The following is a 44,323-nucleotide window of genomic DNA, read 5'->3' on the forward strand; positions in this document are numbered from 1 at the left end:
TATATGCTTATCCACACTAAATATCTACTGTCCCCTTACATCTTGTTGGTTACGAAAAAGCGCAGACAATCGCCATACGCCTCACGGTTCACCACAAACCATCATCAAATATGGGATGTCTGCGCCCATATGGGTGCAGTCCCAATATTGATGATATGCTCTTTTACTTGCGGTGGTGATTGTGAAGCTATTGAGCAATATGTCTTGGACATAGGTTTCCCCAATCCGAATACAAAAGTATAAAATTTCATTGAAAAACAGTAGAAAACACCTGAAATAAAGCTCCTGTATATCAACTTTACAACAGTTTATCTCTAATTTGACCTACTAATTGGGTTGTTTTCCGTTTTCAACAGTTCACAAACATACTTAGTGGGAAATACTATTTTCAACTGGAAATGTGCATCATGTTCTCCTTTAGCGGATACTCAATGAGATAAAAATATATATAAAATCTCTGCAATCCCATGAGATCTCAAAAGGTCGCTGATGAAAAGTTTCCCTTTAAAAAGGTCACCTAAAGGTCACCTTGAAAAGCAAAAGCACCTACAAAATCTTTGTAAGTGCTTGATTATTAATGTGGACCAGCCTGGGCTTGAACCAGGGACCTCCAGATTATGAGTCTGTTGCTCTAACCAACTGAGCTACAAGTCCGAGAAATTGGTCTTCCGCGTGCAAAGTTAGTGGGTTTTGAGCAAATAACCAAATAAAAGCGGGAAAAAACGAAGGAGAATAAGAAATAACGATATGGAAATAATGTAGAAGTGGGCTGCAAACAGCGTTTTTATGGGATAGTTACAAAGACATGAAGGACAGGGAACTGCAAGAATGAATATAGGTTGTTGTTGTGAAATAGCCTTTAGGATTAACTACATCAGTAATAACTGCTTTAAAATGAATATAGGTTGTTGTTGTGAAAGAGTCCCAATTTGCCGATACGGATAGCATAGAATTGCAAGAAAGAATATAGGTTCTTGTTGTGCCGTTGTTTGGGAAATATCTTCTGATTTTTGACAGATTAATCAGAAATAAAGATTGCTCAACAATGAAAAAAGACTATCTTTGCATAAGATATAGCTGCATTCGACAAATTGAAAGCAAGCTTTCTTTGTGCTCATTGGCAATATCTTTGCATAAGATATAGCTGCATTTGGCAAATCGGAGGCAAGCTTCTTTGCATAAGATATCGGAGCATTCTGGGTGCTTGAGGATAGGAAATAGTCACACACTGTAAGGAGATTAAGGGTATGAATACTATATTTTTAAGTGAGGAAAACAATGCGATTGCACCTTGTGTGGCTACAATCGGCTTTTTTGACGGTGTACATCGCGGGCATCAATACCTCATTAAGCATGTCATCGACAAAGCGAAAGCTTATGGATTAGCTTCAACTGTGATTACATTTGACCGACATCCACGGCAAGTTCTGCACAGCGATTACGTGCCACAGCTGCTGACTACGCTCGAGAATAAACTGCTCTTGCTCTCAAAAACGGGGATAGACAATGCAGCCGTACTGCCTTTTGATGAAGCAACGGCACGCTTGTCGGCCTTTGATTTCATGAGGCAAGTGCTGCATGACCGACTGAATGTCAAGCAACTTATCATCGGTTACGACAATCGTTTCGGGCACAACCGCGAGGAAGATTTTGAAGATTACGTGCGTTATGGCAACGAACTCGGTATTGAGGTCATCCATAATCAGGCCTATGTGCTGAATGGTGTCAATGTCAGTTCTTCGGTTATCCGCTCTTTCCTGCAGGCCGGAGAGATTGAGATGGCTACGCTTTGCTTGGGTTACTCCTACACTTTGGTTGGCAAAGTCGTGCATGGTTTTGCGCAAGGACGCAAGATGGGCTTTCCAACGGCCAACATAGACACTACCGAGAGCGGCCAATTGGTTCCGGCTCCCGGGGTATATGCCGTGAAAGTTAAAATAGAAAACACGGTTACTTTGCTTCATGGCATGATGAATATAGGCATGCGGCCCACTTTTGATGGCTCGAAACTGACGCTTGAAGTCAATATCTTCAACTTCCAAGGTGACCTCTATGGCAAGCAGTTGCAAGTGGTTTTCATTCATCGCATCCGTGAAGAACGTAAGTTCAACAATGCACTTGGACTCGCCGAACAGCTTCAGAAAGATCGTCTGCAAATAGAAGAACAATTTAAAAAAGAAATAGAATAATGAACAAAACAGGGAAACAAATCCTTCATGCAGGCCTTTATTTGGTCGTTTTCATACTGATACAGTTCTTTGTCCAGATTGTTGTCGTGGGCGGATATATGCTGTTTAAGCATTTGCCATTAGCAGATTTGCGAACGGTAATCGCTGAAAATACGGCTGTTACGATTGCTTCAACCATCATCTCCAGCCTCATTACGATAGCGTTATTCTTAGTACTTGGCTGGACTTCAAAATCGCGTGACTATCTGTCTTCACGCCCTTGGACTACGCTGATGTGGGTAGTTCTTGCGGCAATCGGCATTATCATTCCGGCTTCCGGACTTGAAGAATTGTTCAAAGTGGATATGCCCGAGCAGCTTGAAGTGCTTTTTACACGAATGATGCACGAGCCTTTAGGCTATGTGGCCATAGGAATCTTGGGACCGCTTGCTGAAGAAATCGTGTTCCGTGGTGCTATTCTGCGCACGCTTCTCAAGCTTTTCGGGAGCAAACCTTGGATTGCTATCGCGATTTCCGCAGCCGTTTTCGGACTTGTCCACGGTAATTCGGCCCAGTTTCTGCATGCATTCCTGTTGGGTTTACTGCTGGGTTGGATGTTCTACCGCACAGGAAGTATCGTGCCGGGTGTAGTGCTTCATTGGGTCAACAACACCATTGTCTATGTCATGGCCAATCTTATGCCGGGCTTTGAAAATGCAACCTTGAGTCAGCTTGCAAACGGGAAGCCTGTTGTTATTGCTCTTTACATCTTCTTCTCGCTGTGTATTCTCGTGCCCGCATTGATGCAATTGAATAAAAGGTTGGCAAGAGCGAAGATGTGAGAACAGCCTCTCCCCCAACCCCTCTCCGAAGAGAGAGGGGAGTAAAGTGCCTTGGAAATGGAGTCTTTATGCGGTACAATTGGAGGACATTTCACTCCCCTCTCTCTTCGGAGAGGGGTTGGGGGTGAGGCTTTTCCTTACTTCTTCAGTGCTCGCATGCTGTTCATTACGGCCAGCAATGCCACGCCACTATCGGCAAACACAGCCTCCCAAAGGGTTGCCATGCCAAGAATGCCGAGCACCATCACAAGCACTTTCACGCCAATGGCAAAGATAATGTTCTGCAAGACGATGCGACGCGTGCGCCTGCCGATAGCAATTGCCTCGGCCACCTTTAGCGGATCATCGGTCTGAATGACCACATCGGCAGTCTCTACTGCCATGTCTGCGCCCATCTTTCCCATGGCAAATCCGACATTACTCAATGCCAACACCGGAGCATCATTTATGCCGTCGCCAATGAAAGCGACCTCTCTTCCGTCGTGTTTCAATGCTTCGATGTGCGCAACCTTATGTTCGGGGAGCAAGTCGCCATAGCCTTTTACGTAGTCTTTTGCATCTTCAAACTGCACAACAAGGCGGTCGATAAGTGCCTGCTTGTCGCCACTGAGCACCTGCATCATCTTGATTCCCTGGGCTTTCAGACGCTTCGGCAGTGTAAAAATACCGGCTTTCGGCGTGTCTGCCAATAGGATATAGCCCTTGAACAGCTTGTCTTCGGCCACGGCAACTATAGTTTCGGCCACGCTTTCCAAGGCTTCATCATAGTTTACTCCCTCTTGTTTCAGCAGCTTCAACGTGCCCATCAGCCACGTTTTATACTTCATTCCGTAGCCGGGAACATTCTCAATCTGGTTTTTGTCCACATCAATCAGCTCCTTTCCCTGCATGGATTTCACGATAGCTTGGGCGATAGGATGACTGTTCACGGCTTCAATAGCGGCCACAAGTGCCATGTCTTCTTCAGAGAGTCCTACCGTTTTCTCCATTTGGAATGTTCCTGTTGTCAGCGTTCCTGTCTTGTCAAACACGGCCGTATCAAGCTTTGTGACGGCATCCAGACTGTTACTTCCCTTGAAAAGTATGCCTCGCCGACTCGCAGCACCAATGCCGGCAAAGTAGCTCAAAGGTACACTGATGACTAAAGCACAGGGGCAACTGATGACAAGGAATACCAAAGCGAGGTGCAACCAAACGGAGAAATAATAATTGAAAGCGGTAAACAGCGACACCATCCACGGCACTATAACCACCAAGAAGGCCAAAGCAATGACTGCAGGTGTATAGATATGCGCGAAACGATGAATGAAATTCTCGGTAGGAGCCTTGCGTTCGGTAGCTTCTTCAACCATTTTCAGCATACGACTGATGGCACTTTCATTGGCTATCCGCACCACACGGAGCCATACAACGCTGTCTGTGGCTATCATTCCCGCCATGACTTCCTGCCCCGCTTCTATCAATCGCGGCATCGATTCGCCTGTCAGTGCAGCCGTGTTAAAGGTAGCTGAAGACCCAAGAAGACGCCCGTCAAGAGGTACGCGCTCGCCTGGTTGCACTTCAATCTTTGCGCCAATCTCCACATTCTCGGGTCGTTCTTTGCGTCCATCCGGCATTCGTGCAAAGTCAGGACGAAAGGCAAGAAGACTCTTGATGTTGTCGCGTGCACGGTCAACAGCCCTGTCTTGCAGTCCTTCTCCAATGCAATAGAGCAGCATAACGGCTGTTGCTTCGGGATATTCTCCTAAGTATAGGGCGCCAACTGCAGCTACCGACATCAGCATAAACTCGCTGAAGAAATCGTGTTCATGCTTGATTGCCGTCCATGCCTTGTGCATGACGGGCAGTCCTACGGGCATGAAGGCCACAATATAGATAAAGAAGATGAGATAGGGATTAATGAACCAGAACATAGGAAGTTTGTCGAGAAGTAATCCTATGACCAAGAATACCGCCGATGCGATGATGAGTCCCCAGTTCATTCCTTCCTCTTCATGTTCGTGATGATGTGCTTCGTGTGCCATATTTCTTTTGTTTTGATTTCTGTTGGCAAAGGTAAGGAAAAGGTTTTGCAACCGAGTTGCAAAGTAGAGCAGGTTGTTTTATTTTCCTTTACAATAGTTCTCAAATAGCAGGAAAATTCAGAATAAGTTTTCCCTCAGCCCGAAATACGCAAGCTTTGAGGGTGTTTTGCAAAGTATTGATTATTAACTAATTACCTCGTTTTCTTGAAATTAATGTGCATCTTGACGTCAATGTGTGTTGTTATTTGCGTCAAATGGCGATGCAATCTGCGTCAAGTTACAGTGCAATCTGCGTCAAATGGCGTGGTGATTCAATACAAATTGCAACGCCATGTAAATGGAACCTTATTTTATATTATCCCTAATCGAGGTAATAAACAGTCGACTTAGCCTTTCTTTACTTTCCCCTTTAGCCTCTCCGATGTGGCAAATCAAAAGCTATATGAACAAAGAAAAGCGTCTCTGCATTTGGCTTTTACCATTTGCAGAGACGCTCTGTATATTTAATAATGTATGAAATAACCCTTCAGGATTTATTCAGTAACATTATTGTTTTCATCATTATCATGGTGCTCGAAGCGACGGCCACGGTGGTTTTCACGGCTTTCTCCATCACGACGCGGACGACGTTCACCACGATCAGGACGTGGACGACGCTCGCGCTCAACATAACCTTCGGGCTTTTCGAGCAGCACACGGCGTGAAAGTTTATACTTACCAGTCTTCGGATCAATCTCCATGAGCTTCACTTTCACCTTGTCTCCTTCCTTGATACCAGCCTCTTCAACGGTTTCAAGACGTTTCCAGTCGATTTCAGAGATGTGAAGCAGTCCGTCTCTTCCAGGCAGAATTTCCACGAAACAGCCATAAGGCATGATGCTGCGAACAACACCTTCATAAACTTCGCCTACCTCTGGAACAGCTACAATGGCTTTAATCTTGCCCATGGCAGCATTGATGCTGTCTTTATTTGGTGCTGAAACAGTAACATGTCCCTTACCATCGGTCTCATCAATTGTAATCGTTGCACCTGTTTCTTCCTGCATCTGCTGGATAATCTTACCACCAGGACCAATGATTGCACCGATGAATTCCTTAGGAATATCAAAAGCTTCAATACGTGGAACCTGTGGTTTGAGTTCGGCACGAGGCTCGGATATCGTCTCAAGCATGCAGTTCAGAATATGCTCACGGCCTGCTTTTGCCTGCATCAATGCCTGCTCAAGGATTTCGAATGAAAGGCCGTCGCACTTGATATCCATCTGAGTTGCGGTCAAACCATCACGTGTACCAGTGGTCTTGAAGTCCATATCGCCCAAGTGATCCTCATCTCCGAGGATATCGCTAAGGATAGCATACTTGTCTTCTCCTGGGTTCTTGATGAGTCCCATAGCGATACCGCTGACGGGTTTCTTCATTGGAACACCTGCGTCCATCAAGGCCAATGTGCCGGCACATACCGTTGCCATTGATGAAGAACCATTCGATTCGAGGATTTGACTGACTAAACGTACAGTGTAAGGATAGTCTTCCGGGATCTGCCCTTTAAGGCCTCGCCATGCCAAATGACCGTGACCAATCTCACGACGGCCTACACCACGCTGTGCTTTTGCTTCTCCTGTCGAGAATGGAGGGAAGTTATAATGGAGCAAGAAACGCATGTAACTCTTCTCCAAAACGTCGTCGACCATCTTCTCATCGAGCTTTGTACCGAGTGTACAAGTAGAGAGTGACATCGTCTCACCACGTTGGAATATAGCGCTTCCATGAGGCATTGGCAATGGTGAAACCTCACACCAGATAGGACGGATGTCGGTAGTTTTACGGCCATCAAGACGCTGACCTTCATCAAGAATGCAACGACGCATGGCATCACGCATTACATCTTCGTAGTAACGAGTGGCTTCTGCGTGCTTTTCCTCAAGGTCATCTTCTGACAGTTCGCTGTGAGCTGCATCGTATTTCTCAAGGAAATCCGCCAAAATCTTATCGAAAGCATCGTGGCGTGCGTGCTTTTCGAGTGCCTGCTTGTTGATATCATAAACGGACTTATAAAGCTCGTTCTTGATTTGTTCACGCAGATCTTCGTCGTTGATTTCGTGATCATATTCACGTTTTACATCGGTACCGAGTTCTTTGGAGAGTTCTTCCTGTAACTCACACATAGGCTTGATAGCCTCGGCTGCAGCTTTCAAGGCTCCGATAAGGTCTTGTTCAGAGACTTCTTTCATCTCGCCTTCGACCATCATAATATTGTCTTTAGTGGCAGCAACCATTAAGTCCATATCGGCATCTGCCATCTGCTGGAATGTCGGATCAATGACATACTCTCCATTGATGCGTGCAACGCGAACCTCAGAAATAGCATATTCGAATGGAATATCTGAACAAGCCATGGCTGCAGAGGCTGCAAAACCGGCCAAAGCATCAGGCTGGTCAACGCCATCGGCTGAAAGAAGCATCACTTGTACATACACTTCAGCGTGATAATTGGAAGGGAAGAGTGGACGAAGTGCACGGTCCACGAGGCGAGAAGTCAGGATTTCATTGTCGCTCGCCTTACCTTCACGCTTGGTGAAACCGCCTGGAAAACGACCTGCAGCACTGTACTGCTCGCGGTAATCAACCTGCAAAGGCATAAAATCTGTACCCGGAACTGCATCCTTTGCTGCACAAACAGTTGCCAAGAGTACTGTGTTGCCCATGCGAAGAACCGCAGCGCCATCAGCTTGTTTTGCAACTTTTCCGGTCTCAATTGTGATGGTTCTCCCATCAGGCAATTGAACTGTTTTTGTAATAACGTTCATCTAAAATTTAATAACTTATTGTTTTGTCAAACATCTAAAATCTCCGCAAAGTTACCTATTATATGTGAAACGAAAGAATACAACTTGAAGTTTTTCAGCATTTTTAAATATAAAAAAGGACAGTGGCAAACTCTTACGAGTCTTGCTGCTGTCCTAAACCAAGCTAATCTGAAAATTTTGTCTCTCTAATCTTTTTGTAACCTGAAATCTATTTACCCTCTAAAAAGCTTTACCTATTGAGAAAAAGTATAACTATCTTCGTTTTTCTGTTTGCAAAGATATAGCTTTTTATTGTATCGTTCAAGAGGAATTTTCCTATTTCTAAAGGGGAATTTCCCTATCAATGTTATGAAGTCTATGTGGTATATGAAGCTTGTTATAGGCTTATATCACTGATGACCAATGATATATAGCAAATTCTTATTGCATTGTTTGTAGGGAGGAGATTCTCGAATGGAATGATTTTTCTTCGTATTTTCTATACAATAAAAGCATGAAAATGTGTATTTTTGCCGAAGATATGTTGCAATCGATTTTCTATATTGCCATTGGAGGTGCCTTGGGATCAATTTCTCGATGGCTTCTTCCAAAGCTTTTGCAGGGCACTTTCCTTGCCGTTTTCCCGATGGGTACAATGACTGTAAACCTCTTGGGCTGTTTGCTTATAGGAGTTTTCTATGGCATTGCCGACCGAGGTACAGGCATGTCAGAGACTTGGAAACTCTTTCTGACAGTGGGATTCTGTGGCGGTTTCACTACCTTTTCTACGTTTTGCAACGAAATTTTGACCCTTCTTCGCACCCAACAGCTATGGCAAGCCGCCGCATATTCAGGCGGAAGTGTCGTCCTTGGTATTATAGCCGTGTATGTAGGAATGTTACTTGCCCGCATGATATAAAAAAACTTCACGATTTATTACCTTTTTATCTGTTTGCTTTTTTACTTTTCTAAATTTTATGTACTTTTGCAATCAGAACTTGAAAAAACAAGAATAATGAAGATAAAAAGCCTTTTTTCTGTCGCAACTATCATGCTTACAGCATTGAGTCTGGCTTCTTGTAACAACAGGAAGTTCCATGTTGACGGTGAGATTACCAATGCCAAAGATTCCACGCTCTATTTTGAAAACATGAGTCTCAACGGTCCTGTAGTCGTAGATTCTGTGAAATTAGGCGAGGACGGAAGCTTTTCTTTCAGCGAGAAGGCCCCCGAAGCGCCCGATTTCTACCGTCTGCGTATTGCCGGACAGATTATCAACGTGAGCATCGACTCCACGGAAACAGTCAATATCAAGGCTGCTTATCCGCGCATGGCATCGAAATATGAGGTTACAGGAAGTGTGAACTGCTGCAAGATTAAGACGCTTGCACTCATGCAGCAAGGCCTTCAGAAGCAGATTGATGACATTATCAAGAGCCCTACTTTGGGTGTAGAAGCTGTAGAAGCCAATATTGCCCAGACCCTTGAAACCTACAAGAATAAGGTGAAACTTAACTACATCTTCAAGGAGCCAATGAAGGCTTATGCCTATTTTGCACTGTTCCAAACCGTTATTATCGGTAATCAACAAACATTGATTTTCAACCCACGAAATAATCGGGAAGACAACAAAGTATATGCTGCTGTGGCAACAAGTTGGGACACTTATTACCCGAAAGCAGAGCGTGGACTCAATCTTCACAACATTGCCCTACAGGGTATGAAGGATGCGCGCATCCTTCAGGCAGAGCAACAGCAGGCCCAGATTGACGCCAGCAAAGTGAAAGTGAGCGGCATCATCGACATTGCTTTGCGTGATAACAGGGGCAACTTGCGTCGCCTGTCTGACCTTACCGGTAAGGTAGTTATGCTCGACTTCCATGTCTTTGCCGGTGAAAACAGCACCAAGCGTATCATGATGTTGCGCGACCTCTATAACAAATATCATGCTCAAGGCTTTGAAATCTATCAGGTTTCCATTGATCCCGACGAGCATTTCTGGAAGACCCAAACGGCTGCCCTGCCCTGGATCAGCGTGCATGATGACGCCGGAACCGACTCACAGGTGCTTTCCCAGTATAACGTTCAGCGCATTCCTACCTTCTTTCTTATAGGCAAAGACAACAGTGTGAAGATGCGCGATGTACAGGTGAAAGATATTGATGCAGCTATAAAGAGCCTGCTTTAACCTCACGACCATTTATTATCGCATAAAAGAAACAGCTGCAAATGGACTGCGTCCGTTTGCAGTTACCATAAAAGTTTGCACTTGACAAAGGGGTGCCTTTAATTGACAGAAAGGCATATCTGACGGTCATCATCTGATACAAGCACGCTTCTCCCCACTTTTAGAGAGGGAGTAAGCTACCCCATCTTCTTTCGATAACACCTGTGTCTCCGATGCTGTTGTGAGTCAAAATACTGCCATTCGTTGCGCACCGCCGTATTACTTTCCATCTGTGGCATGGCTTCTGCCCACTTAAAACCATAGGCGCGATAATGGTTGATGAGGTCATTGAAGATGAGTGCATTGGCCCCTTTACGTCGATATTCAGGCAGAACGCCGATAAGAAGCAGGTCGACAGTGTCGGTCTTATGCCATTTCAAAACACGCAACAAGGGCCACCACCCTAATGGAAACAGCCGTCCATCACGCGTTTTCCGCAATGCCTTGGAGAATGAAGGAAAGGATATTCCAAAGCCAATCATTTCGTTGTTACGGTTTCCATCGACTACAGCTGTGACGAGATTTAAGTCAGCCTTCCGTATATAATCATTCACCAAGGCATCTATCTGCCTGTCGGAGAGTTCCGAAAAACCATAAAGATCCTTATAAGTGGCATTGAGAATATCAAACACCTTGCGTCCCATGCCCTTGTTAATCAATTCGTCTTGCGTGAATTTATGCACGTGAAGATTATACCGTGACACTATCATTTCGGCCAATTTCCCTACCTTTGGCGGTGCCACTTCAGGTATTCTGATGCGGTATTCCAAATAATCATTATCCTTTCGAAAGCCTTCAAGCCGTTCGATATGCCGCTGATAATAAGGATAGTTGTAGTTGATATACATCGTTGAAAGGCTGTCAAAGCCCTCAATGAGCAGGCCTTCGCGGTCCATATCCGTGAAACCGAGTGGTCCCGCAATCTCTGTCATGCCGCGTTTTCGGCCCCATTCCTCCGCAGTTTGCAGCAAAGCAGCCGACACTTCCTCATCATCAATGAAGTCAAACCAGTCAAAACGCACCACCTTGCAGTTCCATTTCTCATTGGCTCTATGGTTGATAATGGCAGCGATACGCCCCACTATCTGTCCGTTTCTCCATGCCATGAAGTAGCAAGCTTCGCAACATTCAAACGAGGGATTACGGTCTTTGCGCAGCGTATTCATCTCATCGCTGAACAAAAACGGCACAGCCTGCTCGCAATCACGATACAAATCATAGTAGAACTGAACAAACTTTTTCAAATCGCTCAAGTTTTCAACCACCTTTATCTCTATCGTTGTGTTCATCATCACATTTAAGTTTTGGCCTACAAAAATACCAATTATTTCTGAATTAATATTTATCTTTGCACGAATAATATATCATCATGACCAATGAGACAATAGAAATGAACGCAACAGCAGACAATAACATCAAGACAGGACTCGTGCTTGAAGGTGGTGCCCTGCGCGGACTTTACACCATGGGGATCGTAGATGTGCTCATCGAAAACGGCATCCACTTCGATGGTCTGATTGGAGTTTCGGCCGGAGCTGCCTTCGGTTGCAACTATCTCAGCCGTCAACCGGGGCGTGCCCTGCGCTATAATCAACGCTTTTCTCACGATTGGCGCTATTGCAGTCTGCGCTCATGGCTCTGCACGGGCGACCTTTTCGGAGCCGAATTTGCCTATCACCGCTTACCTAAAGAACTCGACCCGTTTGATTTCCAAACGTTCAAAACGAGTAAAACTGACTTTTATATCGTTTGCACGGATGTTGAAACAGGCCAACCTGTCTATCGTCTGGCCCATCAAGATATGCCAGTAGACGCTCTGTGTGAATGGATACGCGCTTCTGCCTCCATGCCTTTGGTGTCGCGTGTGGTTGAGATTGAAGGCCGAAAACTGCTCGACGGCGGTGTTTCCGACTCCATTCCGCTCCGCTATTTCCAGCAACAGGGCTATCAACGCAACCTCGTTATCCTCACCCAACCCCGCGATTATGTCAAGCAGCCCACAGCCTTCATGCCGCTGATGCGCCTTTCTCTGCGCCATTATCCCAACATGATAGCTACCTTGGCCAACCGACATGTGATGTATAACGCGCAACTCCGCTATGTAGAAGCACAGGAAAAACTCGGTCATACGCTTGTTCTTGCCCCCGAAGAAAAGCTTCCCATCAGCCACACTTCGCACAATCCAAAGCAGATGCAGCAGGTTTACGCGATAGGAAGAAAGCAGGGTTTAGAGCATTTGGAACGCATAAAGGCTTTCGTCAAAGGCTGAATCAGAGGTCTTACTGCTTTTCCAACCGTCCCTTTTCCCCCTTTTTACCGATGTCGGCAGAGGCAGAAAGCAAGTTCTCGCCGCTGCACATAGTCTGCCGTTTGTAACCTCTTACATTTCCTGCTCCGTTTCCCGATTTCGTCACTTCAAAGAAGTTTTCTGCAAAAAACACCTCTTTGAACTGCATTTTTAACTTTTCTGAATTTACTTAACAAAAGCCTTCGCATAACTCGCGTATTTGAAACACCAAACCACTTTGTTCGAAATACGCGCAGTTTTCAACGACTTTATAAATCATTAATTATCAAATAGTTATACAAAAAGCAAGAAAACAGACCGCAAAATAACGTACAACGGGAATGCCACTTGCGTCAAATCACGATGTCATTTGCATCAAATCACACCGCAAAGTGATGCAGATGCCAATGCTTTCTGGTGCAAATGGCATGTTGTTTTGACGCAAAAGGGGAAACAATATGCCAAAAACGCCGATTTCATCGCTGTCAAATTGTGAAACAAAGTCGGTTTTGAGGCTTGATTTTTTCTATTTGGTCAGTTTTCAACAACTGTTTTTTCAGCCAATAATCTTGACATTTTCACTTTACAACCAACTTCCTAATAAACTACATTTCCATGTCAAGAACACACGCATGAAGCCATTCCTTGGGGAGAAGAAAAACTGAAATAAAGCACAAAGAAAACCGAAAATGGGCGGAAACATCGGGTTTTGAAAAAAGGAAACAAGACTGAGAATGCGGTGTAATAAAACTCGAAAATCTAATCAGAACGCCCCAGATTTCCACTCAAATTATGCCGTGGAATAGAGAATTTTATAGTATATTTGCAAGTAACCAAACCAGTATTCGGGAAGATATGAGCAGGAAGAATTTCATCAAATGTATTACAGACCTGTTCAATTTTATAAAAGAGAATCGGTCAAAACTCGTAAAGGAGAAGTTGTTGTCGGTCACAAAAGCTCACGAATTCGGCGAATTTGTCGTGAATTATTGTACGGCCGATGCTGCTGCCGATGCCCTGCGACTCCGCTTATACCTTGAAGATATCTGGCAATGTATTACTTCCATGAGCCGAAAACTCGACAAACGGCTGACTGAAATGCCCGAACTGCGAACCGACAAAACGGTGAGACAGTTTGAGAAACGATGTCATGAGGTGGAAATTCAGACCAAGAAAAACATTAAAGGTGGGCTGAAAAAAGCCATAGAAGCCTATCCCTTAAAAGATTTTTTCAGGTTAGTGACTGAACAGGCAAGCGGTAAGCACGTAACGGCCGAAGACATTGTGTCGGCACTTTCGATGTTTCCTGAAACGGAAAACAACAAGAAACAGGAAACAACATCAGCCAAAGAACAGCCTTTCCATGGTCAGACGGCTTTCCATGATGAAGCCTGTCACCCCGTATTGGGCAAGCCCTTGAACTACATAACGCCACAGAGCATAGGCGAAGATGAAGATGATTTATGGCTTGGAAATGGGGAGTGGCAAGATGAAGAAGACGATTTCGAGGGAAAACTCTGCGAGCGACTCAATCTCGATGACTACGACTGGCAGAGCTTTGACGGCTGGGTGGCACATCCCATTGCTATCTATAAGCCGGCAATTGGTGTATGGAAATACCGCCTCCGCATATCCCTCGATGGTATTAAACCCGCTATATGGCGCGAAATTGAAGTGCCGTCGACAATCACTTTGCCCTCTTTGGCCGCCGCAATCCTGCTTTCCATGGGTTGGACTGAAGAGCATCTACATCAGTTTATCGTGCGCCAAGGCCGGCAATCCACCTTCTATGTTTCCTCCATGCAAGAGATTTTAGACGGCACAATGCCTCTGGATAATAAGGACGGACGCCGTTATTGCATTGGAGATCTGCTGAAACGGAAGGGCGACAAAGTCACTTTCGAATATGATTATGGCGACTGTTGGCTCCACACGGTAGCGCTTGTAGACCACGACGGATATGGAGATGAGAAGAAAGAAGTGAGACTTCTTGCGGGCGAACGGGCCTGTCCACCCAACGACTGCGGTGGAGTTTCGGGTTATCAGCGCCTTTGTATGCTGATGGAAAAACCAGCTTCGGCCGAAGCTTTGGAAGAAATGGAATGGCTTGGCTACCGCTTTGACCCCGAATTATTCCCGCTCAAGAAAGCTCAGAGGATAGTAAAGAAGTGCAACCGATAGGCACTTCAGCTTATATTCTCCACACAACAGCCTCCTGACTGCGGTAGAATTCGCGCTGAGAAGCCTCGCTTACCGGAGGTGTTTCGGCCAGAGTTGCCTCTAAGTTCTGCATTTCCCACGTAATCGTATAGCCCGCTTTTCGGCGTGCTTCCAAGCATTTGTCAAGTTCATAGCGTGCCCGCGACTTGTCGACATCATACAATAAGCCGGCTAAAACGAAGCGCATATGCTGGTTGAAACGCTCGTCGCGCTGTGTTGAAATGGCTTTACAGAGCAGGGCTATCCGCTGTTGTGGGTCGTCAACAAGCCTCGAAAACTCATGAAAGAGATAAGACTGCCGCTTATGATTTTGTATCAATCGGCGGTAAATATGAATGGCCTTGTCTTTCTTTCCCATGATTTTATAAATTAAAGCCTTATGGCGTTGGAAGTTCATGTTATAGGGACTATGCTTCAAAGCCTCGCTCAATATCGGCACAGCCCTTAGTGCCATGTCGACCGTTGGCTTTGCTTCGACCTCCTTAAACACTTTACCGACGATGCGGATTGCCGTCGATGGCACGAGATGTCCATTCGTCTGGCCCATCATCCAATCCTCTTCAGAGAGCCGTTCGATGCCCCAGGCAGTAATAAAGTCAAGCATTGAGAACGCAGGATGGTGGTCGAAGACGAGTATTGCAGCACGCATCATGGCCGTTTGTCCCTTATAATCGCGGTCGTCCATGGTGGGGTAGAGGCGCAAAAGACTTTGAAATATCTTGTAAGCCTCCTCTAACCGTCGCTGCTGATAACGCAAACGCATCATGTCAACGCCTATCCAAAACATGGCAATCGTGGTGTAATGTCCCTTATGTTGTGCGTAGAGAGGTCGGATTGCAGCATAAGCTTCTTCTATTCTCCCCTGCTTTCGCAGTTCAAAAACAGTCTTCACATCCATGGCTTTGTAGGTTATTGGTTACTGCAAATATAAGGATTATCGGGGAATTTATCAAGAAAGACAGAGGAATAAAAGTAAAATAAGAAGTTGTTTCTTTGCATGATGTTGAATCATAAAGCAAAGAAAACCGCCCATAGGCAGTCATGTTATTTGAGATAAAACTGCTTTCGGGAGGCTATAATGTCTTCCATGTTGTCTGATGCCCACGTGAGAAGATTGTCAATAAGTGGCAGAAGCGACAGGCCTTTCGCAGTCAATGAATACTCCACACGAGGCGGAACTTCGGGAAAGACCTCACGTTTTATCAATCCATCTGCCTCAAGTGTCTTGAGCGTTGCTGTCAAAATCTTCTGCGAAATATCGGGAATATTGCGCTGCAATTCCTTAAATCTAATTGTAGGATGACTTTCCAAGGTGAACAATATCAGCATAGACCACTTGTCTCCCACACGTGAAAGCACGTTGCGTACAGGGCAATTAGGATAAAGTGCATTGCGAATTTCATCGTTTTTCATATTCTTCCATATTCTATTTCTATGCACAAAGTTAAACTCCGTGGGATAGAATGCGAAAGTTTTATGGTTAAACAATGTAAAAACCTCTATCTCGTTGTGCCCTCACTACCCATTACTTACCTCTAAGTAACTATCTCACATTCTTGTACCTACTTGTGTAATCCACTGATTACAAATACCTTTGCAACAGAAACAACTGACATATCAAACCATAAATTAAAAGAACAAGATTATGAAAACAATTGAAACAGTTAAGAATGGAAAGAACTTTACAGTAGTAAATGTAGGCAAACTAAGTGACATCAAGGACTATGTATTGCCACTTGGTAACATTGAAATTCCTGGTAAGGTGTTTGCAGGCCAGGCCTTACATGCCACAGGAAGTGAACTCTCCTTTCAGAGTTTTGCACCTGGACAGGATAGCGGCTTCCTGCATACTCACAAGAATCACGAAGAACTCTACTTCATTCTTAGAGGTAAGGGCCTTTATCAGGTAGACGGAGAAGAGGTTTCTGTGACCGAAGGAAGCATTATCCGAGTGGCTCCCGAGGGTCGACGTGCACTCAAAAACACCGGAGACAGCGAGCTGTTAATGCTCTGTGTGCAGTACAAGGGCAACACTTTCACTGCAGAAGATGCAACAGACGGCAATATTTTGAATGATGAATTGAAATGGTAGTCGACACGCTTTTTCCCACTTGTCCGGTTCGCAATGTCCTCGCAAGGCTTTGCGAACCCGACGCATTATGGGTCATTCAGCTGCTGGGCGAAAGGCAAATGATGACACAAGATGAGCTCTGTCAAGAGATGAAAGGGCTGAACCAAAATCAAATTTTGGCTGCAGTTACCCTCCTGATAGAGGATAATATCATGATACTCAACGGGAAAAACTATCGTCTTTCGCCTTTAGGAAAGTCGCTGTTGCCTGCTGTAAAGGAACTGATAGACTGGTGTATACAACATGAAACATGCTTTCAGCCACAATAATCAAGTTGTTGTCTTCCTTGCTTTCACGAACTTTTCAACTCCTTTTCGTATGGAGTCAAGACCAAATTCGGCAGGATTGATTTGCTCAAATGGCAGCCAAAAGGCTTCAGCTGCATCGTCCAAAGCCTTCACATGACGCTCATCGGCCACCTCACAAGCAAAGAAAAGGTCGAGCGTGGGCAAGGTTACACCACTGAATTCATACTGATTGGGGAAACTGAATAAATAGCGAAGTGCCGTAACTTCAAGGCCTGTTTCCTCCTTTACCTCACGGATAACCCCCTCTTCTGCCGTTTCATTCATATCAGCAAAGCCTCCGGGAAGGTCGAGAGTGCCTTTTGCGGGAGCGTTTTTCCGCCTCACAACGAGCAGTTCTTGTTGCTGATTGAAGATCAATGCCACGTTAGCACTGCTGGGGTTCATAAAATATTCAAAGCCACAATCCCTGCAACGGCGACTCTTTTCGCTGTCAAGAACGAAATGAGAAGAACCGCAAAGCGGACAGACTGCCATTCTTTCTAAAAGCATCATCGGTTTTCTTATTCATTGATTATTGCTGCAATATTACGATTTTTTCATTATCTTTGCAACTATAAAAGGCTAAAACAACAAAAAAGAAAAACGAAAAGATATGAGAACAAAACACTTGATGCTGGCCGTTATGGTGTTTTTCAGCATTGGAAATGCCGTGGCACAAGAGCCCACGGAAGTCAATCTGTGGCAAGGGAATGCCCCTTTCAGCAATGGAAATGCCACTGATACGGCGAAAGTCTACGTCTATCTGCCCGATGCCAAGACTGCAACGGGTCGGGCTATCGTTATCTGTCCCGGCGGAGGATACGCTCAATTGGCCATGAACCACGAGGGAAAAGACTGGGCAGGTTTCTTCAATAACATGGGAATTGCAGCTATTGTGCTGAAATACCGCATGCCCAACGGCAACCGTGAAGTGCCTATAAGCGATGCCGAAGCTGCCATGCGGCTCGTCCGTGCCAATGCTTCTTCATGGCATATCAACCGCAATGATGTCGGCATCATGGGGTCTTCGGCCGGCGGCCACTTGGCTTCTGTGATTGCAACACACAGCACCGGCGATGCAAAACCCAACTTCCAAATTCTCTTTTACCCTGTCATCACGATGCTTAACGGCTATGCTCACCAGCACAGTCATGATAACTTCTTGGGCAAAGATGCTACGAAAAAGGATGAAAAAGAATACAGCAGCGACATGCAGGTGACACGGGTAACACCCCGCGCATGGATTGCCTTAAGTGATGACGACAAGGCTGTCATGCCGTCAAATGGCGTCAACTATTACTTGGAACTCTACAGGCACGACGTTCCTGCATCGCTGCATGTCTATCCAAGTGGCGGACATGGCTGGGGCATCCGACCCAACTTCAAGTTTCACGCCACGATGCTTCAGGAACTGAAAGACTGGTTGTTGCAGAAATAATGCCTCAACCTGCATGCTGTTTTGACAATTCTGTCGACATGATATGACAAAGGGGAACACATCATGATGTATTCCCCTTTATTCGTTGTCAATGGAAATAAGCCCCGAATTCATACGAGTAGCAATCCATTGTACATCAAGGAGTTAGTTGCTCTTGGTCAAACGCCCTTGAATATCCACATGAACAAGCGTTGTAACTTGCGTCATATGAGCGTGCAATTTGACCCATTTCATCGTGTAATATGCGTCATATGAGCGCGTAAAATGACCCATATTGCAACACCCCTGAACAGTCGTTGGAATTTGACATGATTTACATGACCTGTCGGGAGCACTTATCATGCCGCTGATGGATATTGTAAACGGGTGCTCCTGCTTACCTTTTCCATTCCCAAGAACAGGCTGTGCATCATAGCACTAAGCCCGTTTATATCTTCTTCAAGATGCGTTGTGCACAGTCGGCCAGCACAACTACTGCCCCCGCAAGAATTGCCGTATCCTTGATCACCAATCTTCCTGCACCCGATAATAAAGGAAATCCATGCTCACCACTGCCTAAATCGGGCACCCAACACTCGGGGGTTGTGACGAGAAACGAAAGCGTTCCAAAGGTCATTAATATGACGAGACCTGTTCCAACAAAGCCAATTTTCGGGAACCAAATGCCTAAGAGCGTCAAGATTCCAAAGGACATGATCAGCAATCCCAAACCATGTGAGAAGCCATATGTGTTGTTCTCCTGGTGCCATTCATGCTTCACCTTGTCGAATTCGCCTTCTTTCAACTTGTAATCTTTATATTCAGGTGCTTCCTTTTCATAGAAGAAGCTCATGAACGGACTGTTAGCTACGAACGGAACGATGCCTTCGGCTTCATAATTCCAGAACTTTAACCCACCAATCCATATGAAAATAATAAAGATTGCGACACGAATTAAATGAACTCCAAAGCCTTTCAATGAGGCCGAAATATTGAGTACGGCCTGCATCAACGTTGTTATTCTTCCCATTTTCAATAAAGTTTATTTCGTTAATAATCCTATTTTAAATTGCTATATCACAATGATGACATCCGAAATAGCGTTGCAAATATAGCGAATACAATTGGAAATCATATGAAAAAACATCGTAAAAGATAAGAAAATACCATAACCATGGTACGCTTTCTGATGCTTCTCATGTATCAGATAGATACAAACCATTTCTTAAAAAAACAGAAAAAACACCATATAATAAGGTGTAACGTGAAAGTTTTCATTATTTTTGCGCCCTTGAATAAATGTTCATAAAGGAGTATGCAAGAGAATTTAGTTATCGTAGAAAGCCCGGCAAAGGCCAAAACTATTGAGAAGTTTCTGGGCGAGGACTACAAAGTGATGTCATCATACGGACACATTCGTGACCTGAAGAAAAAGGAACTGAGTATTGATCCAAAGACTTTGGAACCGGATTATGAGATTCCTGACGAGAAGAAAAAACTGGTTTCAGAACTCAAGACGAATGCCAAGAAAGCGAAAAAGATATGGTTGGCTTCCGATGAAGACCGCGAGGGAGAAGCTATTTCATGGCACCTTTGCGAGGTGTTGGGGCTTGATGAGGCAAAGACAAACCGCATTGTGTTCCATGAAATCACGAAATCTGCCATTCTTGATGCTATCAAATCACCCCGCCATTTGAATATGAATTTGGTGAATGCTCAGCAGGCACGACGCGTTCTCGACCGTTTAGTTGGCTTTAAACTTTCCCCTGTTTTATGGCGTAAAGTGAAGCCCGCGTTGAGCGCAGGTCGCGTACAAAGCGTGGCTGTCAGACTCATTGTTGAACGCGAACGCGAGATACAAGCTTTCCGGAGCGAACCTTATTACCGCGTCAATGCACTGTTCGGTATCACCAATGCTGACGGAAGTCAGAGCGAAGTAAAGGCCGAATTGGACACTCGTTTCAAGACTCATGGAGAGGCTGTTGCCTTTCTTGAGCAGTGCAAGGATGCCAAATTCGCCGTAAGCAACATTACAAAGAAGCCGCTTCGCCGCACACCTGCGCCTCCTTTTACCACCTCTACACTGCAGCAAGAGGCTGCAAGGAAGTTGGGGTTCACCGTCAGTCAGACGATGATGGTGGCGCAACGCCTTTATGAAAGCGGCCGTATCACCTACATGCGAACCGACTCTGTGAACCTTTCTTCATTGGCAATTAACACCAGCAAGGATGAGATTATCAAGCTTTGGGGCAAGGAATACAGCAAAACCCGCAACTATCACACGCATGCAAAGGGTGCACAGGAAGCGCATGAAGCTATCCGTCCGACCTTTATGAGCCAGACAGAGATTGACGGGACGGCACAGGAGAAGCGCCTTTATGAACTGATATGGAAGCGAACAGCAGCCAGTCAGATGGCTGATGCGCTGATTGACAAGACCACGGTAACCATAGATATCGCCGGCAGTCAGGCCAAGTTCATTGCCAACGGTGAAGTAGTTACCTTCGATGGCTTCCTGAAAGTGTACCGCGAATCAACCGATGAAGACGACAACAACCAGGAAGAAGCTACGCACATGCTGCCGGTAATGCAGGTGGGTAATGTGCTTGAACGCCGCGAAATCACTTCCACGGAACGCTTCAGCATGGGTCCAATCCGCTACACGGAAGCCAGTTTGGTGCATAAACTCGAAGAATTGGGTATCGGACGTCCGTCAACCTATGCCCCAACCATATCGACGATACAGCAACGTGAGTATGTTCAGAAGGGCGATAAGAAAGGAGAAGAGCGCACATATACTGTCGATACGCTGAAAGGAACGAAAGTAACGAGCCGCGAACGCAAGGAGATGGTGGGCAGTGAAAAGGGAAAACTGCTGCCAACGGATATCGGAATAGTCGTCAATGACTTTCTGATGGCCAACTTCCCTGATATCATGGACTACAACTTTACAGCCAAAGTAGAGCAGCAGTTCGACCGGATTGCAGAAGGAAAAGAGGAGTGGAACACGATGATGAAAGTCTTCGACAAGAGCTTTGAACCTACGGTTGACAAGGTGATGAACGCTCGTTCGGAGCACAAAGCAGGCGAACGACAACTCGGAAAAGAGCCCGAAACAGGCAAACCTGTGTTTGTTAAGATTGGAAGATTTGGCCCGGTAGTTCAGATTGGGTCTGCAGATGACACGGAAAAACCACGCTTTTCACAGCTCCCGAGCGACAAAAGCATCGAGACAATAACGCTCGAAGAGGCCTTGGAACTATTCAAACTGCCGCGCACTATCGGCGAATTTGAAGGCAGCGACGTAGTAATCGGTGCCGGACGCTTTGGTCCTTACGTGATGCATAACAAGAAATATGTGTCTCTTCCCAAGGGAACTGACCCCATGAAAGTAACACTTGAAGAGGCCATTCAACTCATTGGAGAGAAGCGCGAACAGGAACAGAAGCGACATATCAAGACTTTCGACGAGGACGCTAAACTCGAAGTGCTCAACGGTCGCTATGGCCCTTACATCGCATATGACGGTAAGAACTACCGCATGCCAAAGGCTTTACACGAGAAAGCAGCCGAACTGAGCTACGCAGAATGTATGGAAATCGTGAACAATGCACCCGAACCGAAAGGTAGGAAAAGGAAGTAAATGAGGCGAATCATACTCATCGGATACATGGGTGCCGGCAAAACAACTGTCGGGAAAGCCCTCGCCAAAGAACTGCACATGTCTTTCTATGACCTTGATTGGTACATAGAAAGCCGCATGCACAAGACAGTGAAGGCGATTTTCGATGAACGTGGTGAAGCAGGTTTTCGCAAAATAGAGCATAACATGCTGCATGAGGTGGCCGAATTTGAAGACATTATCATCAGCTGTGGCGGTGGAACGCCATGCTTCTTCGACAATATCGACTACATGAACAGGCAGGGAGAGACGGTCTATCTGAAAGCAACGCCCGAGGTTCTCTACGGACATTTGAAGATGGGAAAAACCATACGACCTCTCCTCTTGAATAAAACAGCCGATGAAGTACAGGTCTTTATACGTGAACAATTAGCACAACGTGAGCCTTATTACAGCAAGGCAAAGCACGTGCTCGACGTCAACCTGCTGGATGATTACGAGAAGATTAAAATATCAGTTGAACAATTAAGAAACATGCTGTGCCTTTAACAGTACAGCGAAAAGATACAGACGACTCTTAAAATTACGTTTTTTTGACAGAGAATGAAAAAGTGGACGATTGACGATTCAAAGGAACTCTACAACATTAATGGTTGGGGAACCTCTTATTTTGGCATCAATGAGAATGGTGATGTCTATGTAACGCCTTGTAAAGACAACACTCAAATCGACCTGCGCGACGTCATGGACGAGCTTGCCTTGCGTGATGTTACGGCACCGGTACTGCTCCGTTTCCCTGATATTCTCGACAACCGGATAGAGAAAACGTTTAGTTGTTTCCAAAAAGCAAAGGCAGAATACAACTTCAAAGCCGAGAACTTTATCATCTATCCCATTAAGGTGAACCAGATGCAACCCGTGGTTGAGGAGATTATCTCCCACGGACAGAAATTCAATCTTGGTCTTGAAGCCGGTTCAAAGCCCGAACTTCACGCTGTCATTGCCGTGCAGTGCAAAAGCGATTCGCTCATTATCTGCAACGGATATAAGGACGAAAGCTACATTGAACTGGCGTTGTTGGCCCAGAAAATGGGTAAACGCATCTTCATTGTTGTTGAGAAACTCAATGAATTAGACATCATTGCACGCGCTGCCAAGAAGCTGAATGTGAAGCCTAACCTTGGCATTCGCATCAAATTGGCATCTTCGGGATCAGGCAAGTGGGCTGAAAGTGGGGGCGATGCCTCTAAGTTTGGCCTCACCAGTGCAGAGTTGTTGCAGGCTTTAGAGAAACTCGATGCCATGGGAATGCACGATTGTCTGCGGCTCATCCACTTCCATATCGGCAGTCAAATCACGAAAATCCGCCGCATTCAGACCGCACTCCGCGAGGCCGCACAGTTCTATGTGAACCTCCACAAAATGGGATATAACATTGATTTTGTTGATTGTGGCGGTGGACTTGGCGTCGACTACGACGGTACACGCTCATCAAGCAGCGAGAGTTCTGTCAACTATTCCATCCAGGAATACGTCAATGACTGCGTTTATACGTTTGTAGATGCAGCTGATAAGAACGACATCCAGCATCCGAATATCATTACCGAAAGCGGGCGAAGTCTGGCAGCTCACCACTCCGTTTTGGTCATTGATGTGCTCGAAGCAGCCAGTCTTCCTGAAATGAATGAAGCATTTGAGCCCAAAGAAAGCGATCACCAACTCGTCAAAGACCTTTATGAGATTTGGGATAACCTTGACTCTCGTTCGATGTTAGAGGACTGGCACGATGCCGAACAGATACGCGAAGAGGCACTTGAGCTATTCTCTCACGGGATCGTTGACTTGAAGACGCGGGCTGAAATCGAGGCAATGTACTGGAGTGTATGCCATGAAATCAACACGTTGGTAAAGACAATGAAACACATTCCGGAGGAACTCAGAAGCTTAGATAAGCTACTTGCCGACAAATATTTCTGCAACTTCTCTCTCTTCCAAAGTCTTCCTGACAGCTGGGCCATCGATCAGTTGTTCCCGATTATGCCTATACAGCGACTCACAGAACGACCAACACGCAATGCTACTCTACAGGACATCACCTGCGACAGCGACGGGAAAATCGCCAATTTCGTTACAGATGGCCACGTGGGGCATGTGCTCCCACTCCACCCTTTGAAGAAGAATGAACCCTATTATCTTGGTGTTTTCCTCATAGGAGCTTATCAGGAGATCCTCGGCGACATGCATAATCTCTTCGGAGATACCAATGCTGCCCACGTATCTGTCAGGGATGGAAAGTATCATATCGACCAAATCTTTGACGGAGAAACCGTAGAAGAGGTGCTCGACTACGTGCAATACAACCCTAAAAAGCTTGTACGTCAGCTCGAACAATGGGTTACCAAGAGCGTAAAACTCGGTAAAATATCGCTTGAAGAAGGCAAGGAATTCCTCAACAACTACCGTTCCGGACTCTATGGATATACCTATCTTGAATAGTTTATAAGCCCAGTTACACCGAATAGTCCCTATACATATTTCTTAATGAAGGTTAAAACTAACAGTGTTCTGTAACAAATCAACTTCCAATTCGTCAACAATATAGAGCGCAGATGAAGAATATCAGCTTTCGAAACGATGTATTGCCGCTGAAGAATAAACTCTACCGGCTTGCGCTACGCATTACAATTGACAGCGCAGAAGCCGAAGACATCGTGCAGGAAACACTGATAAAAGTCTGGAATAAACGTGAAGTTTGGAACGAAATAGAGTCCATCGAGGCTTTCAGTCTCACCATTTGCCGCAATTTAGCACTTGATGCTGTCAAGAAACTCGGCAATAACAACGACTCTCTCGACAACAAAACAGCACCAGACTGCGCCTATAATCCCTACGAGGAGATTATCCATCGCGACCGTATCAAGGTGGTAAAGCAAATCGTAGACAGTCTTCCGGAGAAACAACGAAGCTGCATGCAGCTCAGAGATTTCGAAGGAAAGAGCTACAAAGACATCGCTGACGTGCTCGGGATAACCGAAGAACAGGTGAAAATCAATATCTACAGAGCACGTCAGACCGTCAAACAAAGGTTCCAAGAAATAGAAGATTATGGATTATAAATACATCACACAGCTACTTGAGCGCTATTGGGAAGGCACGACTTCTCTTGAAGAAGAGCAAATTCTCAAAGCCTTTTTCAGCCAAAAGGACATACCGGCTGAACTGCTCAGATACAAGCCTCTGTTCGACTATCAGACAGCCGAGCCAAGGCAAGACGTGCTGGGTGATGACTTCGACGAGCGCATTTTGTCTCTCATCAATGAACCTACGCCGGTCAAAGCCCATATCATCACGCTGCAACAAAAGCTCAAACCACTGTTCAAGGCAGCTGCTATCGTGGCTATTATGCTCACATTGGGCAATGCGGCGCAGGTTTCCATGACAGACAATTCGGCCTCAACGGTGCCGAGCAGCAACATGAATGCCGTCACACATAAGGGCAAGTCGGTAGCCTTAAGCGACTCCGCCGTTATCGATACCATGCAACATAGCAGTATCGAAGCTGTCGAGACGCCGACTCAGTCCATATTAAAATAGAACATTTCTATGCTTTCTCTATAAATCATGTTTAATTAAAACAACAAACGAAACTGTGAAGTTTCATTTCTCTCAAATTTTTCATAACATACTAACGACAGAGGGCCTGCACTCAAAGATGAGTCGCAGGCTCTCTCGATTGGTAGGATTCTTAAAAGTATGTAATTCTTCTTTATTATATCTATTCTTCCACTTCTTTTACTTCAAGCTTCTGAATTGATACAAGAATTCGGGTTGAGAAAGTCCTTGAAAAATTGGTAACCTCATTAGTTTTTAATAAATCTACAGTTGAGAATAAAAACTTGTAGGACGCGATGTCATCAGTATAAGGGGTCAGATATCAGTGACTGGATAACCGATTAGGAGGGTTAAGAGCCTTATTTTAGAACTTCTTCGTCAATAGAAGTCTTACTCTCCTTTTTATAAAAAATGTGTTTTTCCTGGTAACGGGAATTGTCTTCTGTTCCTGCCGTCAGCGTATTGTTCCATCCTCCGTGTCACTTTCTGATTCTGTAGCATGGCTATCAGGAGATCTCATATTCAGAACTGGAACAAGTTTGGAGAGCCGTTTGGTAACAGAATTTGGCGGAAACAGACTGACCCATGTAGGAATTCTGGTGCATTCTCCAGGAGGATGGCTGGTAGTTCACGCTGCAACGGGCGAAGACGAGGGGGAACACAGATAGCGTAAAATGTGAAATGGTGCGTAGTTTTGCATGTGGTGACCGCTGTAAATCCGTCAAAGTCGTTCATGTTTCGTGCGACACTGCGGTTACACAGCGGGCAGTAAGGTTTGCTCTGCAGCAGATAGGCAAACCCTTTGATGCTGACTTCGACATCACCGACACTACGAAATATTATTGTACGGAGCTGGTGTGGCAGGCCTATCGTCATCAGCATGTTGACCTTTCCCATGGACGTCGTCACCACATTCAATTGCTCGGACTGAAGAAAACCTGTATTCTGCCGGCGGATTTGCTACCTTGAGAACTCACAGTTCATCAAAGTGTTCTGTATAAAAAGCCTCTACCTTTCCTGCCTGAGAAGCTGGTATATGGAGTTTTTGACTTACAGGAGGCATACCTTTTTCTATATAATGGTTTACAAAATATGGGAAACCCCGGCATAAAAAGATACTGTTTCTATATGTTTCTGTTTGCTTATTTACAAAAACTATGCAGGATTTTGTAAATAACTTATGCTATTTCCCCTCTACCTTTGTATTTACGAACGAAACAATAATATAATCTTTACGAAATCTTATCACGTTCTGTATGGTAACATCTTTGATAATTCTGCAACTGTTTATAGTCTTGGCGCTCATCTTTATCGGTGCACGTGTTGGCGGCATCGGCCTTGGTATCTATGGTATGGTGGGCGTGTTTATCTTGGTTTTCATCTTCGGACTGAAGCCCGGGAACCCGCCTATCGACGTGATGTTGATTATCGTCTCGGTCATCACTGCGGCAGCTTCCCTGCAGGCGGCAGGCGGATTAGACTATCTTGTGGGGCTTGCTGCAAAGTTTCTGCGCAAGCATCCCGAACACATTACTTATTATGGCCCACTTGTTACGTGGCTTTTCTGCCTCGTTGCTGGTACGGCCCACACATCGTATTCACTGCTTCCGATTATCTCAGAGATAGCCACCAATTCGAAGATACGTCCCGAACGACCGTTGAGTGTGGCTGCGATAGCAGCTTCATTGGGCATCACGGGCAGTCCTGTTTCAGCAGCTACGGCCGCCATTATCTCTGCCGATCTGCTTGGTGGAAAGGGAATTGAACTGAAAGATATATTGATTATCTGTGTTCCGGCATCGCTGATAGCCATTCTCGTGGCGTCATTTGTGCAAAACCGTATAGGGAAAGAGCTTGTTGATGACCCCGAATACCGGCGCAGGGTGAAGGAAGGCATCATCAATCCCGAGCAGGATGCCAAGAACATGGAACAGATGGAAGAGCATCCAAACCCACGGGCGAAGTACTCGGTGATAGCATTCCTTGTGGCTGTTATCTTGGTGGTGCTTTTCGGTTCGGTGCCATCACTGCGCCCTTCTTTTATGGTTGACGGCGAAATGGTGCGCATGGGAATGCCCGAAACCATTGAAGTTGTCATGATGGCCATGTCGGCAGTCATCTTGTTGGTAGGCAAAGCCAAGGTGCAGGATGCCGTGAAAGGCAGCGTCTTTGGTGCCGGCATGAACGCTATGGTGGGCATTTTCGGAATTGCATGGATGGGCGATACGTTCTTCAATGGCAACCTTGCTTTCTTCAAAGCACACATTGCAGGCATCGTAACTCAATATCCGTTCCTCTTTGCCGTAGCGTTGTTCTTCATGTCGATTATGCTCTTCTCACAGGCTGCAACCGTAAGAACGCTCTATCCGTTGGGCATTGGTTTGGGTATTGCTCCATTAGCATTGGTGGCCATGTTCCCTGCCGTGAATGGCTATTTCTTCATTCCCAACTATCCTACCGAGGTTGCTGCAATCAACTTCGACCGCACAGGAACCACGCGCATTGGCCGCTTTGTCATCAACCATAGCTTCCAGTTGGCTGGCTTCATCACCACCTTCGTGAGCATCGGTGTGGGCTATTTAGTCATCACTTTCCTCTATTGAGAATTTTTGTAACCTATTATAACATTATTATTAACCTATAAACATAAGGAGTATGAAAACATTCAAGATTTCGTTTTTGATGCTTTTTGCATTAGTCTTTACACTGACCGTAACTGCAAAACCGAAGATTCGCATCATCGCTACAGGTGGAACTATCGCCGGAGTGAGTGCCAGTGCAACCTCTTCTGCTTATAGTGCAGGTCAGGTGGGTATTCAGACACTGATAGATGCAGTACCCCAAATTAAGGATTTAGCAGAAGTAAGTGGCGAGCAACTCGTCAATATTGGTAGTCAGGACATGAATGATGCCGTTTGGTTGAAACTTGCCAAGCGCATCAATCAGTTGTTGAACAAGGAAGGTTATGACGGTGTATTGGTGACCCACGGAACTGATACCATGGAGGAAACAGGCTACTTCCTGAGCCTCACTGTACATAGCGACAAGCCTGTTATCCTTGTAGGCAGTATGCGTTCTTCAACGGCAATCAGCGCTGATGGCCCTGCTAACCTCTACAATGGCGTGGCAGCTTTGGTTGACCCATCATCAAAGGGACATGGCGTTATGGCTTGTATGAATAATGAACTCATCGATGCCAAGAGCCTTATCAAGACCCATACGACCGACTGTGCTACGTTCAAGGGCACTTATGGTGAGGTTGGTTATGTTTACAACGGAAAGCCTTATTACATCTTTGAGCCTACTTACAAGCACACCACAAAGAGCGAATTCAATGTTGACAACCTTGATAAGCTGCCGCAAGTAGGTATCATCTACGGTTATGCTAACTGCTCGACATTGCCTATCGAGGCTTTCGTGAAGGCAAAATATGACGGTATCGTATTGGCCGGAGTAGGTGATGGAAACTTCTATAAAGATGTGTTCGATGTAGCTGTTCAGGCTCAGAAGAATGGCATTCAGATTGTACGTTCAAGCCGTGTTCCTACAGGGCCTACTTGTTTGAACGGCGAAGTTGACGACAGCAAGTATCATTTCGTTGCAGCCTTGAACCTCAATCCGCAGAAAGCACGTGTGCTCTTGCAGCTTGCTTTGACTAAGACACACGACTGGCAACAAATTCAAAAGTATTTCGAAGAGTATTAAACCATGAATAAGACATTGTTAACCTGCGCATTATTGACCGCATCATTGACGGCAGGCGCACAGAACGGAGCCAATATCGGTATGGGTGGAAGCGAAGGCAATTACGCTTCATTAGCCGAGAAAGTGGCAAAGATAGAGAAGAAGAACGACGCTTTCAACGTGTATTTCAACTATGCAGCAAGCTTCCAGGCTGAACGAAACAGTCTCGTTGACGAGTGGCATACAGGCTTTGCCAACAAGCAGTTGCGCCTTGAAATCAAGGGTAATATCGGCGATCATCTCTTCTATCGTTTACGTCATCGACTGAATAAAACCAATGAAGCCCGCACCCAAGACAACTTCTCTAAGGCTACAGACATCATGATGGCCGGCTGGAAATTCAACGACAAATGGAGTGTTCAAGCCGGTAAGATGTGTCAGATTTGGGGAGGCTTTGAGTTTGATGAGAACCCGATGTATATCTATCAGTACAGCGATATGGTCGACAATATGGATAATTTCATGGCAGGCGTTGTGGTTTCTTATAAGCCTGTTCCAACCCAGGAGTTTGCCGTTGAGGTGTCGGATGCCAACAATGATAGCTTTAGCAAGGTGTATGGAGCAGGTGCCGCTTCGCAGGAAGAAAACAGCGTTCGCCCATTGACCTCATCACGAAATCCACTGACTTACATTGCAAACTGGAACGGAAGCTTTGCTGATGGCATGATCAATACGCGCTGGTCGTGGGGAATTCAGACGCAGGCTCGCCACAAATACAGCCGTATGCTTATACTTGGTCAGCAGCTGAATCTCGATAAATTCCAGTGGTATGTAGACTACATGGGGGCATGGGATGGCTTGGATCGCCTTGGAATAGCTACATCCGATTTGGGCTTGAATGGCGGAGGTCACAACCTTTATGCAAGCGATGTTCACTACAATAGCTTTATTACTAAAGTCAATTGGCAGTTTGCTCCACATTGGAACTTGATGCTCAAGGGTATGTATGAAACGGCAAGTGTCAGTAAGTTAGAGCGTGGGAAGAACTATCGCAAGAGTTTCGGCTACATGAGTAGTGTGGAATATTATCCACTGAAAGATCAGGATTTCCGCGTATTCTTAGCTTATGTGGGTCGCAAATACGACTTCAGTGAGAAGTCGGGACTGAAGGATTACAACACCAACCGTATTGAGTTGGGCTTCATGTATAGGATAAAGGCGTTCTAAACACCTGCCCTCTTCCCCCTCAAAAAGTCTCCCCCGGCCCCTCCGAAAGGAGGGGAGACCGAACAAACGGAGGCTTTTTGGGGGAATAAAACGAAAGAGTAAATATATTAATAATTGTGGGATTGAGACACTGTTCATTAAAAATAATTTCTCATTCAACATTCCACACTCCACATTAATCATTAGACTTTTGGAGACCATCCAACACTTCTCATTCCACATTCCACATTAAGATAACTTCTCATTCACCATTCAACATTTCAAATTATACAGTTATGTCAGAAGAAAAATTCAGAATAGAGTCCGACCTTTTAGGCGAACTTAAAGTGCCGATTAACGCATATTATGGCGTACAGACACAGCGGGGTATCAACAACTATCACATTTCACGTAAAAAGATGCGTGACTATCCCGACTATGTCGTAGCTATTGCCTATGTAAAATTAGCTGCCGTGCAGACCAATCACACGCTTGGTGTCATCAATGACGAGATTGCCGGCGCTATCAGTCAGGCCTGTCAGGAAATCATAGATGGTAAATTCCATGAAGACTTTCCTATCGACATGATGCAGGGGGGCGCCGGAACATCTGTCAATATGAATGCCAACGAGGTGATTGCCAACCGTGCACTCGAAATCATGGGCCATAAGAAGGGCGAGTATCAGTATTGTTATCCTAACGATCATGTGAACTGTGGGCAGAGCACTAACGATGTTTATCCTACTTCTATCCGTCTGGCACTCATCCGTATGAACAAGAACCTTGTGGCAAGTCTCACGGGACTGATCAGTGCCTTGCGCTATAAAGGCGAGGAATTCAGGGATGTTCTGAAAATGGGTCGCACACAGTTGCAGGACGCTGTGCCTATGACTTCAGGCCAAGAATTCAATGCTTATGCCAACAACCTTGAGGAGGAAATTCTCAATCTGGAGCGCAATGTCAAGCTGTTGCATGAGATTAACATGGGTGGTACGGCTATTGGAACCGGTCTGAACGCTGTTCCCGGCTTTGCAAAACTTTGTGCCGCCAATCTGAGTAAGCTCACGGGAGAACCTTTCGTGTCGGCAACCGATCTTGTCGAGGCTACTCCTGACACAGGCGCCTATGTCAGCTTCAGCAGTGCTTTGAAACGATTAGCCGTTAAACTCTCAAAGATGTGCAACGACCTGCGCCTTATGTCATCAGGACCTCGTTGTGGTCTTAACGAAATTAATCTGCCTCCAAAAGCCCCGGGCTCTTCCATTATGCCGGGTAAAGTGAACCCTGTTATCCCGGAAGTAACCAATCAGGTCTGCTTTAAAGTCATTGGTAATGATGCCACAGTGACATTCGCTGCCGAGGCTGGTCAGCTCCAACTCAATGTCATGGAGCCTGTAATCACCGAATGCCTCTTCGAAAGTCTCTGGTGGTTGCACAATGCTATTGATACGCTGACCGAGGAGTGTATTCTCGGCATCACGGTCAATAAGGAGCGTTGCTACGACATGGTGAAAAACTCTATCGGTATTGTTACGGCATTGAATCCTTACATTGGCTACAAGAACAGTACGAAGGTAGCTAAGGAAGCCCTTGAAACCAATCGTTCTGTCTACGACATTGTGCTTGAGAAAGAACTTATGACCAAGGAAAAACTTGATGAAGCACTCGATCCTAAAAACATGCTCGTGTCGCATAAGTTCATCAAATAATCAATTCTTTTCAAATCATTTGAGGCTGCAAGGAAATTATCCTTGCAGCCTTTTTTTGTGCCGGATAATAGATTTCTTTCATATAAAATACAATAAAATCTTGACGCTGAGACGAATGTTATTCGGTAACAAAGTTTTTATATTTGCAAACAGAATAGCAAGCATTATTTGTCAAGCAAGAAAACAACGAGGCCAAGTATCTCGCTCGTCCCCAAATCGTTACCTGTTCTGTTTGTGTCATAAGGCAACTTCATTATTTTCAACAAATTGTATTTTAGGAAACATCTTACTACGCCTCTTGACGCAGATTACACAGCCATTTGACGCAAATGACGACGTTCATTGATGTCAAAAAGCACATGAATTTCAATCAAAAGAGGTAACAACTTGATGCTCATAATATTACAAAACATTCTCAAAACTCGCGTATTTCCACCCGAAGGAAAGTTATTTTTGAATACGCAAGCTGTGTGAAAGCATTTGTAAAATATATTCAAAACAAAGGAAATGCAGAACTACACCGCTCAAATCAGTCAATCACTAAAGTGGTCAAACGGTCTTCACTCATGATTTCTACAGCCACTTGCTGCAGGCTTTCAGCTGTGATTTCATCGATATGACGGAACAAGAAAGTAATATCGCGCTCCCAACCATAATGCAGAAAGCTCTTACCGAAATCGAGAGCGAAGTTCTCCCGATTGTCACATGCCACGCCAATCTGTCCCTTAATCTGCTTCTTGGCAGCACGAAGTTGCGCTTCAGAGAGGGGTTGTTGGATGACGCGGTCAAGCTCTTTACGCACTAAGCGCAGGCATTTCCTGACATCTTTCGGGTCGCAACCGAAGTAAGTTGCCCATACTCCTGTGTCGCCATAACTTACCATTGAACTCTCAACCACGTAGACTAAGCCATGCCGCTCGCGCAGAGAGAGGTTAAGACGGGCATTCATTCCAGGCCCGCCAAGAATGTTGTTCAGCAGATAAAGGCTTACTCTTCGCTCATCATGAATGTCATATCCACGGTTTCCTATCATGACATGAGCCTGATGTGTGCCGTGATTTTTCTCGATGAAATCGGGGATATTCAGAGGTAAGGGCTGATTTAGTGCAGGTTCGATGATAGGCTTTGCCGGCATGAAATCGCTCATGGCACGTTCTAAAAGCCGCACAATCCGTTTGAAATCTACATCTCCATAAATGAAGAAAACACTGTTTTCGGGGCGATAGAACTGCTGTGTGAAACGCTGTGCATCGGCAGTTCGGAAGCTCCGCACACGTTCGGTTGTACCCAAAATATTATGTCCTAAGGGATGACCGGCAAAGAGAATATTCTCAAATTCGTCATAAATGAGTTCGGCAGGCGAGTCGTTATAACTCTCGATTTCATCGCAAATCACTTCCACTTCCTTGTCAATTTCATGCTGTGGATAGACACTGTGGAAGACGATATCGGTCAGAAGGTCGACTGCCCGCGCCGTATGTTCTTTCAAAACAGCCGCATAATAGACCGTATCTTCCTTGTTGGTGAACGCGTTGAGATCGCCACCTACGCTTTCAAGTGCATTGCTGACATGCCACGACCTACGCCGTTTCGTGCCCTTGAACGTCACATGTTCGCAGAAATGCGCCATGCCTTCCTGCCCTGGTTCCTCGTTGCGTGTGCCCACATTCAGTTCATATCCGCAATAAACCACGTTCGAATCAGACGATTGATGAATGATACGAAGCCCATTGGAAAGCATTGCTGTGTTATAGATTTTCATGCGTGCAAAGTTACTTAAAAATTTGTATTTGCCACTGATTTCACGTATATTTGCAAATAAAATCAAAACACTGAAATCACCATGCGCAAGGTAATAGGAATTGGAGAAACTACATTTGATATCATTTTCAAGGATGGTCAGCCCGTCAGTGCAGTGCCGGGAGGTTCGGCTTTCAATGCCATCATCTCGTTGGGACGGTCAGGTGTGAACACCACTTTCATCAGTGAAGCCAGCAACGACCGCATAGGCAACTACGTTGTTGACTTTCTTCGCGACAATGGAGTCAATGCAGAGAACGTCAATATGTACTCCGACAGCAAGTCATCACTGTCGCTTGCCTTCCTCGATGACAACAACAATGCCGACTACATCTTCTACAAGAGCCAACCACATGACCGGTTCGACTTTGCCTACCCGGAGATAAACCGCGATGATATCGTACTTTTCAGTTCGTTTTTTGCCCTCAATCCTGCCGTACGTCCACAGATGTCAGCTTTCTTGGAGTATGCTCATAAGCAGGGTGCAATACTGTATTACGATGTGAACTATCGCGCGTCACACCGTGATGAAGTAATGAAAATCACGCCAAACCTCATTGAAAACCTTGAGTTTTCAGACATTGTGCGGGGCAGCAACGAAGACTTTGAGATACTTTATAAGCAGAGTGATGCTGATAAGGTATATCGTTCGGAGATCAGTTTCTATTGTAAAAACTTCATCTGCACACGTGGTAAAGAGCCTATATCAGTGTATGCCGAGGGCGGTTTCAAGAAAGAATATGCCATTGAAAGCATGAAAGCAGTGAGCACCATCGGTGCAGGTGACAACTTCAATGCCGGCTTTATATATGGACTGATGGGCCAGAACATCACACGAAATGACATCGAACACGGCCTTTCCGAAGTGCAGTGGGATGCTTTGACAGCCTATGGCAAGGCGTTTTCTGCCGAATGTTGCAAGGACATCTATAACTATGTGAGCAAGGATTTCGGTGCAAAATTGAAAGCAAATTCCTAAAGACTATCCAAGAGTTTCATTCATTATGGTGGGGATTTCAACCCATGCCATTCGTCGACTTTTTTCAGAATACCCGAGAAAGTCTTATGTGTACTACCTTTTCTCTTGACAGTTGACCAGGGTTAGTGCCTGGCATTCCTTCGGGAACCGACTTTCCATGGCGTGCATAAAAGGCTTTCCAATAGGGCGTAATGTGCCCATCAGCATCATGGAACGACATGGGAATAGTTGGAAATACAGCCTTTCCATCGGTCAAAACAAAGCATTTCTGCACGAGTTCACTGCAATACATCGCACTGTCATCAGGCATATAAAGAGAGTCATAGGGCAATCCGAGATAATGGTTCAGGCGTTTTCGCAACACCGTTTCATTGAATTTAACTCTTAATCGCCCGCGAACCACCGACGGATAGTGCTCATCCGGCATCGTGTTATGCGCAAGAAAATCTGCTAACGGCGTTAATGTTACGCCTTTAGAGGATATGGCTTCAGCCACGAAAACCGTATCTTTCTGCTTCACAACAAAGCCTACATGGTCAATCTTTAGGCCGTGATAACCACTTGTCACAGCCGTAATCGCATTGCCACGAGGGTCATATGCAAATAAGAGATCGCCCGTCTTGAACTGCCTTTCATAAAAGCCTGCTTGCCTTTCGGTTTCATTTCTTCGGATTGTCCCACAGGAAAACAACAACAGAAAGATGAAAAATGGCGAACAAACTCGGTAAACTTTCTTCATTATTCCTGATTATATGCGAGCTATCAACGCTGCTATTTCGTCTAAACTTGTTGCTACCTGAATATAATCTGTCCACTTTCCACGGATCATTCCACGCCCTTGCAGGTCATTGAGCAAGGCAATAAGCGAGTCGTAAAAGCCATTCATATTATACAATATCACCATTTTAGCATGATAACCTATCGTATGACTGGCTGCCACTGTGAACACTTCGTCAAGCGTTCCGATGCCACCAGGCAACGCAATCAGCACGTCGCTTTGGGTCAATATCAAGTCTTTTCTATCACTGAGATTGTCACATGCAATGTTGACATCCACCGAACTGCTCACTCTTCCGCCCTTTTCCACGATGCGAGGGATAACACCTATGGCCATCTGTCCACCGTCGTGAACAGCTTTCCCGATAGTTTCCATCAGGCCACAATTGCATCCTCCATACACAACGGAGTGCCCTTCACGTGCCATCCAAGCTCCCAATTCCTCCGTTAACCTAAAATAATCCGCATCAATCTGATTGTTTGCAGAACAAAAAACACCTATTTTCATTCCTGCAAAATTATTAAAAAAAACGGTAGAAAGATAGGATGTAGTTCATTTTTTTACTACTTTTACACTGCGAAACAATATCATTTATCCGCAAAAAGAACCGAATAACAAATACAATCATAAGGAAACAGCATGAAAAAACAACTGATGACACTCTGCATGGCAACGCTGACGACAAGCAGTTTTGCCCAGCAAAACATCTTCAATGCACAAGCACCTATGTCGCCGGAAGTAAACACCGACAAGACGGTTACATTCAGAATTATGGCTCCCGAGGCTCAAAAGGTGCAGGTAACCGGTGACTTTCTGCCCACACAGAAAGTGAAAACGCCTCATGGAGAGTATGATGTGGCGGGCATTGCCGACCTCAACAAAGATGCAAAAGGACTTTGGACTTACACGACAAAGACGCCCCTGAAGCCCGAACTCTACCAATATAACATGGTTGTTGACGGCGTAAAGGTGGCTGACCCGTCAAATGTTTATGTCCTGAGAGACGTTGCTAACGTTGCAAGTATATTCTTCATTGATGGTGGGCGAGCCGACCTTTACAAGGTGAACAACGTTCCTCACGGCACGGTTTCAAAGATATGGTATGACAGTCCGACGGCAGGAATGACGCGCCGCTGCACTGTTTACACCCCCGCGGGTTATGAAACGAGTCGCGAAAAATATCCCGTGCTCTATCTTCTCCATGGTATGGGCGGTGACGAACAGGCTTGGTCGGAACTCGGAAGGGCTGTACAGATACTCGATAACCTCATTGCTGAGGGCAAGGCAAAGCCCATGATTGTCGTTATGCCCAATGGAAACATCTCGCAGGTAGCCTGCCCGGGAGAGACGCCTGAAGGCTTCAAAGTGCCTACAATGCAGCTCCCGAAGACCATGGATGGCTATTTCGAACAGGCTTTTCCTGACTTAATGAAGTTTGTGGAGCGTACTTATCGCACACAAAATGACAAGGCTCATCGTGCCATAGCAGGCCTTTCAATGGGTGGTTTCCATTCTCTCTACCTTTCAATCAACCATCCCGACACCTTCGATTACATCGGACTCTTCTCTGCTGCCATTGACAAACAGCAGCAAGGAGGCATAGAAGAAATCTATGCCAACCGTGAACAAAAGCTCAACACGCTTTTCATGAAACGGCCAAAGCTGTTCTGGATAGGCATCGGAAGCACGGACTTCCTCTATAAAAGCAATGCCGATTTGCGCCATTATCTTGACTCCAAAGGCTTCAAATATACCTATATGGAGACTGAAGGCGGGCATATCTGGCGCAATTGGCGCATCTATTTGAGCGAGTTTGTACCGAAGTTATTCAAACAGTAATTTGTACCTTCCTTATCCTTTGCCTTACCGCATCACGCAACTTGAGTCACTTTACTGCATAAAGTGACTCAAGTTGTCGTGTGTTTTGACGCAGATTACAAGGTAAGTTGACGCAAGTTACAAGACGTTTTGACATGAAAACACCTTGTAACCTCTATGGAATGAGATAACATTTTGATTATCATTGATTTACGTTCTGTATAATCAAAACCATCAGTCAGCGTTATTTTATGACTGAAAAGCAATTGTTTTCTGCGTTTTTATGTGTAACTTCGCGGACAAAACTGCAACGAAGATGAAAACAAGGATTGTGATATTGGATTTTGACGGGACACTCGGCGACTCGCAAACGCTCATCACCCGCACGATGAGAGAGACGCTTCAGCGGGTCGGTCTGCCAGAGAAAACAGAAGAAGAATGTGCAAAAACCATCGGACTTCCATTGAAACAATGTTTCTTGGCATTAATGGATATGACCGATGAAATGGCAGAAAAATGCACATCTGCATATCGGGAGATCTTCGAACGCAATAATACTCATGGAGCTGTTCCAGCCTTCCCGGGTGTCATAAAAACCATAAAGAAACTGCATGATGACGGTCTTACGGTGACGATTGCCAGCAGCAGAGGCCACCATTCCTTGGCAGCTTTCGTTGAAGAACTGCATCTTGAGCCTTACATCAGCCTCATCTTGGGTGCCGACGACGTTGAAAAAGCGAAACCGAATGCCGAGCCTGTGCTGAAAACTCTACATCATTTCGGCTTGCAACCTGCCGAAGCCTTGGTCGTTGGTGACACTGCTTTCGACATTCTCATGGGTCGGAATGCGGGCACAAAAACCTGTGGTGTGACCTATGGTAACGGCAGTAAGGAGGACTTACAAACTGCCCTTGCCAATTATATCATCGATGAATTCGCCGAAATTGAACAGTGCTTGGAGTAATATTTCTGCTTATTCAACTCCTTGTTTCATCTTTTTTTACTACTTTTGCAATCGTTTTTGCATTTGCATAAACGCTAAAAAGTAATTTAAACGTGAACAAAACAGTTTTCAACAAGCGCTGTCGTATCCGCTTCAAGCACTTCACAAACAAGGGCTATGCACTCTTTTCATGCCTTGGAAGAGAAGTGATTGTAGGTACATTAAGCGTGGCAACACTCACTTGTGCGAAAGCCGAAAGCATCAGCAATGACGTGCAGAAGGCCGACACTTCGCTTTATCAAGGGGGCAAAGCCATGTTGCTTAATGGTGTAAGTATTACGGCATCGCGGGCTCCGCTGACACAAAGTCAGCAGTCGAGAATGGTAACTGTACTGAGCCGGGAGGATGTTCAAGCGGCGCCAGTACACAGTGTTAACGACCTATTGAAGTTGGTTTCGGGCGTAGATGTGCGTCAACGTGGGCCTTTAGGGGCGCAGACTGACGTGAGCATTCGCGGGGGAAACTACGAGCAAATCACGCTTCTTCTGAATGGTATCAACATCGGTGACCCGCAAACGGGACATAATGCAGCCGACTTTCCCGTTGATATCAGTGAGATTGAACGCATTGAAGTACTCGAAGGACCGGCAGGAAGTGTCTATGGAACTTCGTCATTACTCGGTGCAATCAATATCGTCACGAAAGCCAACACGCGGTCAAGTGCTTCGGTTCATGCTGCAAGTGGCAGCTTCGGAACAGTCACTTCGGGGGGCAGAATCAATGTAGCGAGGGGCAAATGGAACAATCAATGGTCGGCTTCTTTCACTCGAACTGATGGCTATAACCGCAATAAAGAGGGCAAGTTAAACACAGATTTACGCACTCAAAAGGCTTTTTATCAGGGCTTTTATAATGATGATGACCTTTCCATGAGCTGGCATGCAGGCCTTAGCAACAAAGACTTTGGCTCGAGTACGAACTATAGTGCCAAGTATGATGACCAGTTTGAACATACCTTCAAGACCTATATGGCATTACAAGCTGAAACAAGAAAGGGCACAATTAAATGGCATCCGGCTATCTACTGGAACCATAATTACGACCGATTTGAACTCTTCAGAGACCGTGCCGACCGCTATCCTTTCAACTATCATCGCACAGATGTCTACGGCGTTAACGTCAATGCCTACTTCGACTGGACGTTAGGCCGTACGGCTTTCGGAGCTGAACTGCGCAACGAAGACTTGGTAAGTACAAACCTTGGCAACCCACTTTCAAAGCCCAAACACGTGAAAGGCACAGACAATGTGATGTATAAAAATGGGCTAAACCGCACGAATGTACAGTTTGTTGCAGAGCATAACCTGCTCATTGGACGCTTCACGATGTCGGCAGGAGTGGTTGCCGTGAAGAACAGTTGGGCTGAAATGAACATGAAAGTCTATCCAAGTGTCAATGCAAGCTACCGACTTAGTGATGCTTGGAAAGTCTATGCAAGCTACAACACGTCGTTGCGCATGCCGTCAGTAACTGAACTTTTCTATTCGGTTGGAGGGCATAAAGCAGATCCCAACCTTAAACCTGAAGAGCTTGCTGCCGTAGAAATGGGCGTGAAATACAGCAAGAACGGACTTTCGGGCAGTGTAAGTGGATTTCATAATCACCATACCAATCTCATCGACTGGATTGACGATGGTGAAAAAGACGCTGCAGGAGCAGTGCTTTGGAAGTCAGTTAACTTCGGAACTATCAATGCCTTGGGCGTTGAGATAGCACTGAATGCCGATTTTCGGCAGCTTCTTCCCACACAGAAACTCCTGAAAACATTCAACCTCGGCTATTGTTTCATTCAACAACATCAGATTGAAGCAGCCGGCATTCACAGCCTTTATGCTTTGGAATATCTAAAGAACAAGGTTACCGGAAACCTGCAACTGAACCTTTGGAAGCAGTTGGATTTAGGTATAAACTATCGTTTTCAACATCGCATGGGCAGCTATAAAGATCCTGCAGGAGTGTTGCATCGTTACCGCTCTTACGGCCTTTTGGATGCTCGGTTGGCATGGAATATGCCGAAATATAGCCTCTATCTCGAGGGGAACAACCTCTTGAACCGAAGCTATGTGGATGTAGGTAATGTGAAACAACCTGGCTGTTGGGTCATGGCTGGAGCCAAAATGGATATTAACTTGTAATAAGAAGCCTCTCCCCCGGCCCCTCCCCGAAGAGGGAGGGGAGTGATATGTTCGCCAATTATATATTATTTTGACTCTATTTTCAAAGCATCTTACTCCCCTCCCTCTTCGGGGAGGGACTGGGGGTGAGGCCTCTTAAAAACACTTTCTCAGCCGATGTGTAAACTCAAGAAAGGCAGGTGAGTACTTGATTTGCACGGAGGTAGAATACACTATGCCATTCTTTTCCTCCCCTGTATCGTAACGATAGACTGTTTCTTTCCCTTTCTTAAACACATGAACAGAGAGAATGGGCATACAAGTCATACCATATTGATAAGGCTTTGTCCACAAAGTATCTGGCTTTGAGTGTTCCACAAAAAGCTGATGAGCCAATCGTTGAATGACCGGAACATCGTCAGAAGCAACCTTTCTGACAGGTTCAAAGAGGCTTGGGCACTCAACTCCATGGATATCGTGAAGGAAATTGCCTTTCAACATCATGATTGTATCGCTGTGATTAATGACATATCGCGTTGTTCCTACCATACCACAATATTCCACATGAATAGAATCGGCCTTTCCTATCCCCGCACCTTGCTGACTCGAACAACAGCTATAGGCAGGTAATACCCCTGCTATTACCAAGCAAAATAATATTTTTTTCATATGCAGGACAGTTAATTAAAACTACAATTTGCACACTATTTACTCCCCTCTCCTTGGAAAGGGGCTGGGGGTGAGGCTTCCTACAGTCGCGAAAGCCACATGCCAAAGAACCTGTCATAAACCATATAACCTTCCGGTTTACGGTAGATGAACTGGCGATCAACAAGTGTTTTCAACGCCGTTCGCACCGAACTTGTCGCCTTCAACCCGTATTTGGCAATGAATTGGTGGGCAAGTGGTGCGGCAACACAGCCTTCCTTGGCCACAGCTTCAATGAGATTAGCCTGCATTTCGGTTAATGAAGCATAGTAATTCTCATAAACCGGTTTCTGTTCGCAAACGAGTTCATCCACAATCTGACTGAAGAAATCGTCCGTAAGACTTGCTTCTGCATACTGATAAGCACGGTTCAGAATGCTTTGAACATACCATGTGATGCCGTCTACCTTATGATATAGCTGGCTGAAAACCTCCTTACTGATGCTCCGTTTCTGCGATTTGAAAAAACCATTGGCAAAAGAAAGATACTTTTCGGCAGGCACATTGTCGAGCAACATGATTTGTGAACTCTGGAAGAACGGCCGATTTGCCGAGGTAAACATCTCTTCCATGAGGTGCTGCATGCTGCCTGCGAAGATGAAATAAACATTGGGAAGAAACTGAATATACGACCGCAAGGTGGCTTCTATGCCTTGATTGTTGTAGGAAAGTATCTGTTGAAACTCGTCAATTGCCACGTAACAGCGATACTTCGACTGCTGCATATAGTCGAATATCCGCTTCAGCGTCTGCGCTTCCTCTGTGGGTTTGATGTCCAAAGAGACTGAAGGCAGCCCTGTAAGCTGGTCAAAACTCATCGTAGGACGCAGGCTTCCGAAGAACTCTTGCAGTCTTTTCAGTGCTGCCTGCGGTGTAGAATCGAGGTGACCGAGTATGTTTCGCGCCATAAGTTGCACCATCTGCTCTAAGTTCTTGGTAGCGAAGATGTCGATATAAAAGCATTTTACATGCTTATCTTGCCTCTCTATCTGACTGAAAACATGCTTGATGAGTCCGGTCTTGCCTACACGTCGTGGTGAAATCAGCGTCACATTCCGATCATTTTGCAAGGCTTCGATGAGCTTTTTTGTTTCGTTCTCGCGGTCACAAAAATAGCGATTACCCTTATATCCGTAGGTAATGAATGGGTTGTTGATAGTCTTCATTTCTATAACATTGCAGATTTTACGTTGCGCAAGTTACGCAATTAGATTGAAAAATGCAAGAGAAAAAGAGATAAAATGATAATAAAAGCCTCTCCTCCAATCCTTTGCTTTCCTGCTTATTCCTTCGAGGAAGGGTTGGTGGTGAGGCTTGAAAGCGAGACTCTTCCTATTCAAACAGCCCGGGTTCCATGACATTTCCCATGTAAGGATTACGTCCCAAGTGCTCGTAGGCCAATGGGGTTGCCATGCGCCCACGTGGTGTACGCTTGATGAAACCTTCCATAATGAGGAAAGGCTCATAGACATCTTCAACGGTTCCAGAGTCTTCTCCAATGGCCGTTGCTATCGTACTGACCCCTACAGGCCCACCCCTGAACTTGTCAATGATAGTGAGCAAAATCTTATTATCAATCTCGTCAAGCCCGTATTGGTCGATATTGAGCGACTGAAGTCCTATATGTGCAATCTCGTTGGTTATCGTTCCGTTGCCTTTCACCTGTGCAAAGTCGCGCACACGACGCAGCAACGCATTGGCAATACGGGGCGTTCCGCGACTCCTCCTACTGATTTCTATGGCGGCTTCATCGTCAATCGGCACTTTCAGAAGCATGGCCGAGCGGCGTATGATGCGCTTCAATGTCTCGGGATCATAGTATTCCAAGTGCATGTTAATACCGAAACGAGCACGCAAAGGGGCTGTAAGCATACCGCTGCGTGTCGTGGCTCCAACGAGTGTGAAGGGGTTCAAATCAATCTGGATAGACCGTGCAGAAGGGCCTTTGTCAATCATGATGTCGATGCGATAGTCCTCCATGGCCGAGTAAAGATACTCTTCAACAACGGGCGAAAGACGGTGGATTTCGTCTATAAAGAGTACATCGTTGGGTTCAAGTGAAGTCAATATGCCGGCAAGATCACCCGGTTTGTCGAGCACCGGCCCACTGGTTATTTTGAAACCCACGCCAAGTTCGTTGGCAATGATATTGCTCAGCGTGGTCTTTCCGAGTCCCGGAGGCCCATAAAGCAACGTATGGTCGAGCGGTTCGCCACGATATTTAGCTGCCTCAACGAATATCTCTAAGTTCTCAACCACTTTCTTTTGTCCGTTGAAATCAGCAAATCTCAGCGGGCGAAGTGCGTTTTCAAAGTCCTTCTCTTCCGTCGATAGACGCTCTTCTCTTATGTCGAAATCTTCTGTCATGCCTAACAATTTATATTTTGCAAAGATAGTGCAAATAAGGCGAATAGGCAAGAGATAAGGAGGAAAAGAAGCCTCACGCCCAACCAAACGAAAGCCTCCCCTAACCCCTCCAAGGAGGGGAAAGAGGAAAACAAAGCCTCACCCACAACCCCTTTGCAAAGGAATAAAAAGGAAAGAAAGCCTCACCCCCAATCCCTCCCCAAAGAGGGAGGGGAGTAAAATGCCATGGAAATGGAGCCTAAATAGGACACAATTCGAGAACATATCACTCCCCTCTCCTTGGAGAACCAACGGTCGCTGTTCGTTGAGTGAAACTCAACGAGGAAAGCAAAGGGTTGGGGGTGAGGCTTTGTCTCCATTCACTTTACCGCGTAAAGTGAATGGAGTTACCACGCAAGATAATTTTTAAAATGTATCTAACTGAAAATAAATAAGTTACCTAGCTATAAAAACTAAATAGGTAACGATTTGGAAACGAGCGAAGTAATTTCTGTCGCATGTTTCTACATCAACAAAGAACGCTTGTTATTCTAT

38 protein-coding genes and 1 tRNA gene are annotated in these 44,323 nt (G+C 45.5%); 24 read left to right on the forward strand and 15 right to left on the reverse strand.

The window, feature by feature from the left end; all coding sequences use genetic code 11:
- Positions 1-243: hypothetical protein (locus tag HMPREF2983_RS14145; protein ID WP_210400369.1), on the forward strand; the 243-nt coding region annotated here is incomplete at its 5' end.
- A 337-nt stretch (positions 244-580) separates the two neighbouring features.
- Here HMPREF2983_RS14145 and HMPREF2983_RS07880 read toward each other — a convergent pair.
- Positions 581-654: transfer RNA gene (locus tag HMPREF2983_RS07880), tRNA-Ile, on the reverse strand.
- A 593-nt stretch (positions 655-1,247) separates the two neighbouring features.
- On the opposite strand from HMPREF2983_RS07880, the gene ribF reads away from it, so the two are divergent.
- Positions 1,248-2,189, forward strand: a complete 942-nt coding sequence (ribF, locus tag HMPREF2983_RS07885; protein ID WP_070667642.1) for a riboflavin biosynthesis protein RibF — start codon at positions 1,248-1,250, stop codon at positions 2,187-2,189.
- Positions 2,189-3,010, forward strand: coding sequence for a CPBP family intramembrane glutamic endopeptidase (locus HMPREF2983_RS07890; RefSeq protein ID WP_070667643.1), 822 nt, complete (start codon positions 2,189-2,191; stop codon positions 3,008-3,010). The genes ribF and HMPREF2983_RS07890 overlap by 1 nt, the downstream gene beginning before the upstream one ends.
- Positions 3,011-3,147: 137 nt before the next feature.
- Here HMPREF2983_RS07890 and HMPREF2983_RS07895 read toward each other — a convergent pair whose 3' ends face one another.
- Together HMPREF2983_RS07895 and pnp are read right to left on the reverse strand one after the other, a co-directional pair.
- Positions 3,148-5,034: a heavy metal translocating P-type ATPase gene (locus tag HMPREF2983_RS07895; RefSeq protein WP_070667644.1), complete on the reverse strand. Its 1,887-nt coding sequence runs from the start codon at positions 5,032-5,034 to the stop codon at positions 3,148-3,150.
- Between the two features lie 533 nt (positions 5,035-5,567).
- Positions 5,568-7,841: a polyribonucleotide nucleotidyltransferase gene (pnp, locus tag HMPREF2983_RS07900; RefSeq protein WP_070667645.1), complete on the reverse strand. Its 2,274-nt coding sequence runs from the start codon at positions 7,839-7,841 to the stop codon at positions 5,568-5,570.
- A 493-nt stretch (positions 7,842-8,334) separates the two neighbouring features.
- On the opposite strand from pnp, the gene crcB reads away from it, so the two are divergent.
- Entirely contained in the window at positions 8,335-8,739 is a 405-nt protein-coding gene (crcB, locus tag HMPREF2983_RS07905) for a fluoride efflux transporter CrcB (RefSeq protein ID WP_070667646.1), read from the forward strand.
- 96 nt (positions 8,740-8,835) lie between these two features.
- On the forward strand, positions 8,836-10,008 hold the full coding sequence (locus HMPREF2983_RS07910) for a thioredoxin-like domain-containing protein (protein WP_070667647.1): 1,173 nt from the start codon (positions 8,836-8,838) through the stop codon (positions 10,006-10,008).
- Positions 10,009-10,184: 176 nt separating this feature from the next.
- Here the strand turns inward: HMPREF2983_RS07910 and HMPREF2983_RS07915 are convergent, their stop codons facing one another.
- The gene (locus HMPREF2983_RS07915; RefSeq protein WP_070667725.1) at positions 10,185-11,336 is read right to left on the reverse strand and encodes an N-acetyltransferase; all 1,152 of its coding nucleotides are present in this window, start codon (positions 11,334-11,336) and stop codon (positions 10,185-10,187) included.
- Positions 11,337-11,416: 80 nt separating this feature from the next.
- Here HMPREF2983_RS07915 and HMPREF2983_RS07920 point away from each other — a divergent pair, with 80 nt between their 5' ends.
- Positions 11,417-12,316, forward strand: coding sequence for a patatin-like phospholipase family protein (locus HMPREF2983_RS07920; protein WP_070667648.1), 900 nt, complete (start codon positions 11,417-11,419; stop codon positions 12,314-12,316).
- Between the two features lie 10 nt (positions 12,317-12,326).
- Here HMPREF2983_RS07920 and HMPREF2983_RS14005 read toward each other — a convergent pair whose 3' ends face one another.
- Complete coding sequence (locus HMPREF2983_RS14005) at positions 12,327-12,503, reverse strand: hypothetical protein (RefSeq protein ID WP_168166205.1); 177 nt, start codon at positions 12,501-12,503, stop codon at positions 12,327-12,329.
- Between the two features lie 686 nt (positions 12,504-13,189).
- On the opposite strand from HMPREF2983_RS14005, the gene HMPREF2983_RS07925 reads away from it, so the two are divergent.
- Positions 13,190-14,515 carry a plasmid pRiA4b ORF-3 family protein gene (locus tag HMPREF2983_RS07925; RefSeq protein ID WP_246829376.1) on the forward strand — a complete coding sequence of 442 codons (1,326 nt, stop codon included), beginning with the start codon at positions 13,190-13,192 and terminating at the stop codon, positions 14,513-14,515.
- Positions 14,516-14,525: 10 nt separating this feature from the next.
- Here HMPREF2983_RS07925 and HMPREF2983_RS07930 read toward each other — a convergent pair whose 3' ends face one another.
- Positions 14,526-15,452, reverse strand: coding sequence for a tetratricopeptide repeat protein (locus tag HMPREF2983_RS07930; protein WP_070667650.1), 927 nt, complete (start codon positions 15,450-15,452; stop codon positions 14,526-14,528).
- Positions 15,453-15,598: 146 nt separating this feature from the next.
- Entirely contained in the window at positions 15,599-15,967 is a 369-nt protein-coding gene (locus tag HMPREF2983_RS07935) for a winged helix-turn-helix transcriptional regulator (RefSeq protein ID WP_070667651.1), read from the reverse strand.
- A 232-nt stretch (positions 15,968-16,199) separates the two neighbouring features.
- Here HMPREF2983_RS07935 and HMPREF2983_RS07940 point away from each other — a divergent pair, with 232 nt between their 5' ends.
- Both HMPREF2983_RS07940 and HMPREF2983_RS07945 read left to right on the forward strand, forming a co-directional pair.
- Positions 16,200-16,646, forward strand: coding sequence for a cupin domain-containing protein (locus tag HMPREF2983_RS07940; RefSeq protein WP_070667652.1), 447 nt, complete (start codon positions 16,200-16,202; stop codon positions 16,644-16,646).
- Positions 16,640-16,954, forward strand: coding sequence for a transcriptional regulator (locus tag HMPREF2983_RS07945; RefSeq protein WP_070667653.1), 315 nt, complete (start codon positions 16,640-16,642; stop codon positions 16,952-16,954). Before HMPREF2983_RS07940 ends, HMPREF2983_RS07945 begins: the two co-directional genes overlap by 7 nt.
- Here HMPREF2983_RS07945 and HMPREF2983_RS07950 read toward each other — a convergent pair whose 3' ends face one another.
- Entirely contained in the window at positions 16,955-17,485 is a 531-nt protein-coding gene (locus tag HMPREF2983_RS07950; RefSeq protein WP_070667654.1) for an NUDIX hydrolase, read from the reverse strand. It lies immediately after the preceding gene.
- Between the two features lie 100 nt (positions 17,486-17,585).
- On the opposite strand from HMPREF2983_RS07950, the gene HMPREF2983_RS07955 reads away from it, so the two are divergent.
- Complete coding sequence (locus HMPREF2983_RS07955; RefSeq protein ID WP_004378155.1) at positions 17,586-18,410, forward strand: alpha/beta hydrolase; 825 nt, start codon at positions 17,586-17,588, stop codon at positions 18,408-18,410.
- 427 nt (positions 18,411-18,837) lie between these two features.
- Here the strand turns inward: HMPREF2983_RS07955 and HMPREF2983_RS07960 are convergent, their stop codons facing one another.
- Positions 18,838-19,419 (reverse strand): DUF417 family protein, encoded by a 582-nt coding sequence (locus HMPREF2983_RS07960; RefSeq protein ID WP_070667655.1) that lies wholly within the window; start codon positions 19,417-19,419, stop codon positions 18,838-18,840.
- Positions 19,420-19,704: 285 nt separating this feature from the next.
- Between HMPREF2983_RS07960 and topA the strand changes: the two genes are divergently transcribed.
- The 10 genes from topA (at position 19,705) to aspA (ending at position 32,222) form a co-directional block, all read left to right on the forward strand.
- Positions 19,705-22,032: a type I DNA topoisomerase gene (gene topA / locus HMPREF2983_RS07965; RefSeq protein ID WP_070667656.1), complete on the forward strand. Its 2,328-nt coding sequence runs from the start codon at positions 19,705-19,707 to the stop codon at positions 22,030-22,032.
- On the forward strand, positions 22,033-22,560 hold the full coding sequence (locus HMPREF2983_RS07970; RefSeq protein ID WP_070667657.1) for a shikimate kinase: 528 nt from the start codon (positions 22,033-22,035) through the stop codon (positions 22,558-22,560).
- Positions 22,561-22,614: 54 nt separating this feature from the next.
- Positions 22,615-24,507 (forward strand): biosynthetic arginine decarboxylase, encoded by a 1,893-nt coding sequence (gene speA / locus HMPREF2983_RS07975; protein WP_004373412.1) that lies wholly within the window; start codon positions 22,615-22,617, stop codon positions 24,505-24,507.
- A gap of 113 nt (positions 24,508-24,620) precedes the next feature.
- A complete protein-coding gene (locus tag HMPREF2983_RS07980) occupies positions 24,621-25,127 on the forward strand; it encodes an RNA polymerase sigma factor (protein ID WP_004378160.1) in 507 nt (168 codons plus the stop codon).
- Entirely contained in the window at positions 25,117-25,605 is a 489-nt protein-coding gene (locus tag HMPREF2983_RS07985; protein ID WP_070667658.1) for a pyruvate ferredoxin oxidoreductase, read from the forward strand. Before HMPREF2983_RS07980 ends, HMPREF2983_RS07985 begins: the two co-directional genes overlap by 11 nt.
- Positions 25,606-26,304: 699 nt before the next feature.
- The gene (locus HMPREF2983_RS13525) at positions 26,305-26,592 is read left to right on the forward strand and encodes a YiiX/YebB-like N1pC/P60 family cysteine hydrolase (RefSeq protein WP_083316746.1); all 288 of its coding nucleotides are present in this window, start codon (positions 26,305-26,307) and stop codon (positions 26,590-26,592) included.
- Between the two features lie 287 nt (positions 26,593-26,879).
- Positions 26,880-28,226, forward strand: coding sequence for an anaerobic C4-dicarboxylate transporter family protein (locus tag HMPREF2983_RS07995; protein WP_070667659.1), 1,347 nt, complete (start codon positions 26,880-26,882; stop codon positions 28,224-28,226).
- 52 nt (positions 28,227-28,278) lie between these two features.
- Positions 28,279-29,328 carry an L-asparaginase 2 gene (gene ansB / locus HMPREF2983_RS08000; protein WP_070667660.1) on the forward strand — a complete coding sequence of 350 codons (1,050 nt, stop codon included), beginning with the start codon at positions 28,279-28,281 and terminating at the stop codon, positions 29,326-29,328.
- A 3-nt stretch (positions 29,329-29,331) separates the two neighbouring features.
- The gene (locus HMPREF2983_RS08005; RefSeq protein ID WP_004372029.1) at positions 29,332-30,534 is read left to right on the forward strand and encodes a porin; all 1,203 of its coding nucleotides are present in this window, start codon (positions 29,332-29,334) and stop codon (positions 30,532-30,534) included.
- A 275-nt stretch (positions 30,535-30,809) separates the two neighbouring features.
- Positions 30,810-32,222: an aspartate ammonia-lyase gene (aspA, locus tag HMPREF2983_RS08010; protein WP_070667661.1), complete on the forward strand. Its 1,413-nt coding sequence runs from the start codon at positions 30,810-30,812 to the stop codon at positions 32,220-32,222.
- A 529-nt stretch (positions 32,223-32,751) separates the two neighbouring features.
- Here the strand turns inward: aspA and HMPREF2983_RS08015 are convergent.
- A complete protein-coding gene (locus HMPREF2983_RS08015; protein ID WP_070667662.1) occupies positions 32,752-33,984 on the reverse strand; it encodes a M16 family metallopeptidase in 1,233 nt (410 codons plus the stop codon).
- Between the two features lie 81 nt (positions 33,985-34,065).
- On the opposite strand from HMPREF2983_RS08015, the gene HMPREF2983_RS08020 reads away from it, so the two are divergent.
- On the forward strand, positions 34,066-35,001 hold the full coding sequence (locus HMPREF2983_RS08020) for a carbohydrate kinase family protein (protein WP_070667663.1): 936 nt from the start codon (positions 34,066-34,068) through the stop codon (positions 34,999-35,001).
- Between the two features lie 64 nt (positions 35,002-35,065).
- Here HMPREF2983_RS08020 and HMPREF2983_RS08025 read toward each other — a convergent pair whose 3' ends face one another.
- Together HMPREF2983_RS08025 and HMPREF2983_RS08030 are read right to left on the reverse strand one after the other, a co-directional pair.
- Complete coding sequence (locus HMPREF2983_RS08025; RefSeq protein ID WP_070667664.1) at positions 35,066-35,740, reverse strand: YiiX/YebB-like N1pC/P60 family cysteine hydrolase; 675 nt, start codon at positions 35,738-35,740, stop codon at positions 35,066-35,068.
- Between the two features lie 9 nt (positions 35,741-35,749).
- Positions 35,750-36,286 (reverse strand): LOG family protein, encoded by a 537-nt coding sequence (locus HMPREF2983_RS08030; protein ID WP_070667665.1) that lies wholly within the window; start codon positions 36,284-36,286, stop codon positions 35,750-35,752.
- 132 nt (positions 36,287-36,418) lie between these two features.
- On the opposite strand from HMPREF2983_RS08030, the gene HMPREF2983_RS08035 reads away from it, so the two are divergent.
- The 3 genes from HMPREF2983_RS08035 to HMPREF2983_RS08045 all read left to right on the forward strand — a co-directional run bounded on the left by HMPREF2983_RS08035 (position 36,419) and on the right by HMPREF2983_RS08045 (position 40,735).
- Positions 36,419-37,618, forward strand: coding sequence for an esterase (locus tag HMPREF2983_RS08035; RefSeq protein WP_210400371.1), 1,200 nt, complete (start codon positions 36,419-36,421; stop codon positions 37,616-37,618).
- Between the two features lie 295 nt (positions 37,619-37,913).
- Complete coding sequence (locus HMPREF2983_RS08040) at positions 37,914-38,561, forward strand: HAD family hydrolase (RefSeq protein ID WP_070667726.1); 648 nt, start codon at positions 37,914-37,916, stop codon at positions 38,559-38,561.
- Between the two features lie 92 nt (positions 38,562-38,653).
- The gene (locus HMPREF2983_RS08045) at positions 38,654-40,735 is read left to right on the forward strand and encodes a TonB-dependent receptor plug domain-containing protein (protein ID WP_070667667.1); all 2,082 of its coding nucleotides are present in this window, start codon (positions 38,654-38,656) and stop codon (positions 40,733-40,735) included.
- 135 nt (positions 40,736-40,870) lie between these two features.
- On the opposite strand, the gene HMPREF2983_RS08050 is transcribed toward HMPREF2983_RS08045, so the two are convergent.
- From HMPREF2983_RS08050 to ruvB, 3 genes are all read right to left on the reverse strand, one after another.
- A complete protein-coding gene (locus HMPREF2983_RS08050) occupies positions 40,871-41,383 on the reverse strand; it encodes an SsrA-binding protein (protein WP_070667668.1) in 513 nt (170 codons plus the stop codon).
- A gap of 80 nt (positions 41,384-41,463) precedes the next feature.
- Positions 41,464-42,588, reverse strand: a complete 1,125-nt coding sequence (locus HMPREF2983_RS08055) for an AAA family ATPase (protein ID WP_070667669.1) — start codon at positions 42,586-42,588, stop codon at positions 41,464-41,466.
- A 166-nt stretch (positions 42,589-42,754) separates the two neighbouring features.
- Complete coding sequence (gene ruvB, locus HMPREF2983_RS08060; protein ID WP_070667670.1) at positions 42,755-43,789, reverse strand: Holliday junction branch migration DNA helicase RuvB; 1,035 nt, start codon at positions 43,787-43,789, stop codon at positions 42,755-42,757.
- Between the last annotated feature and the right edge of the window lie 534 nt (positions 43,790-44,323).

The sequence above is a fragment of the Prevotella sp. HMSC077E09 genome (genome assembly GCF_001814685.1).
Lineage (GTDB): Bacteria > Bacteroidota > Bacteroidia > Bacteroidales > Bacteroidaceae > Prevotella > Prevotella oris.

Bases quoted from the DNA above. Each gene is read 5' to 3' on its own strand.
- HMPREF2983_RS08035 (WP_210400371.1), top strand. From the start codon at position 36,419: ATGAAAAAACAACTGATGACACTCTGCATGGCAACGCTGACGACAAGC.
- HMPREF2983_RS07985 (WP_070667658.1), top strand. From the start codon at position 25,117: ATGGATTATAAATACATCACACAGCTACTTGAGCGCTATTGGGAAGGC.
- HMPREF2983_RS14005 (WP_168166205.1), bottom strand. From the start codon at position 12,503: ATGCAGTTCAAAGAGGTGTTTTTTGCAGAAAACTTCTTTGAAGTGACG.
- HMPREF2983_RS08055 (WP_070667669.1), bottom strand. From the start codon at position 42,588: ATGAAGACTATCAACAACCCATTCATTACCTACGGATATAAGGGTAAT.
- HMPREF2983_RS07940 (WP_070667652.1), top strand. From the start codon at position 16,200: ATGAAAACAATTGAAACAGTTAAGAATGGAAAGAACTTTACAGTAGTA.
- HMPREF2983_RS07920 (WP_070667648.1), top strand. From the start codon at position 11,417: ATGACCAATGAGACAATAGAAATGAACGCAACAGCAGACAATAACATC.
- HMPREF2983_RS07995 (WP_070667659.1), top strand. From the start codon at position 26,880: ATGGTAACATCTTTGATAATTCTGCAACTGTTTATAGTCTTGGCGCTC.
- HMPREF2983_RS07930 (WP_070667650.1), bottom strand. From the start codon at position 15,452: ATGGATGTGAAGACTGTTTTTGAACTGCGAAAGCAGGGGAGAATAGAA.
- HMPREF2983_RS07970 (WP_070667657.1), top strand. From the start codon at position 22,033: ATGAGGCGAATCATACTCATCGGATACATGGGTGCCGGCAAAACAACT.
- HMPREF2983_RS08025 (WP_070667664.1), bottom strand. From the start codon at position 35,740: ATGAAGAAAGTTTACCGAGTTTGTTCGCCATTTTTCATCTTTCTGTTG.
- ansB (WP_070667660.1), top strand. From the start codon at position 28,279: ATGAAAACATTCAAGATTTCGTTTTTGATGCTTTTTGCATTAGTCTTT.
- topA (WP_070667656.1), top strand. From the start codon at position 19,705: ATGCAAGAGAATTTAGTTATCGTAGAAAGCCCGGCAAAGGCCAAAACT.
- HMPREF2983_RS07915 (WP_070667725.1), bottom strand. From the start codon at position 11,336: ATGAACACAACGATAGAGATAAAGGTGGTTGAAAACTTGAGCGATTTG.
- HMPREF2983_RS08015 (WP_070667662.1), bottom strand. From the start codon at position 33,984: ATGAAAATCTATAACACAGCAATGCTTTCCAATGGGCTTCGTATCATT.
- HMPREF2983_RS08030 (WP_070667665.1), bottom strand. From the start codon at position 36,286: ATGAAAATAGGTGTTTTTTGTTCTGCAAACAATCAGATTGATGCGGAT.
- HMPREF2983_RS07890 (WP_070667643.1), top strand. From the start codon at position 2,189: ATGAACAAAACAGGGAAACAAATCCTTCATGCAGGCCTTTATTTGGTC.
- HMPREF2983_RS07960 (WP_070667655.1), bottom strand. From the start codon at position 19,419: ATGGGAAGAATAACAACGTTGATGCAGGCCGTACTCAATATTTCGGCC.
- HMPREF2983_RS07910 (WP_070667647.1), top strand. From the start codon at position 8,836: ATGAAGATAAAAAGCCTTTTTTCTGTCGCAACTATCATGCTTACAGCA.
- HMPREF2983_RS07925 (WP_246829376.1), top strand. From the start codon at position 13,190: ATGAGCAGGAAGAATTTCATCAAATGTATTACAGACCTGTTCAATTTT.
- crcB (WP_070667646.1), top strand. From the start codon at position 8,335: ATGAAAATGTGTATTTTTGCCGAAGATATGTTGCAATCGATTTTCTAT.
- ribF (WP_070667642.1), top strand. From the start codon at position 1,248: ATGAATACTATATTTTTAAGTGAGGAAAACAATGCGATTGCACCTTGT.
- speA (WP_004373412.1), top strand. From the start codon at position 22,615: ATGAAAAAGTGGACGATTGACGATTCAAAGGAACTCTACAACATTAAT.
- ruvB (WP_070667670.1), bottom strand. From the start codon at position 43,789: ATGACAGAAGATTTCGACATAAGAGAAGAGCGTCTATCGACGGAAGAG.
- aspA (WP_070667661.1), top strand. From the start codon at position 30,810: ATGTCAGAAGAAAAATTCAGAATAGAGTCCGACCTTTTAGGCGAACTT.
- HMPREF2983_RS07945 (WP_070667653.1), top strand. From the start codon at position 16,640: ATGGTAGTCGACACGCTTTTTCCCACTTGTCCGGTTCGCAATGTCCTC.
- HMPREF2983_RS13525 (WP_083316746.1), top strand. From the start codon at position 26,305: ATGGTGCGTAGTTTTGCATGTGGTGACCGCTGTAAATCCGTCAAAGTC.
- HMPREF2983_RS07935 (WP_070667651.1), bottom strand. From the start codon at position 15,967: ATGAAAAACGATGAAATTCGCAATGCACTTTATCCTAATTGCCCTGTA.
- HMPREF2983_RS08005 (WP_004372029.1), top strand. From the start codon at position 29,332: ATGAATAAGACATTGTTAACCTGCGCATTATTGACCGCATCATTGACG.
- HMPREF2983_RS08040 (WP_070667726.1), top strand. From the start codon at position 37,914: ATGAAAACAAGGATTGTGATATTGGATTTTGACGGGACACTCGGCGAC.
- HMPREF2983_RS07980 (WP_004378160.1), top strand. From the start codon at position 24,621: ATGAAGAATATCAGCTTTCGAAACGATGTATTGCCGCTGAAGAATAAA.
- HMPREF2983_RS08050 (WP_070667668.1), bottom strand. From the start codon at position 41,383: ATGAAAAAAATATTATTTTGCTTGGTAATAGCAGGGGTATTACCTGCC.
- HMPREF2983_RS07950 (WP_070667654.1), bottom strand. From the start codon at position 17,485: ATGATGCTTTTAGAAAGAATGGCAGTCTGTCCGCTTTGCGGTTCTTCT.
- HMPREF2983_RS08020 (WP_070667663.1), top strand. From the start codon at position 34,066: ATGCGCAAGGTAATAGGAATTGGAGAAACTACATTTGATATCATTTTC.
- pnp (WP_070667645.1), bottom strand. From the start codon at position 7,841: ATGAACGTTATTACAAAAACAGTTCAATTGCCTGATGGGAGAACCATC.
- HMPREF2983_RS07955 (WP_004378155.1), top strand. From the start codon at position 17,586: ATGAGAACAAAACACTTGATGCTGGCCGTTATGGTGTTTTTCAGCATT.
- HMPREF2983_RS07895 (WP_070667644.1), bottom strand. From the start codon at position 5,034: ATGGCACACGAAGCACATCATCACGAACATGAAGAGGAAGGAATGAAC.